The organism is Commensalibacter sp. W6292M3 (genome assembly GCF_016101315.1).
GTDB lineage: Bacteria > Pseudomonadota > Alphaproteobacteria > Acetobacterales > Acetobacteraceae > Commensalibacter > Commensalibacter melissae.
The window spans coordinates 1175197-1232867 of the sequence record NZ_JACFQT010000001.1 but is presented as its reverse complement, the minus strand read 5'-3'; the positions used below and the strand labels follow the sequence as shown (position 1 = coordinate 1232867).

The window sequence follows — 57671 nt, the reverse complement described above, 5'->3', positions numbered from 1 at the left end:
CTTGTTAAACACTTTGTCAAACACATCAATCAAATCCAGACCATCAGCATTGGAATTACGTCAGTCTATGCAGAAAATGTTGGATAAACTCAATTCGGTGCAAAATATACTGACGTCTGATAGTCCATTGGAAAGAATACGTCTTGCATTGCAAAAAATTGTCAGTATGTCTGATAATGACCTCATGAAAATCAATGATGATCTGGTTCGTTTTCTTGGTTTTCAATTGCACCATCTGGAAATTATGTTAACGCCATCAGCCGTTTCTTTAACTGATGTTCCCAAAGAGTTGGCAAATGAATATCGAACAAAAGATGGATTATACAGGATAGAGATTTATCCAAAAGGCACAAATCTTGATAATGAACAAATTGCAACGTTTGTTAAACAAATTCGTTCCGTTGCTCCTGAAGCGGCCGGAACTTCCGTTGATATCATAGAAAGTGCAAATACAGTGGTTCATGCTTTTATTATCGCGGCGGTTATGGCGATAATAACTTTGGCCATCATTATATTTATCGCATTACGTCGAATATTGGATATGTGTCTTGTATTAATGCCTTTGATATTGTCAGGACTTATGACAATTATTGTGATTGTCTTAATCGATCAGCCTTTGAATTTTGCCAATATCATTACATTACCGCTTTTACTTGGAGTTGGTGTATCCTTTAATATCTATTTTGTAATGAATTGGCGTGAAGGACTATCGAATCCCTTATCATCGCCAACTGCTAGAGCGGTTCTATTTTCAGCTTTAACAACTGGAACGGCTTTTGGATCTTTGGCAGCTTCAGCCCATCCTGGAACAGCGAGTATGGGGTTATTACTATTGATATCCCTAGGATGTACATTGGTGGCGACATTAATATTTGTTCCTGCGTTATTACCCAAACGGGATATCGATAGGGAATAAATCTATTGGGATGTTTCATTCCAATAGATTATATAGAGGTAAGGGTTAGAAGCAGGCCTGAATGAATTTTTGAAAAGCTAGAGCACGGTGACTAATTGAATTTTTTTTCGAATCAGACATTTCTGCAAAAGTTAACGGGTTATTTAATGGTTGAAAAACGGGATCATATCCATGACCGTATTGTCCACGGGGAGGCCAAATAAAATTACCGTCAACTTTTCCTTCAAATTCATATGTTTTACCGTTTGGATATGCAAGGGATAACACACAGATAAAATAAGCCGATTTATCAGGAATGGACTGTAATTTATCATGCATTTTTTGCATGGCCATAGAATAATTCTTATGGGGTCCCGCCCAACGAGCAGAATATAAACCAGGATCCCCATTCAATCCATTAAGGCAAAAACCGGAATCATCTGCCAAAGCAATCATGTTTGAGGCATAACTGGCTTGTAAAGCTTTCAAACGGGCATTTTCATGAAAGGTTGTCCCTGTTTCTTCAGGTTCTGTCAGATTAAGTTCACCTGCCGAATGAATTCTTAATGAAAAATTGGAAAGTAATTGATGAATTTCCTTTACCTTGCCTGGATTATGGGTGGCGAGAACAAGTTCTGTATCACGAATAATTTTAGGTGGAAGCGAAAACATTTAAATTCTTTCATCATTCAAAAATTAAATATGTTTAAATGAGAATTATCTCTGATTAAATTATAATGCCATAATAATTTGTTTAAAATTAGAATAAATATAAGGGTGCACGTTAAAAATATCTTGGATTTATTACGTATCAAAATATTATTGTAATAATCAATAAAAAGAATTATATAATATCTTTTACAAAACAAAATTATATTGATAAAAAAATATTTTATTCTTGAATTATTAATATAAAATGAAAAAAAGCGACGAACCAACAAATTCACAAATTATATATGGTTACAACTTTAGAATAGAAAGATTAAATTTAGGTTGGAGCCAAGAAAAAGCGGCACATTATTCAAAAACATCAAAATCATTTATATCTCTTTTAGAACGTGCAAAAACTGGCATTAGTTTGAGAAAAGCAGAGGAACTTTCTCTAGTTTTATTTAATAAAGAATTAATTGACATGCTTAGGAAAAAACCAAGATCATACAAACGTGCACAAACAGAATTTCCTGTTGGACGTGTTGATCCCAAAAAAAAGAAAAAACTTATTGAATAGTATAAATATTAGCGCACTTTTAAAATGCGCTAACCGCTCTAATCAAAACATTTCTAACTGATTATCTAAGCCTTCATCAGCAATATATTGTTTTAATGCTTCAATTTTATTGTAATGTTTCTATAAATTAATTATGTTTTTTATATTTTTAAAGTAATATTATTATTTAATGGTTAAAAATTTTATAAATTGTTATCTAAAATTGTTGATTAGCTTACAGTTCCAATTCTGCATGAGACCTTAATCTGACAAGTTGTAAGATATCGTCATTTTCTTTTCGATAAATTAAAATTAAATTAGGTTTGATATGACATTCACGAAAATCTTTCCAATTACCAATCAGCCTATGATCATCTTGGTATTTAGGATCAATAATTTCATCATTGGCTAATGAATAAATTATTTTAGATAATAATATCCAGAACTTTGCTGTAGCGTCCTCTTTCTTCACTTTTAAAGTCTTTTTAAACTGTTTTAATGCTTTAATAGTTTTCATGTAAATCTGCCATTAAATCATCGATAGACGAGAACTCCTTTCCCTTTCCTAACCTTGTTTTTTACATAACCATAATGGTTGTTTTATTGGGAATAATAGGTTCAAAAGGAAGTTGTTTTTCTTTTGCTATTCTGGTTAAAAAAATATAAATCGCATCAGAAATTGTTAATTTCATACCAGATAATACCATAACTGCTTGATTTTTAATGGTTTTATCAATACGAGCTTGAACGAGATGATTGTCCATGTATACCTTCTAATAAGAATTTTATTTTTAGTTGAATTCAAATGAATAATAATGTCAATCATTTTAGATACTTATGTAAAGAAGACTCTTTTAAAAATTATTTAAAAAAGTGGATTTGTCTATCAGGTTTATACTATTTTTTCAAAACGCTATCATTGAAAAACAATAGCAAAGCTTATTGCAACTTAGATGTAAAAATGAATATATCATTATTAATATCAAACGTTGTATTGTAGTCTGGCAATTCATTTTTTGCTATATAATCTAAAACCTAATGCTGTTTTCTATTTCAGTTACTGGATGTTTACCAAAATTCTCAGGAAGTTCGTCTAGTATTTTTTTTGAATGATAGTCAAATGATATCTCCCCAGTTGTTTTTCTTTCTGTCCAATACCTTCCTTTTAATTTTTTTTGCGAATTTTCTATAATTTGAAACACAGCTGTTCCATCATGTGAGTTACTTCGCTCATTTAAAGATATTTTTGGCTTACTAGTGTAAGAATATGTAATTTTTTTTATTTGTTTTTCTGGATCAATAATAAATCCCTCAGAATATGAAAAACTTTCCATTTCACTAGTCCGCATCATAAAATTAATATAACAGAAAGATTGTTTGATAGTAAGCATTACAGGTATAGGAGCAGGTTTTTGCCCTGTTTCTGGATTTTGCCAATTTGAATATATAAACCCTACCCAAGTTCCATTTAAATTTGGAAAAACAACAAGCCATCCTCTAAATACTCTCCATTTCCAACCATATTTAACAAATAATCCTACAATTATAACATCAACAGTTACAACCTTTGGAATGAGTTCAAAAAAATATTTTATATTTGATAATTTAACTCCTATACAATAAGTAAAAATTACCCAAGCAATTGCTGAAATAAAAATTAATACATACAAATAATTTTTTAAATTTTTACTATGCATTTTTTAAATCAAAAAAATTCCAAGCAGCCTTTGCAAAATCACGCCCATTTTCCCTACTCCACTCTTGTTCTTCATGAAATAAATAAAAGCATTCATTTACTTCTAACCAATGATTACTGTTAGGTTCATCACCTTGAAGATTGTCCCAAATATAAAATAACATACCCTTAAGACGTTCTATCCATGTTGATTTGAGAAATACTTCATCTGGACAATTATAAGCTAAACACTCCATAAAAAAAGAAGGTAATTCATTAAAATATTTATTTTCTGCCATTATATTTTCAATACGTTTTAATAAACGTACACCTTTTTTATAAGAATAATTAGTTCTAATATTTTTATTTGTTCCGTTTTTTATTTGTTGCTCTGGGTAATTAACAATACAACTTCCATTAGTTTTAAATATTTTTGTTCCCTCTATGTAGTTTGTTTTCATATAATATCGATAACTAAAACAAGGAACAACATCAGCATTCACTCGTGCTGAGCTAGAATTTATTTGTATTGCTGTAGAGCCTGTAATATCAATTTGATTAGAAAATTTCTTTTCCAAAGCGGAAATAAGTTCTTCTCTTAACTTTTTAGGTGTCCAAATACCTTCATATCTTTTACCAGGTATATAATTTCCTTTTTCAGATTCATCCCAGTAAAAAACATCTTTACATTGAACCGCTATATCCACATCGCTATCTGAAGATACATTAGTATTATTAGCATAAGACCCTTTTGCGTAAACCTTTAAATTACAATCGTTAAATGGTTCATGTGCTTTTATAGTTTCATAAATCATTCTTTCAGTTCTTTCTTGTTTTTCTTTTTCAGTAGTACTTGAAGGTTCTGTGTAACTAATCAATTTTTTTTCTAAATTTATCATTTAATTTCTTTATTAAGATTAATTTTTTTGAATTGTTATTTTATATCGTTTTAAAAATAATTTAAATTCATAATATTGTTATTCTAGAGTATGATTTAATGTACAATAAAATAATATCTCAAGATTTATTGCGACAATTATTTTTAATATGATCTAATAAATTTCATACTGAATAGATAAAATTCATTATTAAAAATATTACTTTATATCATTCTGATAGATAATTTATTTTTCTAAAGTGGTATTTATTTTATAAATCATTTAATTTTAATAATTAATGAATGATTTATGATAGGAAAAAAGAATGCAGTCAATTGATGCGGCTTTAGCGGGTAATTTTCAATTTGATCACCAAATCAAGATCAATCGAATGGGATTTGGTGCGATGCGTATTGTTGGTAAAGGTGTATGGGGGGAACCTGAAAATCGTAAGGAAGTTATTGCAACTTTATATCGTACGCTAGAATTGGGGATTAATTTTATCGACACGGCAGATAGCTATGGTCCTTTTATCAGCGAAGAATTAATTTGCGAAGCACTTTATCCTTATCCGAAAAATTTATTGATTGGCACAAAAGGGGGGCACACCCGGCATGGGCCGGATATTTGGCGACCCATTGGCAGTCCAGATTATTTACGTCAATGTGTTTTAATGAGTATGCGTCGTCTAAAACTGGATCAAATCCGTTTATGGCAATTGCATCGTGTGGGGGAAGATACTTTTCCGGAATTACAGTTTGAAGCTATCGCCAAAATGCAGCAGGAGGGATTAATCGGTCATGTTGGGTTATCTGCCGTATCTGTAGGGATGATTAAACGTGCGTCAAAATTTTTCAAGGTTGCTTCCGTTCAGAACAAATATAATCTGGTTAATCGGGAATCAGAAGCCGTTGTTGATTTTTGTGATGAAAATAATATCGCTTTCATACCTTATGCACCTTTGGAACAGGGGGTGAAATTCACTGGTCCTGTTCTTGAAGAAATTATGAACAAAAAACACGCCTCAGCCCGTCAGATAGCGTTGGCCTGGCTATTAAAACGTTCAAAAATCATTGTTCCCATTCCCGGAACGGGTTCCGTTCAACATTTAGAGGAAAATACAGCAGCGGTGAATGTTAATTTGACGGATGATGAATGGACAAAACTTGATTTGGAGGGGAAAAAGATTTGGGATAAACAAAAAAAATCTGCAAAATTATATTTGTAAACCGAATAAAAGATCGACATATTCTTGGAATAACAACATAGTTGTTTTTTACTCATATTAAAAATGTTATATAAGAATAACTCCTAATAATCGAGTTTTCACAATTGATGTAGAGTTTTTTTTATGTCTTCGAAAAATTCTGATCCGTCTAATGCTGGTAATAAATACAGTAATTCAATTATAAAACGCCCCAGATACCGTATATGGCGGATGTTGGTTGGAATACTTGCAGGCTTGTTCCTTTTTATTCTTGCGGGAGGTGGATTATTTGCCTGGATAAAATATGAGGGAGCCGTACAGGATTTGCCTACTGTTGAGGGGTTGAAAAATTATGCCCCGCCTGTTATGAGCCGGATATATGCCAATAATGATCGTGTCATGGCAGAATTGGCATCAGAGCGGAGATTATTTGTTCCCATTACCCTTATTCCGGATCGGGTCAAGAACGCTTTTATCTCGACAGAGGACAAGAATTTCTATTCTCATGGCGGGATAGACCCCTTGGCAATTGTACGTGCGGTTGTACAAGATATGTTCCGTAAAACGTCAGGTAAGCGTCTGGTGGGGGCCTCAACGATTACGCAACAGGTTGCGCGTAATATGTTGCTTAACAATAAGCGGAATTTGAATCGCAAGATTAAGGAAGCTATCTTGGCAATTCGAATTGAACAATCCCTGACCAAAGATCAAATTCTGGAAATTTATTTAAATGAAATTTATCTTGGTGATGGTGCCTACGGGGTTGCTGCGGCCGCACAAACTTATTTTCATAAAAATCTTGATCAGCTGACCGTGGCAGAAGCGGCCTATCTCGGTGGATTGCCGAAATCTCCTTATAATTATGATCTTTATCATCATCCGAAAGCAGGGCTGGAACGTCGTAATTTCGTTTTGAGCCGTATGGTAGAAACTGGTGCAATCAGCAAAGAAGTCCTGAAACAGGCAATGGATGAACCCTTGCAAGTGACACAATCTGTTATAAGACGTGGACCTTTGGCAGGAACACAATGGTTTTCCGAGGCTGTAAGGCGTGATCTGATAGATCGCTATGGAATGGATAAAACAATGCAGGGTGGTTTGGAAGTTCATACGAGTTTGGATCTGAAAAATCAAAATCTAGCAACAAGGTTAATGCAGCAGGCATTAATGAAATATGATCGGCAACATGGTTGGCGAGGTGCAATAAATCATTTAAATATTGAAGATGGAAAAGAATGGAGTGATTTGCTAGCCAGACAAAAAAATCCTGCCGGGATATTGGATGCATGGCGTGTTGCCATTGTTTTGAATAGTAGTACGGGAAAAGTTGGATGGTTGGAGAATAAGAATGAGAAATTGGCTTTATTGGAAAATAAGGATGTAAGTTGGACAAGGCGTTCTTCTCATCCATTAAAAATGGGCGATGTTGTTTTAATTGAGCCTTTGGCTGATAATGGTAAAGTCGCCTTGCGTCAGGTTCCTCTGATAGAAGGTGCGTTAATTTCTGTTGATGTTCAGACAGGCCGCGTTTTATCCATGTTTGGTGGATGGTCATTTGCTGAGTCACAGTTTAATCGAGCAACACAAGCTCAACGACAACCAGGCTCTTCTTTCAAACCCATAGCTTATCTGGCGGGGATGGAACAAAATATTCCGCCATCTCAGATTTTTATGGATTCCCCTTTTTCAGCAGGTAGCTGGCATCCAAACAACTATGAAAAAACATTCTGGGGACCAACAGCGTTACATAATGGCTTACGTTATTCAAGGAATTTGGTCACCATTCGTTTGGCCGCTCAAGTCGGGATGAATGCTATTTCAAATTTGGCAATTGCATTAGGTGAAGTAGATTCAATGCCTAAGGTTTTACCTGCCGTTTTGGGTGCTGTGGAGACAACGGTTTTTCGTCATGCTGGTGCCTATGCAAGTATTGCGGCAGAGGGGTTGTTAACAAAACCAACCTTAATTGACTATATTCAGGATCGGAATGGAAAGGTAATCTGGCATTCAGATGTCTTGAAGTTGGAACATTCGGAAGATCCAGATAGGCTTCCCCTTATTATTGATCATCGTAAACGTGTTGCATCAGCTCAAAGTTCCTATCAAATTATAACCATGATGGAAGACGTGATGAAACGTGGAACCGGTATGTCGGCAGCGCGTGGCATAGATCGTCCACTTGCCGGCAAGACAGGAACCAGTCAGGATTTTAATGATGCGTGGTTTGCAGGATTTTCACCGGATATCGTGACAGTAGTATGGTTTGGGTTTGATCAGCCAAAAACATTGGGAAAAGGTATGTCTGGCGCTGTTGTTGCCGCGCCAGTTTGGAATGAATTCATGAAAAACATTCTGGCTAATCGTCCCAAACTTGATTTTGCAAAACCAGAAGGTGTTTTTCTAGCAAGTTATGATACGAGTAAAGGAAGCGTAACCGATGCTTTCAAGGAAGGACAAACCCCGGGAATTAGCATCAATTTGAATAAGGGGGCAGCAACGGGTGAGTTGACAGCCCAGGATACAGGAGCTGAAAATATACCTGATTCTGAAGAGTCCATGGATAGTAATGAGGGGATTGTATCTCCATCTAATGAAGGAAGTGAAAAAAAGATTGGTGAAAAAACAGGTCAATCTTCATCTTCAGGTGAAGGGGAAGATATAGGTATGGGTGGATTATATTAAGGTTGACCTTGTATTTTTATTAAAATCTTGTTAATTGGATTAATAATTAATTGCATTTAAGGTAAATAAAGGAAACGAGTATGTCTGCGGAGAGTGATACACTCCAACAAACAATAGAGCAGTCTTTAGAACTGCTGAGGAGGCATCTTTGACTGGGATACAGCTAAAGATCGTCTAGCCGAGTTAAATAACCGCATTGAAGATCCCAATCTATGGGATGATGCGGAAAATGCGCAAAAGATTATGCAGGAAAGAACAGGGCTTGCCAATCAAATTGAGCGGGTTGAACGGTTGGAGCAGGATTGCAAGGAAAATCTTGACCTAATTGCGTTGGCTGAACAGGACAATGACATGGAAATTGTTCAGGATGCCTTGCAACAATTGCAATCAATGGAAAAAGAAGTTAAACGTCTTGAATTGGAAAGTTTACTTTCTGGTGAAGCCGATCGGAATGACTGTTATCTGGAAGTGAATTCCGGGGCAGGAGGCACGGAAGCGCAGGATTGGGCTGAGATGATGTTAAGAATGTATACACGTTGGGCCGAACAACATGGTTATAAGGTAACCATGTTGGAAAGTACTGAAGGGGAACAGGCGGGTATAAAATCGGCAACATTGCAAATAAGCGGGATAAATGCCTATGGGTGGCTGAAAACTGAAGCGGGAGTTCATCGTTTGGTTCGTATTTCGCCTTTTGATTCCGCTAAAAGGCGTCATACATCTTTTGCTTCTGTTTGGGTTTATCCAGTTATAGATGATTCAATTGATATTGATGTAAATGAATCAGATTTGAAAATCGATACGTATCGTGCATCGGGTGCTGGCGGACAGCATATCAATAAAACGGAATCAGCCATAAGAATTACCCATGTTCCAACAGGAATTATTGTCGCTTGTCAAACGGATCGATCACAACATCGTAATCGGGCAACAGCAATGGAAATGTTGAAGGCCCGTCTATATGAATTGGAATTAAAAAAACGCGAGGAAGAGGCGGCACAGACAGAAGCCAATAAAACTGATATAGGTTGGGGTCATCAAATCCGTTCTTATGTTTTGGCACCCTATCAATTGGTGAAAGATTTGCGAACGGATGTGGAAAAAACCAATCCAGATGCTGTTCTGGACGGTGATCTGGATGATTTCATGGCAGCGGCACTGGCTTTAAAGGTGGGGGCAACACGTTCAGAAGCAAGTGCGAAAGCAACATGATAAAAAGGCTTTGTTAAAAACTTTGACTAATAGTGATTTATCAGTGGATAAGTATTGAAGATGAGTAATTTCACAGGAAATGGAAAGTGATTCATGGTTAATCTTAATCAACGTCATCCTATTGAATCTATTGGTATTTTAATTCTTGTTATTTTGTTTCATATTTTTGGAATTCTTGGATTGTTGTTTCTTATGCATTCCAATAAAAAAGAAGATATGCCTGCTCCATTAGAAATAAGGGTTGTAGATGTATCTTCCGCCGCATCCTCAGCTTCCGCACAGGTTTCACAACCACCTGCACCGGAAATGATTGTTCCACCTCCACCAGAGATTGAGCCCCCCCCAATCAATACAGAAGCCCCTGTACAACCTAAACCGCCTAAAATTGTAAAAAAACAAGTCAAAAAAAGGGAACCGGCTGCCCAACCTGCAAAAAGCTCGGCATCCGATAGTCAAAATCAAGGGAATATGAATGGTATATCTGGTGAGGGGATGTCGAATACTCCAAATGATGGTCCTCCTGACAGAAGTGCTGGCAGCCGTGCACTTAATGGTGTTAAAATGAATTATCCTCCTGATATGGAAGCGGCGGGTAAGGAAGGTCGGGTTATACTATCCTGTGATATTGAAGCGGATGGCCATACCAATAATTGTAATGTAATTGAAGCCAAGGGAGGAAACTCGTTTAAAGAAGAGGCTCTACGCTATGTGGCTTCTGCCCGTTATCGTCCAGCCACACGCAACGGTATGCCAGTAAAAGAGAAAAATCATCGTCTTACAATCAGTTTTAAATTAGGTGCTGGATAAATGGTTCATTTATTTTGGATTGGATATGTCAATTAATCATCTTAAATGCAAATAAAGTTAAAATTTCTTTAAATTTAGTTACGTTAATGTCGAAAAATATGAATAAATTTACCAAACAATATATTGGGCAGACCAACATTGATAATCTGTGCTTTCATGATATGAATTTTTATGACAAAAATTTTAGGGATGGTTTAGTTGATGCTTTAAATATTTGTAAAAATATATTTAAGGAACATGATCGTCACGTTATTGGGTTATCAAAAATCAATCCCAGAGCGTCACCAATTCGATAACAGATATGGTATATAGGTTTGAAATGAACCTAGAATCAATTATAAGTTGATGGTTATTCATATCAATATAAAAATAAATAACAATGAATATGTTTATGTTGTCTGAGGTTGTTTAAAGAAATTACTGCCCAGTAAAATTAACGAAGGAATGTGTTAAATATGGATAAAAATAAAAGTTTATTTCGATTGATTCGTTTTAAATTCACTGTGATTGCCGCATTTTCTGGAATGCTTTGCCTGTCAGGTATAAACAATGGTTTTGCACAGCAGCCTCAGCAAAATATACCAACATCAACTGCACATGATAACTCCGCTTCTCAACCAATGCAAAATTCAGCGGGTAGCAACGTAAATCCAGTCGTTTCTTCGACCATAGACAACCCAGTAAAACCGGAAGCTGTTCCTCAATCATCAGAAAATCCATATGGTTTAAAAGCTTTGTGGAAAGCGGGTGATATTGTTTCAAGGATAACATTGCTTGTGTTGGCAATAATGTCAGTAGGGAGCTGGTATGTAATCGTTGCAAAAATTGTTGTCCAAAATCGTGTGACGCGTGCTGGAAAAGAAGTGCGTGAAAAACAGTTCTGGCAACAAAACACTTTAAAAAAGGGTACGGAGAGTTTAGGTAGTAACTCTTCCTATCGATATATTTCTGAAAATGGTATTGATGCATTGATGCATTATGAAGGCTCCTTGCAGGAAACGATTGATTTATACAGCTGGGTGTCCATGGCCTTACATAGAGCGCTTGACAAGATACAGGGACAATTGCAAGGCGGTCTGGCTTTTTTGGGAACGGTTGGATCCACTGCCCCTTTTGTAGGATTGTTCGGAACAGTCTGGGGTATTCATCATGCCTTGACCGCCATTAGTATCGCTGGACAGGCTACATTGGATAAGGTTGCCGGTCCTGTAGGCGAGGCTTTAATTATGACAGCAATTGGTTTGGCTACGGCTGTTCCAGCTGTTCTGGGATATAATTTCCTGGTTCGTCGCAATAAAGTGATTATGGATCAAACTCGCAATTTTGCTGCAGATGTTCAAACAGTCTTACTTGGGGGAAACCTGAATAATAAAAAAGTGATCCCCGAGCAAGGAAAGAGAGGCTCATGAGCTTTAATTTGAATGGTAATCGTGGTGTAGGGGATTTTATCAGCGCGGAAGGGGATAATGATGAGGTGGTATCCGAAATCAATACAACCCCCTTGGTTGATATCATGCTTGTACTACTGATTATCTTTTTAATCACTATTCCTGTTGCCACACACGCTGTAAAGGTTGATATTCCAGAACGTAACAGTCATTTAACTCAAACCAAGGTAGGAAATATAGCCCTTGTCATTAAGGCGGATGGTCAGGTATTTTGGAATGAACAGCTATTACCTGATGAGAATGCATTAAAAGCAAAATTGGCTTCGGTAGCATCTTTACATCCTCAGCCCCAAATTCAAGTTTGGGGAGACATACAGGCAAAATTTGAGAAAGTTGGTCAGGTTATCCAGGATTGTCAGCAAGCCGGGATCAGTCGGGTTGATTTTATTACGAAACCCATTAGGAAATAGTAATACGGTATAGGGTTAAGCCAGATTATATGATTGAAAAGGATATAGTATAATGCGTTCATTACGTTCTGGACATGCTCGCAGAATCATGATTCAGCAAGGTGAAAAGGAAGAAGAGGTCATGGTAAATATTAACACGACCCCCTTGATTGATGTAATGCTGGTTTTATTGGTAATGTTGATCATAACTATTCCCCTACAGACGCAATCCGTACAATTGGCCTTGGGAAGAGCAGTTCCAGTAAATGAAACAGAACTTCCAAAAACGGTGACAATCGGTATTGATTTTGATAATAGTTTGTCGATTGATGATACTGCTATTTCCAATGAGGATGCGTTACTTGATTGTTTTCGTGAAATAGCTGCTAACTCTGACCAGCCAGTTGTTGTCGTAAAGCCCAATCGATTGGCCAATTATAAAAATGTTGCCATTGTTTTGGCTGATGCCCAACGGTTAGGAATAAAAAAGATAACAATTGCCAATCAACAGTAATGGATGAGGATAGATCGGGATATTAAACTATGAAACCTGTTTCTTTATTGCGAAATTTATGGATGGTGGCTTTATTGGGAACTGCTGGAGGTTTATATTCAGTTTCTATTGAATCCAAAGAAGTAGTAAGCCAAAAAATGGCTGCTCCTTTAAAAAACATAGAACATCTTATGAAACAGGGAAAGATTGTCCAGGCCAATGCTGCGCTTAAGGAAGTTCAGACAATTCCAAATCCTTCCGCCTATGAAAAAAATATTATTGAACATTTGCGGATTGCTTTGGCAATCAAGCAGAATGATCTTGATGCAGCCTTTACCGGATATGATGAGTTGATTAATTCCACACGTACGTCTGCATCCGAAAAAATTCAAATAAGATTGGCACAGGCCAGCCTTGCCTATCGAGCTCGACAATATGTGAAGGCAATAAAATATATTAAACAGTATTTTTTGGTTGGTGGTACCAATACACACATGAAAACATTGTTGATCCAGTCATATTTTCTCAACAATAACTATAAGGAAGCAATGACAGCTCAGCAAAAACAAATAGATGAAGAAATAAAAAATGGTCAGGTACCAGCTGAATCCCAGTGGCAAATTATGGCTAATTGCCAAGAAAAACTTGGAGATCAGGATGGTTTGCGACATAGTTACACGCAATTGGCTATGCATTATCCCAAAGCCGAATATTGGGGGCATATTATGGCGGCACTATCATCCAGCCGTGATTTATCACCCTCTGTCAAACTTGAAATACTCAATTTGCGTTTTAACATGAATTTAATGAGGACCAGTGAAGAATATATGGAAATGGCGGAAGTGGCAATGCAAGCCAATATGCCGCGTTTCGCATTGAAAATCCTTGTGGCTGGTTATGACAAGGGAGTATTGGGTACGGATCATAACTCGACACGTGTTATGAGACTTAGGAAATTTATTCAGGATAAAATTAACGAGAATAAATCAGAGTTACCTGCAAAATTGGAAGCTTTTGAAAAGGCACCAAATGGTGATGATATGTTGATGCTTGGATATGATCAGGTTATGGACGGTAAAGGTCAGTCAGGTCTACTATTGATGAAGGAAGCACTGCAAAAAACGTTGAAAGATTCTAATGAGGCGTTGCTTCATTATGCTATGGCACAACTACAAGTTAACCAGAAAAATCAATCAATTCAAAATCTAAAATCTATCCAAGCACAGGGAGTTATAAAAGAAATTGCTGATTTATGGCTGATTAAATTACAGACAAAAACCTAAATCTTGAAATAGGATATATTGAAATACTAAGTAATTAATAATAATATGCTTTTTCGTGAAGAGGATAGTTTTCGATATTTTTAAAAATTGTTTATTTATTTGCCTATTTTGATAAATCCACTTAAAAGACATATTTCTTGATAGGTTTTTATTTGGGTAAAATCTGTTTATTTAAGGTGGAGGGATTAAGGAACTGGGAATGCTTATTCATACGGAAGAAACACCAAACAATCATGCATTGAAATTCATTTTGGGTAAACCGATCCTTGATTCGAACCAGACAATTGATTTTACGAATAAAGAGGCTGCAAATATGTCGCCACTCGCATTGAGCCTGTTTGATGTTGAGGGAGTGAAACGTGTTTTTTTTGGTCACAATTTTATTGTTGTAACCAAAGATGAGAAAGTTTCTTGGTATGGGCTGAAATCAGCGTTAAGTGCTATCATCATGGATTTTCTCTTGATGAAAAGACCCGTTCTCGATAAAATTTCAAAAGTCAATGTGATCGAGATGGAAGTTGCACCTGAGGATCAAGCGGTTGTTGAGCAAATAAAATGGATATTAGATACGGAAATTCGTCCCTCTGTAGCCAAAGATGGTGGCGATATCATATTTTACGGTTATAAGGATGGATGTGTTTATTTAAGAATGCAGGGATCCTGTCAGGGATGTCCCTCTTCAGCAATGACTTTGAAACATGGGGTGGAAGTGATTCTGCAGCGACATCTTTCTGAGGTTATTACTGTGAAGCAAGTAAGAATTTAATTTTATTTGCTAAAGAAAATATCAAAAAAATCTATGTTTCGGATCAATTCGGATGATTGAATTGGAAAAAAGAAATGGATGAAACATCTTCTTTGTCTATGGAATGTCTGGATCGTCTTTTTAATTTGGCACGGACGCCTAGGGGTTGGTTAAATAGGGATGTGGAAATTTCTGTTTTATATCAGCTTTATGACTTGGTAAAAATGGGTCCAACTTCTGCAAATTGCCAGCCGGCTCGGTTTACTTTTCTTAGTCATCCGGTAAGTAAGGAAAAATTGAGACCCGCCCTTACAGACGGGAATATTGATCTGGCACTATCCGCTCCTGTTATTGTTATTGTAGCATATGATCCAATATTTTATGAAAAATTACCGATTTTATATCCAGCGGTTGAATTGAGATCATGGTATGCGGGAGACATGCCATTTGCTGAAGAGACGGCTTTGCGCAATTCTACTTTGCAGGGAGGATATATGATTGTTGCGGCTCGTTCATTGGGGCTTGATGTTGCTCCCCTATCGGGTTTTGACAATACAATGGTGGATCGACTGTTTTTTGAAGAGCAGGGTTGGCATTCCAATTTTTTGATATGTTTGGGATACGGGAATAAGGAAAATATTGGGAAACGAAATGAAAGGCTTGCGTTTGAGGAAGCCTGCTTAATGTTGTAAATCTATGAAAAACGATAAAACAATTTTAGTCATTAATGGTGCCTCTGCATCTGAGCAGGCACCTAATTTTATTTCTGTTGTTGTTAAGGATCAAATATATAGGTTGGAATGTGAAAAAAAATCCTTTGAACGAGGTGCCCCAGAACGATTTCCAATCTATTTCAATGAATTTGTGCGGAACGGTTATTTAGTCGCTAATAAGATTGATCTTATTTCTATTATTATTGGACCTGGATCTTTTACGGGATTGAGGGCTTCCATTGCATTCTCATTGGGATTGCAAACAGGGTTACATTGTCCGGTTGTCCCTTTACGCCGTGGTGAGGCGATTTTTCCATATATCGAAAAAGACTATTCTGGTAAATTAGTTTGGCATATGACCCTGGCCCGAAGAAATAGGGTATTTATTGAAACCAATCAAAAATCTGAAATAAAAGCTTTCGATTTTGTTGATATACCATGGCCGGAAGAAGAAGTTATTTTGTCAGGTGAAGCGTTTCCAATTATAAAACCTCTTATTCCAACAAAAGTCAATTGGCGCAAATCCTCTATAAATGAGGCGGATGCAGTTATGATGGCCAAGATTGCGGATCATTATGATCAGGGTGATAAAGTTACGAATAAACTCTATCCTTTATATATAGATCCTCCCAAAGCGAGTTTACCTGCTGGTGGACTGCGAAAAGCACCAAAATAAAAATGCCGAGAGAATGAAGTGATGCCGATACAATTTATTACAGAGGGAAATGGTTTAGAATATCCATTGGCATTATTACATCAATCCGCTTTTCCAGAACATGAATATTGGAAACCTGAAGATTTCAAGACACTGATGGCTTTACCTACACATTCTGCATGTGTCTATATGGATAAAGAAAATGTAATGCTGGGTTTTCTATTTTACTCCAAAATTATTGATGAAGCGGAAATAGTTACTTTTGCTGTTTCCCCCCCTTTTCAGGGAAGAGGGATAGGCAAGGCCATTCTTGAGCAATTTATAAAAAAAATGAAAATGGAAAACATCAGATCAGTTTTTTTAGAAGTTGCTGAAGATAATAAAAAGGCATATCAGCTTTATTGTAATTATAATTTTGAAGTTCAAACAAAAAGGGTTGATTATTATGGTAAAAATAAGAATGCTTATCTTATGCTGAAGTCGTTATCCTAGAACGACTCTTGGTAAATAGAGAAATATATCTTTTTTAATGATTTGAATTAAGTTATAAATAGTTTGAAGAAAGCTATCTTTTGAAGTTATAATTTTTGTTGAAAATTGACTTGGCAATTGTCCGTATTCCAGTTAGGGCGCATATAGGCTTCTTTGTAATAATTGAATGAATTGTATGACACGTGAAAAAATGAATAATTTATCTCATATAGAACGGTTATGTATTAAGAAAGGTCTGAAAATGACCGGGCAGCGACGTGTTATTGCCCATGTTCTTTCGCATGCCCATGATCATCCCGATGTTGAAGAGTTATATCGACGGGCCTCAAAATTGGATAATAATATCTCTGTAGCCACGGTCTATCGTACTGTTCGTTTATTGGAAGAAAAGGGTATTCTGGAAAAACATGATTTTGGTGGGGGACGTGCCCGTTATGAAGTGACTGAACAGGGAACGCATTATCATTTAATCGATGTTGATACTGGAAAAGTGATTGAATTTGAAGATCCTGAGCATATCAAGATGATCGAGATCATGGCGAAAAAATTAGGGTTCGAACTGGTTCAGCATCGGTTGGAACTGTTTGGGCGCCGTATTAAGACAGAACAAGATTCGTAATTTTTACAAGATATATATATAAATTATTTTGGTTTATGATTTATATAGAAAGAAAATATGCATAGGGAAAAGAGAAGCGGTTCTTTATCAACTTTAGAATTGAGAAGAGATAAATTTGTTGAATTACGTTCAGGTAGCCTAGGAGTCAGGTTGGCCGAGACAGAATCGGAAAAGGATGCAGCCCGAGCTTTACGTTATCGAGTGTTTTATGAAGAGATGGGAGCGATTCCTAACGAGAATATTCGTAATCTTAAAAGAGATTTTGATGAATATGATGAATTTTCAGATTATTTACTGGTAATTGACTATAATAAAATATCTGATCATGAGCGGGTCGTGGGAACCTATCGATTAATTCGAAAGGAAAATGCCGACAAGGCGGGTGGTTTTTACAGTCGTGCAGAATATGATCTTTCCGTATTACAGGAATATCCTGGCAATCTTTTGGAGGTCGGTCGCTCTTGTGTCCATCCGCAATATCGTAATCGATCCGCAATGCAGTTATTGTGGGAGGGAATTGCTGCCTATATTTTTTATTATCGAATAGATATCTTATTTGGTTGTGCCAGTTTTCCGGGAACAGACCCCGATCAATATGCCGAAATCTTAACCTATCTTTATCAAACTCAATTGGCACCCCCAGCTTTGTTAGTCAAGGCTTTGCCAGAGCGTCGTGTGGAAATGTTGCGTGTCGATCCGCATCATTTGGATCATTTTCGTTGCCGATTGGAACTTCCTCCTTTAATTAAGGGTTATTTAAGACTGGGAGGATATGTTGGGGATGGTGCTGTTATCGATCAGCAATTTAATACCACGGATGTTGCAATAATTCTTAAAACTGAACTCATTGCAGATAAATACTATCGTCATTATGAACGTCGTTTGAGAGACGCATTGGAATTTTGAATTATTCATGAAGTTTGAAAATTTATAAACTATTTTATAAAGTTATTTCATACATTAAGAAAATGGATTTTCATTTGGATAAATGGCATGACTTAAAAGGATGGCAAGGGGCATTGTATCTCACAGGTTTGGGAGGAATATCTGCCTTGGCTTTTCCACCCACCTATTTTATATTTATTTTATTTTTGTCATTTCCGTTACTTCTGCATTCAATTGATCATTCCAAAAATTGGAAATGTGCCCTGATGAAAGGGTACTGGTTTGGTTTTGGTTTGCATACAATCGGATTATCGTGGCTTGTAAATGCTATACTGATACGGGCACAGGACTTTTGGTGGCTTGTTCCAATTGTATCTCCATTATGTGCGATATTACTTGCATTATGGACGGGTTTGCCTACGCTTTTCTATTATTGGATAAAGCCTTCAAAAAAATTGAAAATTTTTGTTTTCGCTGGTTTATGGTCCGTTTGTGATATGTCCAGAGCGGTGATGTTGCCGCCTAATTGGTGGAATCCTGTTTTGACAGGTTTTCCATGGAATCCTTTGGCCAGTACCTGGGAGATCCCTGGCAGGATAGGGGATATTTTTATCCAGACCGCTTCCCTTATTGGGGTGGATGGATTGACATTGATAACGGTTATTCTCGTCTTGCTTCCATTATATGGGAAAAAAGGATGGATGATTATCGCTGGAACTATTTGTGGTTTGGCTTTATTTGGTTCTTACCGTTTGGTAGAAAAACCGCCTATTACAGATAATAATACACCCATTGTTGCCTTAATTCAGGGAAATATAGCTGAAGATGACAAGATAGCGAATACAGATCCTCGCCGAATTTTCCAGAAATACATGCAACTTACTTCGGATGCGGTTGTTCAGGCGGTAACCTTGCGTCAAGAATTGGGGCAGTTTGAAAGACCTATCATTTATGCCTGGCCTGAAAGCTCTTTTCCGGGAAGTATTCAATATGATGACGCAGCCAGAAAAGTTATGATGCAAAATAATCCAGATGCCTCTTTCGGTATTATAGGGGCCATCACCCAGCAAGAACCAAATATTCTTTACAATAGTTTGGTAGTTTTAAGGCAACCGGATGGAGCGATTGATCATGTATATAATAAAGTGAAATTGGTACCTTTTGGTGAATCCCAACCTTGGTATATTCCGTTTCATGTTGTACCTGGACAGGTTTTAACACCAGGTGAGGGAAATGTCACATTGAATTTATCAAGAGTAAGTTCTTTTGCACCATTAATATGTTATGAAGTTATTTTTTCGGGACAGATTCTTGATTATAAAAATAGACCAAAATGGATATTGAATTTAACAAATGATGCGTGGTATGGAAATTCTGCCGGTCCTAGGCAACATCTTGCTGCGGCAAGATTGCGTGCCGTGGAGGAAGGAATTCCAGTTGTGCGTGTAGCAAATACGGGAATATCAGCAGTTTATGATTCTTATGGAAGAAAAATAAGCCAGATTGACTGGGGTGTCAAAGGAGTAAAGGCGGTTGCGTTACCAGGAGCTTTGTCCTTTACGTTGTTTTCGTTGGGACATCGTTTTATTCCTTTTTGTTTGTCACTTATTTGTATTTTTACAGGAGTAGCAGGCAAATTCCTCTCGAGGGGGAAATAATTAACTAAAGGGCTAAAGAACAAGGTTGTATGGATGGAGAATATTCGTTTAAAGTTGAATTGGTTTAAATTCAACGTTTTTTTACCAAATATACAATCTTTTAAATGGTTATACGCTCCTAAAAAAGAAGCCATTTTTTTCTCATTGCGAACAATCATTGCTTCTTTTCTTGCTTTGGCAATTTCCTTATGGATGGAAATGGACAGCCCCAAATGGGCTGTTATGACAGTATGGATTATTTCTCAAACCTCTCGGGGAGAGACGATAACCAAATCGAAATGGCGTATTGTGGGAACCATAGTCGGAGTTGTTGTTTCGGTTTTGATTGTTGCCGCATTCCCTCAGCAACCATTTTTATTTGAAATATGTCTAGCTTGCTGGATAGGGGGCTGCTGTTTTTTTGCAAGCCTAATCCGTAGCTCCAGTTCCTATAGCGTTGTATTGGCAGGATATACCTGTACAATTATCGCTTTTACAGCAAGTTCTGATCCTGAAAATGTGTTTATGCTGGCAATGTCCAGGGGCACTTATATTATTTTAGCTGTATTGTGTCAGGATTTAGTTGAACGTATTTTTGCTTATAACCAGGAGAAACAGGCTCGATCTAATATTGAGAAGAATATGTTAATGGCTATAACAGGAGCCCTTAATGTTATCAAGGATGTTTTTAATGGTGATTATCAGGCTGTCTACCGGGTAAGGGAAACCTTTTCTGCTATTGCTGCAACAAGAAATACCCTAGAATTCAGAAAAGCTGAAATGACTGGTAACGATCATATGATTGACCATGTTCATGCCACTTTGTTTTCTGTAGTCATTGTTTTGACTAGATTGATGAATCTAGTGCTTTACATGCGGGAATTCAAAGAGGCAGGAAATGACTTCCATAGTATTTTTTCGCAAGTTCATACTTATGTTCAATCTCTGATTCAATTTATAAATAAGAATATGGATTTTAGAGCGCATATGCAAAAGCTTGCCGATCTTCGTTGGGAATGTCGACAGATTATTGCCAATCATATTTTTCATGATACGGCTTTAAACTATTCAGATCGTGAATCTATTGAAAAACAGTCTTTTCTACATCAAAGAATTTTATATCGGGCTTTAAGTGAATTATTGGGCGAGTTGGAAGTGGTTTTAAGGGAATACAGAATGGTTCACAATCCTCCCCTGCATGACCGTTTTACATTTAGAATGCCTCCACTGCTTAATTTCAGATTGGCCTGGTCGAATGGATTGCGTGTTTTTTTGGTGGTGATTTTGTGTTGTCTGATTTGGGAAGTTACTGCCTGGCCTAATTTTACAAATGCTCTCGGATTTTCCTGTATGATTTGTGGCCGTCTATGCCTTTTTGAAAATAGTTATAAATTTTCATTGGATTTTCTAAAAGGCACAGTTTTGGCCATGATTGTCAGTGGTATTATGAATGTTACTTTAATTGCGTCAGCAAATACGATTGAGTTGCTCTGTATCGCTTTTTTCATTCCAGCTTTTATCGGGGGATTGGCGATTTATAATTTGCCAACCCGTGGTATAGGGATGAGTTTCACAATCTTTTTATCATTGATGCTGGTTGTTGATAATCAGGATAAAATGAACGAACTGACTTTTTTCAATACGGCTTTTGCCACTGTGGCAGTGGCAGCGATTGCTATTTTTTCATTCCGATATATCGCACCATATTCACCAATTCAGGTGCGAAAATCAATTCGTCAAAGAATGATAAAAGATATTCATACCCTGCCAGTATTATTGACCATTCCTCCGGCAAGAAAATGGCTTGCGATAACGACGGACTGGTTTGTTTCATTGATGAGGCAGTTTGACCCCGCTAAGGAGCTAACACTGATTAGACGGTATAATCAAGGTGCATTGGCGGTAATGGTTATCGGGATTAATATTATTGAAATGAGAAAAATGATCATTCATGACATTTTACCTGAGGATGTCAAAAATCAATTGCGTGTTGTTATTAGAAGAATAAGTCATTTTAAAGGAGGGCATCATGTCAGGACTGTCTTGATCATTAAAAGTGCTATTCGACGTTTACAGTACAGGGAAAGTCATGAAAAGAACCTTGCACAAAGACTTGAAATCGGTACGGCAATTGCATGTTTAATACCAATACATTATGCATTGGAAAAAAATCTTACATTTTTCAATTTATCATACAGTGATAATTAATGTGCCCCTGTTATGATTAATAATTTTAATTATTGAATAGAATAAATAAAATTATTTGAATGGTATAATTTATGTTTATTGTTTCCAATCTTTTATTTTTAATGATTATTACCATAATTTTACTGTTTTACAGTTATGTTGTCGGATATCCATTTGCCAGAAAAGTAAATAAATACGGATCTTTTGAATTATCTTTCCCTTTTGGTATCGCTATTTTGGGAATAACTGCATTATGGATCAATAATTTATTTAATATTGGAACATTTCAGGCCGCTATAATATTTTTATTTCCTCTGGGTCTGACGTTTTGGATCAATAAACCGAGTATTGAGTGTTATAAAAAAGGTTTTTCTGACAAACCGATTATTATTTTACCTCTGATTTTGTCATTTATAGCAGTATCAGGTGTTTTTATCAAAATAAATGGATCTGATGTTGGGATTTCTACACCTTTATTTGACCATATAAAAATAGCCTTAGTTAATTCAATTGTTAGGGATGGCTTCCCTATAATAAATCCTTTCTGTATTGATCCATCTTCAGGAGAATTATTTCATTATTATTATCTTTTTTATTTATTGTCAGCAAATATTGTTGTATTTTTCCATTGTTCAGGTTTAAATGCCGATATTATTCTTGCTTTTATTTCTGCATTTATTTCTATATTTACTTGTTTCTATTTATTAAGTGAATTATTTTCGAAATCTATTAATAAAAAAAAATGTCAATACTTATTTTGTTTCTTTTTATTTTCTGGTTCGATTGTTCCTTTTGTCGATTTATTGACTGGTTATAAACTTTTTAAAATTCTATCAAATGTTCATCCCCTAGAATCATGGATTGTTCAAGCCGCTTGGGTGCCACAACATCTCTTGGCTGCATCATGTTCAATTCTGGCCTTATTTTTAATTGGCGCAAGAAATTTAAATAATAAAATAATTTTATTTTCAATTATTATTTTGGTTGGTGCCGGATTCAGCTTTTCGGTATGGGTTGGGGGGCTTACATTTGCGGTAACATCATTAATGATTTTTGTTGAACAAATAGTTGGGGAAAAAAATAAAAAAAATGTGTTAATTAACTGGTTATGGCTGGTTCTGGGGTCTTTTATAATCATTTTACCGATTATGTATAATGTCATTACCGTCCCTGTAAGGGAATCCGGTTTTCCAATACGTATATTTATATATAATTCATCAGTTTATAAACAGTTTATAGATTTTATTTTCTTTTTCACTGGGGCAATGATTTTATGGTTTCCGGTAATAATAATTGGATTATATTGTTTGATATTTGAGATTTTATTAAAAAGAATAAAGATTGATCCATCTTTTAGGGTAATATTATTTATCTGTTTAGGGTCAATTTTTGTTTCTTTATTCATTCACAGTAGTATATATAATGACGATTTGGGTTGGCGTGCAATTTTATTATTTGTTTTGACAGGAACAACGATTGTCACTTTTTATGTCAATGAATATTGTTCCAGTTTCAAAAAAGCAATTTTTATATTTATTGCTCTAATTGGTATTATTGAACCATTAAATTTCAGTAAAATGTTGATATTCGGTGCGGATTATTATAGACCCAGACCAAGTTTAAAAGAATTAAACAAAATAACTCACCAAACCCATAAACAGGACAGATTACTAATTAATATTCATCAAAACGAGACTTTTGAACCATGGGGTGGCAATCTATTGCCACCTGTAATGGTTAACAGAAAATTTTGTTTTCAAAATATTAGCTATGTCAAAACTTTTGGGCCTAACTGGGGTGAAAAGGTTGAATTGATGGATCATGCGATCAGACAGTTTTATAACGGTAAGGCCAATGATAAGGATCTGGCCTTGATTAAACAGTTTCAGTGTAATGCAATAATTGTTACACGTTATGATCCGGTTTGGAGCTATATGCCTTATACAGATTTAACCAGTGTTTATTCTGATAAAAATTTGAGAATTTATAATTTTAATCGGTGAGGGAATATTTTTAAAGTTAAATCATGATGTTTTTTTCCTATCATAACAAAGTCAAGTAAATGTTATCATGGCGTTTATGAATATTTAATTGATGCTATTTGTTCTGATCTCTGATATATCCCTTTTCTAAAGCTGTATATTGAAGATCAGGCATTCAGATGCGTCTTAGCGATTTTACATTACCGTCATTTAGCTGGTTATTTGCCCCACAAAAAACAGCCTTGATATTTGCGCTTAGAACCATCATTGCCTCTTATATTGTATTGGTCATTGCTTTATGGATGGAATTGGATAGTCCGCGTTGGGCAATTATGGCCGTATGGATTGTAGCACAGAATTCTTCCCGTGGGGAAATCCTTTCCAAAGCTTATTGGATCATTACCGGAAATGTCATTGGTATTATCATGGCATTGGTTATTGCGGGCTGTTTTCCACAACAGCCTTTTATTTTTGAAATTTCAGTTGCCATTTGGGTGTCATTTTGTTGCTGGATTGGCAGTTGCACAAGAAATTTCAGGGCTCTGGGTATGGTGATGGCAGGATATAGTTGTGCCATTGTTTTATATGGTGCCGTTGATAATTTAAATAATGTTTTCATGCTCGCAATGGCACGGGGAAGTTATTTTATTTTGGGTATACTCGCAGAAAATTTTACCGCTCGCCTATTTGATCTCAATTTGCATCATCAGGCCCATAGAAAATTGACAGAGGATTTACAATTGTCAATTGAAGAGGCTGTTAAATCCGTTATTAATATGATGAATGGAGATGATTGGGCGGTTCAACGATCAGATCAATTTTTGGCATCCGTTATTTCATTAAATAATAATATTGAGTTTCGTGAAAAGGAGATGCAGGGTACAGGTCATACAGGGGATCATGCCAGGGCTGTATTATCTTCAGTTTTGAGTTTGATTATCAAAGCTTCGGGTTTATCCATTTTAATGAAACAGACAGAAGGGAAAAATTTACAATTTTCAAGTATTTTACCCCTTACACAAATCTATTTGCAGGAACTGCTAAATCATCTTAAGTCGGGTATTTCCATTGATGCATCCTTAAAAGCTTTGAATTCACTAAGATGGGAATGCCGACAACGTATTGCTGATAGTTTTTACCGTGTATTAAAAGAAAAAAAAATTTCGGATGATGAATATGCAGAAAAAACTTTAAATGATCGTATATTATATCAAGGTTTACGTGAAATTTTGGCAGAATTAGAAGTTACTCTGAAAGAATTTGCTAAAAGTCGAGATATGACCTTGAAAGACCACTTTCGTTTTATTGTCAAAAATAGTTATGATTTCAAAAGGGCTTGGAGAAATGCGATCAGGGCTTTTGTGGCAATAACATTTGGTTGTATTGCCTGGGAAATTACTGGTTGGAGCTACGGTCCGCTTTTTCTTGCCTTTTTATGTATGGGATGTGCACGGTTCTGTATATTTGAGAATGCTTCGCTTGCCTGTAAGGGTTGGTTCAAGGGGGCGTGTTGGGCTATATTTGGCGGATTTATTTATAATTTTCTTTTCTTGCCTATCATTACGAGTATAGAGGTTCTCTATTTTGTGCTTTTGATCCCGTTCATGATCGGGGGGTTAGCAATGGCGGTGCCAAAATATGCTGCGATCGCTTCGGCATGCATGTTTTTTTTCTGTTATATGATTGGATTTACTAATGTTGGTAGGATGGATGAAGTAACCTTTTTTAATGATTCAATGGCTATTTTCATGAGTGGATTATTCGCCTTTACCGCATATCGGTTGGTTTTTCCTTACCAACCTCGTAAATTGAGGTTTCAGTTAAGACAGAAATTGCTGCATGGTATGCATCATTTGGCGAATGCTATTGTTGTTCCATTACCTAGAGAGTGGATTAGTTATGTAATTGAAGCTTTTGTCGTGTTAATGCGTCAGCTTGATGAGGACCGAAATACGACACTGGTACAAACCTATCGTCATGGAACGATGGCCGTGACATTGATTGGTGTCAATATCATTCGGTTGAGAGCGATGGCTGCCCATGACATCATGACGGAAGATATTAAAAATATTCTAAAAGTTGTTTTAAGACGTATTGCGAAATTTGATGGCCGTCATGCCAAATATGGTCCACATGCAAGAACTGTTGTGATTGCCCATCGTGCCATTTCTCGGTTTCGGGAAAGGGAAAGTCATGAAAAAAATCTGGCAATCCGTATAGAAATCAGTGCCGCTATTTCTTCCCTAATAATTATTTCATATGCCTTGGATAAAAACGGATCTTTCTTACGGTTGTAGCTATTGAACATTATCAAATTGCCAGTAATCCCTTTTCATTTTTCAAAAAAAAGAATAGTTTGGAAACTGTCATCATATTTATGTGATTAAAAAATAAAAAGGTTTTTGTGAGTAGGTGATCGGATCCGCCAATGTGCCGTGGTATAAAAAATATTCATGGTCCAGAAAAAATTTCTTAGAAAATTACCGTTGGATTTATGCCCCAGGCTGGTCAGCATTTATTTTTGCCCTTAGAACTACCATTGCTTCTTTTTTGGCATTGGCAATCGCTTTGTGGCTGGAATTGGATAGTCCAAAATGGGCTCCCATGACAGTTTGGGTTTGTGCAAGGAACACATCACGTGGGGAAACGATATCAAAGGCATATTGGCGTGGTGTTGGAACCGTTTTTGGAGCTATTGCCGCTGTTGTTTTTGTTGCGGTTTTTCCTCAACAGCCATGGTTATTTAACATTACAGTTGCCTCGTTTGTCGCCCTTTGTGTTTGGTGTGGAACATGCATGCAGAGTTTCAAGGCGTATGCCATGGTTTTATCAGGTTATACCTGTGCGATAATTGCCTTTAGTTCCATAAACGATCCACATGGAACATTTATGATGGCAATGGCCAGAACCACTTATATTCTTCTCGGGGTTTGGTGTGATAGTTTCGTGGGTCGTTTTTTTGATGTTAATATCGATAAAAATGCTCGGACCCAATTAAACAATAATCTTAAATTTGCAATCTGTGAAACGATTCAGTCTGTTGTCAATATGCTGTCAAAAGATGAAAAGATGGTTTTGCATTCACAGGAATTGCTGACTTCGGTTATAAGTTTTGATAATTCAATTGAATTCAGGCAGATTGAAATGAATGGTAATGATCATACAGGGGATCATGCACATGCGGCTTTATTTTCAGTGACAGCTGTTTTGGCGCGAAGTATGGGTCTATCCATACGAATGCAGCATTTCAAGAATGTAACAGCTGACTTTGCTAGTATCATTCCTAATGTTCAGGAATGTTTAAAAAGAATTTTAGATTCCATTGAAAATGATCATGATTTTAATTTGGACCAATCTTATTTGAATAAACTGAGATGGGAATGTCGACAGCATATTACAGATAGTTTTTACAAGAAAATTGATACTGAAACTCCCGATAAGGGGGCAAAACAGAGGGAAATTGTTTTTAACGACCGTATTCTTTTTCGTAAGTTAAGTGAATTGCTGGGTGAGATAGAAGTTACTTTAGAGGAATATCATAAAAGCAGTCATCCTATTAAAAATGATCATTTTAAGTTTCATGTTTCTGCACCTTTAAATTTTGATCTGGCTTGGAAAAATGGTTTGCGAACTTTTGTCGCAATGATATCTGCCAGTTTGATGTGGTATATGACAGGCTGGAATATGGGGGGAACCATGGTCTCCCTGACTGGAATGGGATGTGCACGTTTCTGTTTGTTTGAAAATCCTGCACAAGTTACTTTTGGATGGTTTAAAGGTACATTTTGGGCTTTATTGGCAGGAAGTATTTTGACGCTTTATCTCATTCCACCGTTGGGAAATTTCGAATCTCTTTGTATGGCACTTTTTATTCCTACAATGTTGGGTGGATTGGGAATTGCCAATTTGAAAACGCTTCCTGTATCCGCTTCCTATGCCGCATATTTACCCTATATGTTGCAGCTGGATAACCAGGTCAGGTTGAATGAATCAACATTTTTCAATAATTCCCTAGCTTTGCTAATGGGGATATTTTTCGCGATTGCTTCTTTCCGGATAATATACCCCTATAGTCCTCTTAAAACCCGTTTGCATTTACGGCAAATGCTATTGAAAAAAATGCATGCACTCGCTTCTGTATCTTTTTATAAAAGAAGTCCCCGGATATGGCTTTTTCAAACAGCCGCTTTGTTGGTTAATATGGTTCGACAGTTGAGTGGTGAGTCCAATACAAAATTGATTCATGCATATAGCCAGGGTACTGTGGCAGTGATGATGATCGGATTGAATATACTTCGTTTGCACTCCATGATCGATCATGATGTTGTGACTGAAGATATAAAGATCTTATTGAGAATTGTTTTAAGACGTATCTCCAAATATAGCGGTAAATATGGTCGGACAGTCGCGGTTTGTCATGCGGTTGTAAAAAGATTGAGAGAGCGTGAAAAAAGTGAAAAAAATCTCGCCCTTCGTATGGAGATTATTGCCGCCGTATCTTGTTTGACTGTCATTGCTGATTCCTTAGATAAAAACAAGGCTTTTCTGGATGTAACTCATCCTTTCCTGCTAAAAGAGGATAGTGTCATATAAAAGACTTGTAATTAATTAAAAAATTGATAAAAATCATTTTGTTATAAATCACCGGGGTGTCCGTTAGGGGCTGAGAATAAACCCGTAGAACCTGATCTGGGTCATGCCAGCGAAGGGAGGAACTTAATGCGATCAATTTTATTTGCTTTTGTACGTTATCTTTTACTGTTAATCCCTATTTTGGGGAGGCTTCCCTCTATTCAGTCAAAAGATATTCATATCACTCAATCTCAACAAGAAACTCATTCGATAACGCGAAAGGAAATGCAGTCTGATCCTGGTGAGCAGATTATAGTCAAGGGAACTTTTCGAGGTTATCCTTCTGCCAATGGATATATTGGTAAACAAGCTGGTGGGGGATTGATTAGACCAGAAGATTCCGTTCGATCCCTTAGTACCGTTTCTTCGGATTTTATTCATAAACAGGCACCCACGTCCAATGTTTACAATCTTATAAGTCTATTGCCAGGTGCAAATGTGTCGGGATCGGACCCTTTCGGACTTGCCACGCAAACGGACATGACGGTAAGGGGAATGACTTCTGATTCTATAGGATATGTTCTAGAGGGAATGCCCTTAAATGATGTGTCCGATGGCGGTGGCTATTTGAATCAGTTTGTTGATATGGAAAATCTTGAGTCGGTAGGTTTAAGTCAGGGAAGCCCCGATCTTGACAGTCCTGTTTTTAATGCAGCCGGTGGCATTGTCAACATCAAGTTTCGTGAACCATCTGATCATCTGGGTGGGATGACCCAGTTTTCATATGGTTCTTATCATACGGGTAAGATTTTTGCCCGTATGGATACTGGAAAAATTGGCAAAACGGGTATTAAGGGTTTTATTTCCTATTCTTATACGGATGGGGACAATTGGCGTGGAGCCGGATATGACCATCGTCAACATGTTGATTTTAAATTTACCAAAGAATGGGGGGGTGACAATCGGGTTTCATTGCTTGGTAACTGGAACCGCTCTTTGATGAGCAGCTATTATACGCCCACTAAGCATGAATGGAAAATGAACGGGATAAAAAACGGTAATAATTATTCAGGCACATGGTATCATAATGGAATAGACAATAGTAATTACTGGAAATTATATCAGCAAACCTTTCAGCAAATTTATCTTGCAACTCCCGGACAATTCACGCTGACAGATAAATTGCAATTTACAGTAACTCCCTATTTTCAATATGGTTATGGAAATACGCCATATGGAGCTATGCTTTCCGATCATGGATTATGGCAGGGTACGCTTCCTGTGGAAGGGAGCGTTTCCATTCCAGGGGCTGTTAACGGTCAGGGAATGGTTATGGGAGATTGGTTCCAGCGAACTTATCGTTCAGGTTTTACTCCAGAATTACATTTAAGATTAAAACATCATCATTTATACTTGGGATATTGGTATGATTATTCAGACAACTTGATAAATGAACCTTTTACGCCAGTATCAGAAAATGGCAAACCATGGGACTTGTGGGGGGGGAAAGGCAAGACGATCCGTTTACCAGACGGTCAACCACTTTATGCAAGGGATACAAGTATAATTACGCAAGTAAATGCGGTATTTATCGGGGATCGCATGAATTTTCTTCATAACAAACTGCATATTGATGTGGGATTTAAGCAAGTTATGCTATCACAGGCTGGATATAATCGCATTCCAGGACCTCAATATCGTACCGGTAACAATGTTGCCAAACCATTGCCCAGAATTGGCATGGTTTATCAATTTACAAAGGAACACCAGCTTTTTGTCAGCGCAAGTACAAATTTTTCTGTTCCCCATCAATCAACGTTGTTTGATACCTATGATCCAAATTCTGGAACATTGACAAAGAAGGGGACAAATCATTTGAAAACAGAATATTCTATCGAGGAAGAGATTGGCTATCGCTATAATGGTCCACGATTGGTTGGTTCCGTTACATTTTTTAACTATAATTATACCAATCGCATGATCAAAACAGTTTTACGACAAAACAATGCCTGGATAGGATCTTCAATTAATGCGGGTGGACAGACCTCACGTGGAATAGATGCTGAATTAGGGTTGAAACCCTGGCATCATTTTAGTCCCTATATATCAGGGGAGTATTTAAATGCAACCATGGATAATGATTTTAAAACACGTGGAGATTATTTGCCTACCAGAGGAAAAAAAGCGGTAAGAAGTCCATCCTGGCAGTTTGCAATAGGGCTAACCTATGATGATGGTCATTTTTTTGCCAATGGAAATATGAAAATGGTAGGCAAGCAATATGCCACCTTCATGAATGATGAAGCAATGGGGTCTTATGCAACTGGCAATCTTGCACTTGGATACCGTTTTGATTCTATTTCTTTTGCAAAATATCCAGAAATCAGGCTTAATTTTATAAATATAACTGATCAAAAACATCTGTCAGGAATAGGTACTCCAACATCGAATGCTCATAATACGGTTGGAAAAAATGGGACTGTAATCAAGGGTTCATCACCTTATTATAATATTGGTGGAGGATTTGCCACAATGTTAACGCTAACGTCCGCTTTATGAAAGTCAGGATGGTGATGAGAATTTCAAGAATATTTATCTTTTTTGCGATTTTGTGTTTCATTTCCCAGGTAAAGGCAGAGGATAAAGTCACCGTAATTTTGGACTGGTTTCTCAATGCAAGTCATGAATCTTTGCTGGCTGCTCAATATAGTGGAGCTTTCAAACGTTACAATCTCCAGGTTGAGATGATCTCTCCCGCTGATCCTGGTACACCACCAAGATTGGTTGCTGCGGGACAGGCAGATATTGCGATCTCCTATCCTATTCAATTGGGCATGATGATTGACCATCATATTCCGTTAATACGAATTGGATCTCTTTTAAATCAGCCCTTAAATACATTGATTACCTCGCGGAATATCAAGACCTTACAAGATTTAAAAGGAAAAAAAATCGGTGTTTCCGTTGCCGGGGATGATCATACGATTTTGAAAACAATGTTGGAAAAGACAAACGTTCAGTTATCCGATGTACAGATCATCAACGTTAATTTTCAGCTAGAACAAGCATTAATGACTGGGGCAGTTGACGCAGTTATCGGTGCATCACGGAACTATGAAGTGATTGATCTTGAACAGAAGCATTATCAATTCAATATTTATAATCCAGAAGATTATGGTGTTCCAATTTATGATGAAATGATTTTTGTAACTCGTCCTGAACTTGTAAAAGATTCACGAATTATCCGTTTCATGCAGGCCTTAAAAGAGGGGAATGTATATTTGAAAAGCCATTCTCTAGAAGTGTTTAACAAGACAATTAAAGATCATCCTGAATTGAATACGCCCTTAAATAAAACCGCTTGGAATGTGACCTTAAATTTATTACCGACAGATCCAGTTATCTATGATAAAGCAAAATATCAACAATTTCTTGATTTTTTGTGGAATAAAAAGGTTATCAAGCATCCTGTACAAATTTCATCATTTGCAGCTTATTGATAAATGGCAATAATCTTAATAATTTTTTAAATATATTGAAAGTAACATGGAAGTCAAATAATATCAAAATTATAATAAAATTTATTTAAGTTCGAAATTTTAGAAAGATTATTATGCAGGGTCAATTACTAAATTATATAGTGCAAGATAATAAAGGCTATATTGTTGGAGATAATGGTCAACGTTACCAATTTTCTGGAAATGAATGGAAAGAAAATCGTATTCCAACCAAAGGGGAGCGTCTAGATTTTGAGGTTGATGCCTCAGGACAAGCTAAATCAGTTTTCTTTGCTCTTGATAGTCAGAATGGTTCAAGTCATGAACAAAATAGTGATCAATTCGATCCAAACATGCATGAATTATATCAAACAGAGTCAACTTATAATATGTTTCAATGGTTCTGGAAATGCTTAAGAAATTTTTTTAATTTTTCTGGAAGGGCAAGAAGAAAAGAATATTGGTTTTATATGTTGATTTTGTTTTTATTAACTATTTTTATTAATGTTTTTGTACTTCTGGTTGTTGGTTTTATGGTTGGAAATCTTGATGACTATACAATGAGCATATTGACAAATATTACAAGTTCATTACTAGTCATTGTTTTTATAATTCCCTCATTCGCAGTAACCGTTCGACGTATGCATGATATAAATCATTCGGGTTGGTGGCTTCTAATAAGTTTTGTTCCCATGATTGGTTCAATATTATTTCTAATATGGATGTTGAAAAATACCAAATTTGAAAGAAACAAATGGGGATCACCTGCTAAATCCAGATAGATGATAATTTTTATGAAATTTATATAATCATTAAATTTGGTATAAAATTTGAAATTCATATACTATTACGGTTAAAATCCGTAATAGTATAATTTAAAAAATCATATAGTGTTTAAAATAATTTTAAACTAGAGGCAGATAACTTCACATTGTTGCATTTCAGAAAATAAAGGCTCTTTGTGTAGAAGACAATGATCAATGTTACAAATTTCTGGGAAAAAAATGGTAAGAAAATTATCATCCAGCCAAAAGGGAAATGTCTTGATATTGGTATTGGCACTTTGGAACAAGCATATTTGTTTTCTTGTTTCTATTGAAAAATCCTAATGGTTCAAATAATTAAGTCGGTTAGTGAACAGTTAAATCAAGTATAATTGCATCCATTATATCAAACATGTTCCAGTTTTTTGGAAAGATTTGATAAATTTTGTGAATTATTAAGGTAGAAATGACCAAAAAAAATCGGTATTATGTTTCATTTCAGGATTTATTGTTAACCATTATTTTTTAAATATATTATTTTTTAAGATTTTCATAATAATTTTTTAGGCAGTTTTGTGTTGACAAATCTTGCTGTAAGTTTTTATCGCTTGTATTATATTAATTGTTCCGGAAAATGATTGTTGATTTGTCCGACTGATAAATGTTTTAATATCATTATTATTTGACATGCAAATGAATACATAATACCGGATTGATCAGTAAGGATCTTCTGCCTAAATTTTCTATACTTAAGATATATCTTGAATTAGGGGTCATATTAGAAGGCAGTGATAAAACTGCCTTAGGAATTTTGATTAATGAGTTAAACTATGATGATAGGATAATTTTGCCATAGCACAGGAAACAAGACGACTATCCAAACTGCTGGCACGACTGGTTAAAATGATTGGGGCCTTCGCACCTAGTACTATTCCAGCACTGTCTGCCTGTCCAATGAATGATAGAGATTTGAAAAAAATGTTTCCTGCCTCTAGATTGGGAACAACCAGAATTTGGGCCTTTCCAGTTACGGGTGTATCAAGACCTTTCATCGCCGCTGCCTCAGGGCTGATGGCATTATCTAATGCAAGAGGTCCATCAATAATACCATTAACAATTTGTTTTCGATCTGCCATTTTGCACAAGGCTGCGGCTTCAAGAGTAGAACTAATATCTGGATTTACCATTTCTACGGCTGAAAGAATTGCAACCTTGGGAACGCCATATCCTAAAGCATGATGCAGATCTATGGCATTTTGAATAATATGCATTTTAGTGACAAGATCCGGTGCAATATTAATGGCGGCATCTGTAATCATGTAAGGGGTATGCCAATTGGGACCATCCATTAGGAAAACATGGGTAATGCGTTTACCTGTTCTTAAACCGGTCTCTTTATTGATTACAGCTTTCAAGAGAATGTCCGTATGCAGACTGCCTTTCATCAATAAATGCGCTTTTTGCTCGCGAATTAATTTTACACTATGTGTGGCGGCCTCAGATTCTGAAGATGCCTCAATAATTTGATGGTTTTTCAGATCCAATCTATATTGTTCGGCGATAAGCTTGATTTGTTTTTTGGGACCAACAAAAATTGGGGTGAGTAAACCAAGTTTAAAGGCTTCAAGCCCTGATTCGATAGCAGTTGCTTCGCATGGATAACATACAGCACAATAAGGTGGGGATTTATCCTTTGCTTTTTCAATAATTTTTTGATGATGGTTATACATGGATCAATTTTTTCCTTTCTTTTTTATTTGTATGTGCCCCCCCAATCGTGACAGTGCGTTTTGAAGGGGACCAGGCGGTAATATCGGAATTTCTACAGGTTCCACCAAAGATGAATGATTTATAGATTTTGTCAAAGGGTAAGTGTTGTATCGTTGGTAAACAAATTTTAAACGAGCCACAATTTTCTGGCCAAAATAAAGATTGATTTTTTCAATAAGACGTTCAGAAAAATATTGAAGTTCGGTTGCTGTTGTATTAGAACATGCAATGGTTAACGTCCCGTTGGCTAGATGACGTGGAGATGTTCTATTGCCGTATATAGGGCCGATAATATCGACCCAATTAATGCTGATCTGGCTGTGGGCAAGGGATTTTTGGCGAAAAACCTGTTTCGTAAGGCTATGAACAGTACCGCCAATTTGACTCATTGTAAAGGTGCGCCTGTCAGGATGTCGAGAATTCTGTTCTTTTGAAGTTTGTGATAAATTGCGTTTTTTTTGGTTTTGTTTGGGAATATTTGTCATTTTATGTCAAAACAGGGTTTTTGTGCGCAGTCATTATTAGAATGGTATGATCATAATCGGCGAGATCTTCCTTGGCGAGCAAAAAAAGATGAAAAACCAAATCCTTATTATGTGCTGTTAAGTGAAATTATGCTTCAGCAAACACAAGTTGCAACGGTTATTCCATATTTTTACCGTTTTATAGAACATTTTCCAACTATTAATATTCTGGCAAATGCAGATCGTGATACGGTCATGTCACTATGGACTGGACTGGGATATTATAGTCGAGCTAGGAATTTGCACCGTTGTGCTCAGGAAATTATGCGTAAAAATGGCGAAGTTCCTGATACGGTCAAGGAACTAAAGGCTTTATCAGGTGTTGGAAATTACACAGCGGCAGCGATAGCATCAATTGCCTATAATGTTCCTGTAGTGCCAATTGATGGTAATGTCAAACGTCTGACAGCACGTTTATTTACTATCGACGCAGAGTTGCCAAAAGCAAAAAAATATTTTGATGAAAAAGCTGGTCATTTAAATGATGATCTTATAGCTAAACAAAGAGCCGGTGATTTTTCCCAAGCGTTATTTGATGTGGGAGCAACAGTTTGCAAACCAAAAAAACCTTCCTGTTTATCATGCCCTTTGTCTAGACAATGTTTGGGATATAAAAAGGGAATAGCTGAAACATTACCAAGAAAGGTTGTAAAATCTTCAAGACCTGTAAGATATGGAATTGCTTTTTTTATTCAGGATCGGGAAGGCAGGATTTTATTTAGGAAACGTCCGGCAAAGGGATTGCTGGGTGGAACCTTGGAATTGCCAGGCACTCAATGGGATTTGAAGCCAATATCACTGGATAATGCAAAAGAAAGCGTTGGGGTGAAAGGATTATTTGAGGACAAAGGTTGCATTAAACATGTTTTTACACATTTTGTGCTTAAATTAAGACTTTATAAAAGAATAGAAAAAATTGATTTATCGTTTAGAGATCGAGATGAGTTATGGTATAGTTTCGATGACATACAATTTCTTCCATTTTCTTCATTGATGAAAAAACTTGTTCAACTGGGCTTTGATTGATAGATAAATACAGGTGGTTTTAAATATGCAAACTGTCGTAAGCCCGAAAAAAATTGGGATTTTATTGGTTAATCTGGGAACACCGGAAGCAGCGTCTTATGGCGCAATACGACGTTATTTATCAGAGTTTCTCTCGGATCGACGTGTTATAGAAATGAATCCTTTGATTTGGCAACCTATTTTACAGGGGATCATTCTAACAGTTCGACCATTCCGGATTGTAAAACCTTATCGAATGATTTGGGATAACCAAGAAAATAAAAGTCCATTAAGTGTGATTACAGAACGTCAAATTCAAAAATTGCAATCACGGTTCAAGAACAAACCTGTATTAATTGATTGGGCAATGTCATATGGAAAACCATCCATTGAGCAAAAAATCAGTCATTTCTTAAAAAAACAATTTTATCATTTATTTCTCTTGCCCTTATACCCGCAATACAGTGCGACAACCACGGCAAGTGTCAATGATAAGCTATTTAGAATTTTGCAGAAATATCGCAAACAACCTGCAATACGCACGATGTTTTCGTTTGCGGATCATCCGGTTTATATTCAAGCTTTATATAAACAAATTGAAACGACCTTAAACTCATTATCCGAACAACCCGAACGTATAATTTTATCTTTTCATGGTCTGCCGCAAACCTATGTCGATAGAGGGGATCCCTATGAACAGGAATGTCAAAAGACCGCCACGGCATTGCGAAAAATGATGAATAAAGATGAGCGGTATATGCCGTTGGTTTATCAGTCTCGTTTTGGGCCCGGCAAGTGGCTAGAACCTAATATCACTGATGTTATTAAAAAACTTGTCACGGAAGGTGTAAGAAATATAGCGGTTATGGCGCCTGGTTTTATAACAGATTGTCTTGAGACAATTGAAGAAATCGGTCATCAATATAAAGCTTTATTTTTAAAAGAAGGAGGTAAAAAATTCATTTATATTCCCTGTCTAAACGATGAGGAAATAGGAATTGATATGCTTGAGGGCTTGATTAATGAAGAATTGCGGGGGTGGATTTAAATATCTGATTATTTTGATGAAATATTGAAATAAATGATTTTAGCTAAAGGAATGAGAAAGATTATGCAAAATATATATAGAATACGCAATAAATTTTATTATTTGTTTATTATAGGTTTCAGTTTTATTTTACCAGCAACAAGTGTTTCGGCTTTGGTTGAGCATCAGAAAACCTTTATAAAAACTATTTCTTCAATTGTATCTTACCCTGACAAATCAGATAACGACAATCCTGTTATAGATTCAATTTTATTAACCGGAAATAAAAAAATAAGTTCTGAAAAATTATTACATGTTATTCCACTTCATCAAAGAAGTAATGTAAATGAAACAAAAATAATGCAATCAATGTTTAAAATTGCGAAAGAATATAAAAAAGCAAATATAAAAGTAACAATAACCCCAATTATTGGTAAGGTTATTAATAATCATACATCTATTCAATTTGATATTCACGAAAAATAATATTAAAATTGATTGAATTCATTTGTATCTTGGGAAATTCGTTCTTCAACTGTTTTTTTGGTTTTTAATGTGGAGCCGATAATTTTCAATATAAATAAAATCAACAGGCCAATGATAATGTCAATAATAATCATAGTGCCAAAAATACCCATAATCTTCCTCCTTTAAAAATTCTAGTTTATTATATGTTGAAATGGTTTGATTGTTAATGCCTTATTTATATTTAACAATGGCTATCTGTATTGAAATTATTGCGACAAGCAGTTTAAAAGCATCAAATGGTTTTACAAATTTGGGATTTACGATTGTTTCCCTGATAGGATATGCCATATCATTTTATTCATTATCGATCGCATTAAGGATCATTCCTGTTGGAATAGCCTATGCAATTTGGTCTGGGGTGGGAACAGTAGGAATTTGCATGATTGGATGGGTGATTTACCAACAAAAATTAACTATGACTTCAATTATGGGAATATTATTTATAATTATAGGAGTTTTGATTATTAATTTAGGACAAAATTCTCATTAGGAATTAATTGGAAGCGTTGATTCCATTTAATGATTATAGAATAAACGCCCCAATTTATTTTATCGGCTTGGTGGAGCCATAAAAGAAGGTTCTATATTTTTCTTAATATGTTTGGCAAGAATTTCATCAAGTTTTTTATAGTCCTCTTTTGTCAATTGCCAGCCTAAGGCATCTTGAACACCATTTATCTGTTGCGGTTTTCTAGCTCCCCAAAGTGCAATATTGCCTTTATAACGATCAATGACCCAGCGAACAGCCAAGGCTAGCAAACTTTTATTGTAGTTTTTTTGTGCATAATCTTCCAAATCTCTAGTCGCTGCCAAATAATGTTCGAAAAGGGGTGGTTGAAATTTAGGATCAGATTTTCTCAAATCATCCCCCGTGAATTTAGTGTCTTTGTTCATTTTTCCACTTAACAAGCCACGGCAAATTGAACCGTAACAAAGGGTGGCTAACTTATGTTTTTCTGCGCAAGGAAGAATATCATTCTCGATACTTCTTTCAAACATGTTATATGGAGGTTGAATAGCGGCCAAATCGGTATATTGGCTGAATTCTTCAATTTGTTTGGTTGAAAAATTGCTGACACCGATTGCTTTGATCTTGCCCTCTTTTCTTAATTTTTCCATAGCCTGTGCCGTTTCCTTAATCGGGGTTTTATCATCTGGCCAATGAATTTGATAAAGGTCAATATAGTCTGTATTCAGTCTGCGTAAAGAATCCTCAATTTCTTTTTGGATACGTTTTGGGCTGGAATCTCTAAACATTTTACCAGAATTATCCCAATTTAATCCGACTTTAGTGGCCAATACAATATTATCTCTTTTCCCTTTTAAGGCTTTACCTACGACTTCTTCTGCATGGCCAAAACCATAAACTGGCGCTGTATCAATCATATTGATACCATTGTCTAGTGCTGCATGAATGGTTTTGATAGCATTGTCGTCATCGGGTCCTCCCCATGATGATCCGCCGATTGCCCATGTTCCTAGAGCAATTCGAACGATTGTTTTATCAATATTGTGGATTTTGATTGTGTCGTGTTGATTAGTCATGATCCCTCCTTATAAGACTTAAATATTTATATCAATAATAAGTTTATCATGATTTATATTTTGCGCGTAATTATTATTTAAATATTAGTAGTAAAGATATTAATGCTTAATTTTTCATTAATCCATATAAATGAATATTTAGTAATAATAGTAGTAAATAAAATTTTTATTTATGCTTCTACAGTTTTATTGCTGAATCATTCAATGGGGGGCAGTTCTTCATCTGATTTTAGTTTCGGAGTACTGGCATCCATAATGGCTAGTATTGCAGCTGTCAGAGGTGAAGCAAGGATCAGTCCTGGCATGCCTAAAATTGTACCAAAAACAGTTTGAGATAAGATAGTGATAGCAGGAGGCATTTTTACAGTATGTTTTTGGATAAGAGGTGATAAGACATTTCCTTCTAAAAACTGGATGATACAATATAAGATTATGACTAATATACCTTCTTTATTCCCTTGAGAAAAACCAATTAAAACAGCAGGAACAGCTCCTATGATTGCTCCGATATAAGGGATAAAATTCGCCATGCCGGCAACAAAACCCAATGCAAGGGCCAGGGGTACCCCAATAATGCTTAAACCAATGAAAGAGCAAATCCCGACGACTAGCATGTCCAGAGATTGTCCAGCTGTCCAGGACCATAAGGCATGTCCGCCAACCATTAATAACTTACGGATTTTTGGACGTTGACGACCTGGGAAAAGACGGAGTAGGCCATTACCGTATAAATTTGGTGAGGCAGCAAAATATAAACCCGCTATGAATACAACAAATATGGTGCCAAGAACCCCAAATACAGATGTAATGAAACCGGTCATTGAACCTGCAATTCTAGAGCCAAGGGTAAAATGAGCATTACTATTATTAGAACCCCCGCCAATAGAATTGGGAAGATAATTCATAATCATGTCTCCCAAGGGATTATTATGTAAACGATCCCTGAAAGTCCCGACTTGAGTTCCAAGAGCATGTTTTAATTTGATAATTTGTTCATTAATCTGCGGTCCGCTGGTTAGGATGACTGCACTAATAATGCCAACAATTAAAATTAAAACTATGGTTAGAGCTAGCCAGTGGGGAAGATGTGTATGTTTGCGAACGATCGTTGCAAGTCCCTTCAGAATTATGGCGGTTAGTGTTGCCGCAAAAATAATCATCATCAAATCGCCAATAAGCCAGACTGCTATAACCCCTACGGTCAGCAAGATGACAATTTGAAGAAGGGAATAGAGCTGTTCCTGTTGGGTTGGTTGTTCTGAATTAGAATTAGGAGACATTTTATTATATATTTATAATATTATGAATATGATCTATCATGCGATGATTGTTGTGATAATTCAATAGTTAAATAATATCATGTTGAGTTTTTAGAAAGAATTTTCACGCATGCTTTTTTCATAATGGCTGACTGTCTCTTCCACTGATCCGTCAGCGTATATTTCTCCAGCTTTTAGCCATATTACACGGGTACACCATTGCCTGATGATTGGCATGGAATGTGTTGTTAAAACAACAATTTCTGCCTTATTGATTATATTTTCCAATCGTTGTCTTGCTTTACCTTGAAAATTGTTATCTCCAGCCATGAACCATTCATCCATTAGCAAAATATCTGGGGTTACAGATGTTGCCAGACCAAAGCTTAATCGCATCATCATACCTGCAGAATATGTCTTGATTGGCAAATCGAGAAATTCATGTAATTGTGCGAATTCCTCAACATCTTTTTCTAGGGCTTTGATCTGCTCATTATTGTATTTAAGACGTTTACCCCTTAAATAAATATTTTCTCTACCAGAGAGGATACGGTTCATGCCAGCATTCGTATCCAATAAAGATTCTATTTTACCGTTAGTAATGATTTTTCCAGAATTGGGTTCGTATATTCCAGTGATTGCACGAAGCAGGGTTGATTTTCCTGCCCCGTTGTGGCCGATCAATCCAACACGCTCTCCCGCTTTTATTGATAGATTAATATTTCGCAATGCTTGAACTGTTATACGGTTAGTATTGTCAACCAGAATATCAGCACCTGTTTTCTGGTTTAAGGGTTGTTGTTTAGAGATGAACTTTCCTGCCTTAGCAAATAATGTTTTTTTTAAGGAACGATGATTGCTATGATAAAGAGGGAATTGTAATGAAAGTTCCTCTAATTTTATAAAACTTGATTGATTCATTGATTGGATTTTATAACGCTTTTACATTACGAACAGTATTTTTAAAAAATTCTATATTGATATTATCTTTTAGCATGTCAATAAAGCAGTAGTTGATATTGTTTGTGGAGGCTATTAAAAAAGGCCAGCATGATATGCTGGATTTATTTTTGTTAAAAGAGGTCAATTCCAATAAGGTTGTGTCTTTTTGACAGAAATATAGATTAATCAGTTCAGGACAATGTGGGGCTATGATAAATTCAGCCTGTGAAAAAAGTGCGATTTGTGATTCCCAATCCATATTCTCTAAATGGATAATGGGCAAATTCAATTCATTACAAGCCTGGGTCAAGATTGATTGAAAATTATCAGAAAAACAGGATTGATTTTTCTGATTTGTTGCAATCAAGAAATTTGTGGGAAGGTTATTTTTATATCGGGAATTTTTGTTAATGAAATTGAAGATTTTTCTAGTGTCATGAAAATTGAAATAATCGTAAGGATAATGACTGTTTGGATGGAATAATGCTAGTTTTTTCGCTTTATATATACCGTCCTTCAAAAATATTGTACGAGAGTTTAGCTTAGCTTTTTCTAATGTGTTATCATATAATTCACGAGATATTGAATTACCAATGAATATATTATTGTTTCTATATTCAGGAATGGCAATTTTCATTGTTGTAGGTGTATATAAATTTGCCAGATAAGATTTTGACAGACAATATCCCATCCAGTGGTCGTATTGCATCCATTTGGGATCAAAAGCGAGAAAAATTTCTTCTAATAATTGTGCGTTATTTAAATCAATCTCTATTTGATCTAAAGATTGATTTTTACAAAAATGAAGAGTTTCATCAATTAATTGTAAATCATTTGTTATAACTACACCATCGAATCCCTCTTGAACAATAAAATAAGCATTTTCAAGAATTGATAAAAAGAGATTTCCTTCAGGGATATAAGTTAGAATATCATTTAAATTGTTATTGTGCGGATCAATCTCAAATCCTAAATCATTTAAATTTTGCCCTTCGTAAGCCGGGATCAAGGGATGACGCAAACGTTTTGAATGATTAACTGAGCTTTTCAATACGCCAGGCGGGCGAAAAGTAAAAATAGAACAATTTTCCTTAATATTCATGGTTCAATCGCTTTGTATATCTTATAAATAAATGGTTTAAATTTTATATCCAAAAAGCCAGCCTTGTTCTTGACCGTATAAACATTATCCAAGCAAGTCCCCATAATACAAAACTATAAGCTAAAGCACTTAGATAAACAGAAATGGTTGGGATTTCTCCCAGAATAGGTCCCTTAATAATCTGCATCGTGCTGTATATTGGATTAAGCAAAAGTAATGATTGAAAATTATGAATCTGAGATGGCATCCACATGATCGGGGTAATATAATATACGATTTGTATCAGACTGTTGATTATTTGTGGAATGTCCCGAAAACGTGCACAAATACTTCCCAGCAAAATACTGATGGCGAGACTATTGATAATCCAAATAATAAATCCTGGTATGGATAATAAAATAATCGTTCCAGGCCATTTATGATAATAAATAAATACAAGAAAAGGAGTAATGCAGTTTAAAAAGGTAATCAGGAAATTTCTGATAACGGTACGGATTGCTTGCAAGAAGAAGGGAAGCTTTAATGAGTGGATGAAAGTATCTGTTTGTAGAAAACATTGACATGCATCAACAATCATACTGGCAATACCATTTTGCCAAAAAATTAGGGAAAAAGAAAGATAAGGTAGGTAGGTTTCCGTATGGATTTTAAACAGGGAACCGTAAATGAGACCAATTGCCAACATCATCGTCGCTGATGAGAATGTCATCCATATAGGCCCTAAAAGGGAACCCTTATAACGTAATTTGATATCTAGCCATGCCATTGAATAAGCCAGTTTCCACAATTTTAAACTTTCTTTGATATCGATCCAACATTGTAGATGTCGATAATAAAAATTCTGATTACTGGTTCGTATTTGCGTGGACATTTTAAAGATTAGACATCAATTCTTATTGAAATAAAATATTTAGTCATGGTTTATCATAAAGAATAAAATATACACAAATCATTCTTCAAAAAATGACGGGGATTTTTTTATTCTTATACTTTTAATAATAAGTTTTCTTACTCTATTGTAAAGAAATGCTTTATAATGTACACCTTAGATAGAATTCTTAAAGTGTTTATCTGATTCGTATCAAGTCTTTGCAATCCGAACAGCTTCGTAAGATAACACTGAAAAAAAATGGATTTATTTGGAAATAAATTCTTTATGGAATGTTGATAAGGGTAAAGGTATAATGAAGCGATCAGAAGATTTTACAGGATCTGGCGAAAAACTCAAATCTGGTTCAATGAAGTTTATTATTTCCAGACAAAACGAAAAACAACTTCATGATAAATCTCTTTATTTATCCTTGGTTCGTTTTGGTGTGCTCGGATGTATTATTGGGATGTTGGTTGCATGTGCAAACAATGCACCCCGTCAGCAACAAATACCTATTGCTCAGGAAGTTGCGCATTATAAAGCGAATGCCCGTTCTTACTATACTCCACCAGGGCCTCCAGAGGATCCATGGGGACCATATATTCGGGAGGCATCTGTTCGGTTTGATGTGCCGGAAATATGGATTCGGGCGGTTATGCAGCAGGAGTCTGGTGGAAGTTTATACCATAATGGGCAATTGGTAACTTCTGGTCCCGGTGCGATGGGGTTGATGCAGTTAATGCCCCCAACATATGATGAAATGAAAATTGCTTATAATTTAGGGGATGATGCTTATGACCCTCATGATAATATCATGGCTGGAACGGCATATATTCGTCAAATGTATGATATTTATGGCTCTCCAGGTTTTTTGGCTGCATATAATGGGGGGCCTGGCAGATTGGATGATTTTTTAACACATAATCGTACATTACCTTTGGAAACCCGACGGTATGTTGCCTCAATTGGCCCTCAAATTCAGGGTATAAAACCAAACCGACAATCGCAAGCTGATTTGATGGTAGAGGGTCATGAAAATGGTATGGGTGTCAATGCAGTTCAATATGCTGCGGCAACGCAACCCGGCTTTCAAAGAATGGCATTGTCGCCTCAAGCTCAAGCAGTGCAGAATGCATGGCAAAATCGCCAGACAACAGAAACGCTTAATCAGGCCAGTCTTAATGGGACAAGCTCTGCAACAACTGATAGTTTGAACAGGCAAAGTTTACAAGGGGCAGGCTCAGCAGCGACACAAGTTGCTATGGCATCACCATTGCCTTCACAGCCTGCTGTATCAACCTATCCAGTTAAATGGAAGAATTTTGACACTCATCCAGTTGCTTCTTCAACTGCACCATCAGTCGTTACGCGTCAAGATGTTAAATCAGCATGGTTGGCTAGGGGATATCAATCAACTCAGGCACCAGCAATGCAATCGCGTCCAATGCCTGTTGAGGTTGCATCAGCTCCGGCAGCTTTGCCATCAAGATCAGAACGGAAACAATATTATAGACCCATTTCCTACCAATTTCCAGCTGCAGAGGCTTCTGTAAATTATAATCGTAAAAGGGGTATGAATTTAACTAAAAAAGAAAATATGTCGTCATTATCAGGAAACTGGGGAATTCAGGTCGGAGCTTTTGCTTCATCAAGTCAGGCGAAAAATGCTATTGGTATTGCAAAAAATCGAGCTTCTCTTTTTTCAGGTAAGCAACAGGTACAAGTCGTTCAAAAAGGTAAAAGCAAGATATATCGCGCTAGGGTGACAGGGTTAAGTCTAAATGCCGCCCAGATGGCCTGTAAAAAACTAACTGCTTGCATCATGGTAAAACCATCCAATAGTTAATGATTCTAAAATTTAATTCATAAGCTAATATTAAAAGTGTGCCAAATAATTATATGTCTAGTTCGCTTTTATTAAAAATTAAATTGTGAATATCTGCAATTTGGGTTCAGTTATTGCCCGAAAAAATTGAAGGTCTGTTATAATCTTACGGTTCAACTGTTCTACTGCAATTCATGATCAGTATGGATTATGCATAATTGTTCTTCCAATTGCAATGGTATCAGCTTGTATGACTTGCTAAAATAGTTTCGGCCTCAATGGAAACGATATTACAACAACAGTAATAGTTGTAATGTCTGTTTGTTGCTTTATTTTCTCTGCAAAAAAGCTTAAAACCTGGTTGGCAGGAATCAGCAGACCAAGGTCAAGATTGCAGATGAAACGTGAATAACAGCAAAACCTGGTTTTTCCGATTCCTTACAGAACAAGATGGATTTTTCCCGATTTTATCCGATTTTGACTTAATCAGTAGTGGAAATTTTTGCCCAAACAAGAATGTTGGTAGAAATTTCTTTCTTACGGCTTAATAAACCTTTAAAGGGAAATGTATGTGGTTAAGTGAGTTTTTTTATATTAATCTGATCTGAGATTAGATAGTGGAGAAAGAAAAGCATGAAGTAATATTCATTAACCATATGAATGTCGATGTCATTCAAATCGATTATTTTTTTCGTTTCTAATTAATAAAATCCAGATTTGTTTTTTTGATTACCCTTTGATGGTTGTTACCGTTGGCACAGGAGAAATCATAAAAAATGGCTGAAGGAAAAGTGGTTTGCCAGCCATATGAGTCAGATGGAAGAATAGGATGCATATCTTTGATTACGGTTTTTTCATGGAATATGAGTTGAAACTTTTCAACCGGCATAGGCCAGTTGAATGGCGACTGACATTGATGATTAACGTTGTATATAGAAATCAAGTTCATTTTTAGCTTGTTTTGCTTCTTCAGGCCATAATTCGACACAATGAGGAGAAGTTTGTCTTTTAAGTGAAACAGCTGTTGCCTTGATAATTAAAAAACCAGTTCCAGATTTAATATACTGCCAATATGAACAAGATGCCAATCTGTTTTTTTCAACATCGGCACTATATTGGCATAATGAGGGTATGATAATACGGTTTTCCAGAGATGGGGAACCGATCGTTTATGGTACAAAAAAGTGAATCAATAATCTATTACTATTATTACACAATATTGTAATCGTTAAAAGTCAGTTATCCTGATTAACAGAATGTAAAGAGTTCCTCTTTGGGGAAACGTGATTTAGGTTGTTTGGCGTTATAATCAGTTTCATCATGATAACCCAAAGTAATGACAAGAATACTTGTAAACCCTTTTTCTTTTAGGTGGAATTCTTTGTCTATAATATCTGCATCAAATCCTTCAATGGGACTGGCATCTATATTTGCTAACGAGGCACCTAGTAATAAGTTTCCAAGAGCAATATAACCTTGTTTTGCTGTCCAATTGGGAAGATCCTTTAGAATTTTTTTATGCAGATTCATATATCCGATGTAAAGATTGATAAATTCTTCCTTGTTTAAATTTGGGTTATGACGGCCATCCTTAATTTCTTGTTCAATAATTTTGCGAATATAGGCTTCATCCATATCTGTTTTTGAACAAATAACAATTGTATGTGAAGCACGGTCAACCTTGTGTTTATTATAAAGGAATTCTTCCCTTACCATTGATGAGGCAACGCGCTTAATACCATTTTCCGTGGAAGCGACAATGAAGTGATAAGGTTGTGAATTAATTGAAGTAGGTGTGTAGCGTAAAAGGTCAACTAACTGATTTATAATATGATCAGGAATTTTTTTTGTTGGATCATATCTCTTAGCGGTAAAGCGACGGAGTGCAAATTTTTCGATATCCATGATTATCCTTACGTTAATAATTCATAAAAAATTATATACATATAAAAAATGTATAATAAATTAATATATATTCATAATCGTAAAATGAATGCAAACAGAGATCAACCTTAAAATGGTCGGTTTATATTACGATTATTATAAAAGTGATAAAGAATTATATAGTTATAGCCCGTATAATGATAGATGTACATGCAATTCAATTCTTTAATTATTAATTAATTACAACTTTAGGCTTGTATTGAGTGTTTCATGAAATGTTTTATTAATATATAAATTTGCACCAAAAAAATTAATTTATCAATTTAAACATGTCATTTTTTAAAGTGTATTTTTTCAAATTTTTTGTGTTCATTTATGAGATTCAACAACATTTTAATTCTTCATAGAAAATAGATGAATAACTTGAAGATTAGGCAGCGTATTTAGATAGGATTTTACGGTTATTTTGTACAGTGGTATTATCTCAAAATATTTTATTAAATTTTAATAAGATATCAGTCAAAAAGGTTTTGACATTTTATTTTACTAAACAGAATTGATAGCGTAATAATCAGCAAGGTAAATAAATTTATCGAGGTTAGAGAGGAAAGATGCGATAATTTTATAGGAATGGGGCCTGTAGTAACAGATTGAGGTCCATAGGTTAAAAGTGTAAGGGCATAAAAATCAATAGTGAGAATATAAATTGTCCAAGCGATAATACTGCTAAACAAGATACCATAAATGATACGGTTAAATTTTAACATGCTCCTTCCTCCTTTCACAGAATACGGTTTTTACATTCGTAATATTCCATTATTTCAAGTAGGTTTACCATTATATTGAAAATTATAAAAAAAATCAATTTAATAAAGTGGTTATATCAATTAATTTTGACTTATTAACGTTATGGATTTTGTTTTTTTAGTAAAAAAGCAAGAATTATTTTTGCCGTTTTTTCTGGCGAATTAAGTTTATCTTTATCTTCCGCAGGAAAAAAGGATTGTCTCAATAAGGTTTTGGTTGGCGGAGGGGTAATGGTTTGAACATGAACTGTAGAGATATCCTTTATTTCTTCTTTCCAACAATTTATAAGATTTTGAATAGCTGCCTGAACAGAGGTGACTGATCCCCAAAATGCACCGGGTTTCGTTATCCCCTGAAGAAAAAGAGCTTGAGAATTTGGTGTGGCGCATAACAAGGGGGACAAAGTTCGAACAAGTTTCATACAGCTTGTAAGATTGATGGAAATATTTTTTGACCAGTCTTGATCCGTTATTTGGTCAACAGGTATAAGTGGCGTGTAATGAAAGGCTGCATGAATGAAAATATCAAGTCGATGGAATTGCTGGGCAATGGAAGGGCCAATATTATCAATTGTTGTATCGAATGGATTTTTGGGTTGCAAATCAAATGGAAATAAGGTGGCCTTACCACCTTTTTGGCGGATTATATTATCTGTCTGTATTAATCCTCCCTGCGTTCTTGCGCTGAGAACGCAGTGTGCACCAGCCTCGGCCAATGCTATGGCACAAGCCTGACCTATGCCACGACTTGCACCAGTAATGAAAGCCACCTTTTTTTTAAAAGGGAGATTAACTAAGGATGACATGACAGTTTCATTATTTATTTTGTGTTAGGTTCATGTCATGATCTGTAAGTTGAATAGGATAGTCTCCTGTAAAACATGCATCACAATATTGCGGCTTTTCGTTATTTCTTTCCTTTTCTTCCAGAGCTTTGTATAATCCATTGCATGAAATGAATCCCAGTGAATCTGCCCCAATCAATTTGCACATTTCATCAATATCATGTGTGTGTGCCAGTAGTTTTTCTTTTGATGGAGTATCAATTCCGTAATAACAGGAAAACCGTGTGGGGGGAGAGGCAATACGCAGATGAACTTCGGCTGCTCCTGCAGCTCTGACCATTTCAACGATTTTTTTGGATGTTGTTCCACGGACGATGGAATCATCAATTAAAATGACGCGTTTATCTTTTAAAATTGAACCGTTTGTGGAGTGTTTGAGTTTTACTCCAAGATTACGGATTTGATCAGTCGGTTCAATAAAAGTTCTTCCTATATAATGACTACGGATTATGCCTAACTCAAATGGAATATTGCTGGCTTTTGCATAGCCGAGCGCAGCAGGCACACCGGAATCGGGAACAGGAACAACAATATCTGCCTCAACGGGATTTTCAAGCGCGAGTTCGGCTCCAATTTTTTGACGTGCTATATATACGGATTTATTTTCAATAATAGAATCGGGACGGGCAAAATAAACATATTCGAAAATGCAAAAGCGATGAGAAATATTATGAAAAGGTTTAATGGAACGGATACCCTCATCATTAATGATGATGACTTCACCAGGCTCGATATCACGGACAAATTCCGCGCCCATGCTGGAAAGTGCACAGGTTTCACTGGCAACAACCCAGCATTCTTTTTCCTTATTCTGGTTGAGTTTGCCGAGTATCAGGGGACGAACACCTAACGGATCACGAGCGGCAATTAACATATCCTTGGAAAGGGCCACCAGAGAATATGCACCCTGAACCTGTTTTAAGGCATCAATAAAGCGGTCAATAACATTGCTGTAAAGGGAAATGGCAATCAAATGGATAAAGACTTCGCTGTCTGTACTGGACTGGAATAGGCATCCTCTGCGTACCAGGGATTGTCTAAGGAGTTGTGCATTGGTAAGATTTCCATTATGGGCAACAGCAAATCCACCAAATTCAAAATCACCATATAAAGGTTGTACATTACGAAGCTGCGTGGCACCTGTTGTAGCATAGCGATTGTGACCAATCGCAATTCCACCTGGTAATTTGGCGATAACCTGGGGATCGGCAAATACTTCACCGACCAGCCCCAAACCACGATGAATATGAAAATTTCCATCGTAAGTAACAATACCTGTCGCTTCCTGACCTCTATGTTGTAAGGCATGTAATCCCAATGCAGTCAATGATGCGGCATCCTGTGTTGTCCAGACGCCTACCACGCCACATTCCTCATGAAATTTATCATCTTCATGATCTGGGGATGTATGTATTGTTGAATAGGATATTGATTCGCTAGATTTATTCATCGCAATTCCGAAAATAAATGAATAGACAAGGGTTTTATGAGTTAAAAATGGCCAGGATTATTGTGAGGGAGCAATTGAGGAATATCCCCCCTCTGGTTGAACAGCAGAAGGCTCATCATTATGCGATTGATCTGTCGAAGAGGATTGATGAGATATTCCATTATGTAATCCAGTTCCGTCAGGTATTGATACTCTTGGTGTCTTTGTTTGGGGGACAACAACATCCCGTTGCATTGAGCTTGGGAGAAGATTATTAATCAGGACAGCTCCCTGATATATATAGGGAACCATTTGACTTTCTTGAAGAGGTTCAGGCCATTGTGCGGCAGGAAAAATTATTCCGCCAATCAGATAGAGAATGGCCAACCCTGCATATCCCTTAACCCCACCACATATTGCACCAAGTAATCTGTCCAGACGACCCAAAAGGGAGATTCGCGCAGAATTTTGACCGACAACGGCATTTGCCAGCGCATTAATGACAATACAGGTCAAGGCAAATATAACAATAAAGGAGGCAATATTTGCCAAATTTTCAGAGTTTACGTAAGGCGATAGCTTGGGGGCAAGATCGGGATACCAGCGATTGGCCAAGCTGGCTGCAATAATCCATCCAAATAGACCTATACATTCACGAGTAAACCCTCGCGTAAGACCGGATAAGGCACCAAGGATAATTACACCAAGACAAACAAGATCAATCCAGTTCATAGAATTAAGCACTTGATTAACTTATTCCCTTTAATAAGATTATAAAGCGGTATTAGTAAATAAACAATTCATTTACCGCAATGGGTAAATAAAAAATATTTTTATAATTTTTAATTACAAAAAACAAATAACTGTAAATTGTTTGATAATCATGGATCTCAATTATGAAGGTGGTTGAACTATATCATAAATAGAAATTATTTTTCAGAGTTTTTCAATCACGGGTTAATATATTATCTTCACGTTGTAAAATCTTGATTGGATCATTGTCGTAATTTTCTGTATCCTCTTCAGGTTGCAGACGGCTGGGTAATAGCATTCCATTCTGATCCAGAACAGGGTAGGCGGCTGAAGCTACAACATGAGTGTTTGTACGTTTTAAATCACGGGCCAATTCAATCATGAATGAACCATACTGAATCTGGTTTTTTTTATCGTCTGTGCTTTGTCGAAGATTTTCATAATAGATAGCGATAACTTTGCTTTCAATTTCACGGAATATATCCTTCTCTTCGGCAAGTTTACGGGCAATATTCTCGTCTTCATTAATCAGCAAGGTTGCTGTTGTATGCAGATTTTTATGGATGCGTCGCATCATTTTTTGCAATGGATCCATCATGGGTTTTGGTAAAATGATTCTTTGTTTAACCATTTTCTGTACGGTTGAAAGAACATTCCTGTCCAGGACATCACCCGCATTGGCAATTTGTGTACAGAAGGTTAGGATTTTTTCCACCTGATTCAATTCATTTTGATTCAAAGCTTCGGGATCCAAACCGGTGACGTAACTTTGTATTGAGTTTGTTAATTTATCTAGCGTATTATCAAAACGTCGTGCGGCGCTGGCAATTTGAGGCGTTTGATTTTTAAAACTATCGTCAACACCATTCAGCATTTTTTCCAAAATATCACATAAACGCAATGATTCCCGGGTTGCATTGCCAAGGGCAAGAATAGGTGATTGTATGACGGATTTATCAAGATAGACCGGTTTTGAGGGATCCTGAACAGTTTCCTCTTTTGTGCGTGGAAATATTTTTTTTAGTAAATTGGCGTAGGGGGTTAGGAAAGGCAAGAATAGAAGTGCCGTTGCAATATTAAATAATGTGTGAAAATTGGCGATAGATCGGTTGATATCAGGATAGTAATATGTGAACCAATGGGTGAGTGGATGAATAAAGATAAAGACAATGGCCGCACCGATAACACGGTTTATTAAATTTCCCATAGGTAAACGTTTGGCAATCACGTTTTTTCCTGTTCCCTCTATCACGGGATTGAGAGCGGTACCGATATTGGCGCCCAAAACCATGATAAAGGCTGTTTCAGCAGGTATGACATTGTGAGAGGCGAAGGACGCTATTAGCAATACAACCGCCACGGAAGAATGCATAATCCAGGTCAGGATCATTGATAATAAAATTGTAATAAAAGGCATATCTGTAATGTTGCCCAATACTGTACGAAGCGCTGGTTGGTTGGTATAGGGATGAAGGATTACCAGAAATTGATGTAGGGAGATCAGAATCAGGCCCAATCCGATGAAGACGCGTCCAAAATCACGGATATGATTAAGACCCCGGCGAAACATGATGACGCCTATCAAAACAAAAAGGGGTGCGATACGGGACACGTCAAATGATAATAGCTGGACAATTAGGGTGGTTCCAACATTTGCCCCCAGCATAACCGCCAATGCAGAAGGTAGTCCGATTACCCCATTGGCGGCAAATCCAGTGATCATAAGTCCCGTTGCAGTTGAGGATTGCAAGATTGCAGTGATACCTGCACCTGCGATAAAAGATTGGAATCTGTTTCGTAACATGGTTGACAGGAAATGATTTAACCGTGCGCCAAACGCTCGTTGCACACCGGTTTGAACCATATGAACACCCCATAAAAGCAGGGCGACACTACCAGCAAGATCAATTACAGTAACAAAATTCAAGGAATATCCTCTTTTAAAGTTTTAAGTTATTGAAGTTAGAAGAAAAAAGTTTTTTAAATAAAAAAAGTTATAAATTAAAATTATATAAATAATTGAAAAATTCCTTGTCAAAAGGTGAATATAGCATAATTTTACGCGCTTGAAATTAAACTTTCCAATTTAATTCTCGAAACTGTCGGATTTAAATTTTGAAAATATTACTGGTATCGGTTTTCGTTAATTGGGATATTTTAGATAAGATTTTCAATTTTTTGATATTTTAAAAATTGAAATTGTTTTTTTTCATTAATATATTAAACTAAAATCAATTTATATTGTAAGAAAGAAATTAATTATGTCAAAATCTGATAAAAAGTTTATTAATCTTTCAGAAGATTATGAATTGAATTATATTTTAAAGAAATATAACAAAGCACAAAATAAAGCTAATCGTGATATGTTGATAAAAATTATTAATGATGCGAAAAAAAATAACCCTGAAATAAAAGAGATAACGCATTCTATGATTGATTCCATTTTAAAAGATAAATTGGACAATTTTGAATAACAAAAAAAATCTAAAAAATAATATTTGTTTTAATGTTATTAAGAGCGTTTTGTAATAAAAAAATTGTGATAAGGGATCAATTTTTAAATAGTAAAAGGTGATAAAGTCATCACTATGTTATTGTTATGCAAATTATAAATTATTCTAACCTTATCACAATGTTATTGAATATAAATATAAGATTTAAATTAATTATTTATTGTTGTGAATTGAATAATTGATTATTTTTTTTAATAAATACCGTTTTGCTAATTTTAAATTCTATTTATGGAATGATTTATAATGGAAAACTATCAATAATTTGGTTCTTGGTGTTTTCGAGTTTATCAAAATAGCTTAAATCAAGTTGTCTTAATGGAATATGATTTAAATTTTTGAATAAAACGGGGTTATAAAAATTTATTTCTGTACGATGTATGCCTGCGAAATAATCAAAGAATTTCCATTTTCCTCCATCATGCAATTTATCATCCCATAACCAAATATTTGGGATATGATAGCTGTCTGCAATAACAAGTCCATGTAAACTGCTGGATGCAATATATTTGCAGGATTTTAGCTGGTCAATAAAAACGTTAATATCAGGATCGGTGATATCAATAAAAAGAGTATTGGGTGTATTTTGTAATATTTGCTCTACCCAGCTCTTTTTATATTGACTGTGATGAACAATAAGACCCCAGTCATATTTTTTTTCTTTGTCGGGGTTATATATACGGTCACATATTAATCCAGGATCCCCATAAGGTAATCTACATTTATGTGAAGTGAAGGATTCATGGGTCAATGGTCCACGTAATAAAGAAATCTTGAATAATTCAGTAGGTAATGAGGAAGGTGAAAGAGTTCCGCTCCCCCATACAGGATAAATTCTGTTTCTTGGTGTTGCCCAGTTTAAAATGCTGCCTATTCCGATTAAGTCTGTGTTTTTTAAATTGGTTCTACATATTATTTTTTTACTTAAATATCCAATAATATATAAATTTAGTTCATCACCTATATTTGTGAACTGTTTGTTGCGCCACCAATACAGATTAACAGGATTGTTCATTTTTTTGTTAACCAGAGTGTTGAATTGGTTTATATCAAATTTTATTTTATATGCTTTTTGAAGCTTGAATTTCTTCCATTGTTTATTTTTTAGCTGTACAGTTTGAAATAATGTTTGATGATGATGTGTTGTAATGGGAATATTATAATAATAACAGTTTAATCGTCGGGAAATAAAAGAGTAATTTCCGGGAAATTGATGTTTTATAATAACATGATCAAACAGGTCTTTTTTATCATGGATGAATCCTGTTTTCATATCAGTTGTGGACAAATAAACAGGGTGGTGATTGTTTTTTTTCTGAACCATATAGAGGTGATGGTTTAGATAGCATAAAGAAGATTCTTCTTCAGTTCTGCAGATTATAAAATTTTTAAGTGACATAGTTAAAAAAGTTTTTAACCTAATTTAAATTTTGTCACCTAAATTAAATGTGAATGTTTATTGCGTCAATGAAAATTCATATTTTATTGTCATACAATAAAATATTTTGCTTTAGGATGAAAAATTACCAAAGCTGATGTTGACTGCTCTGGATGCAATTGCCATTCTTCAGATAGGGAGATTCCAATCTGCTTTGCGTCAAGAAGATTCAATATATATTTTTGATCCTCAAGATTAGGGCAAGCGGGATAGCCAAACGAATATCTGGACCCGCGGTAATTTTGCATCAACAGCTTGTTCATATCAGGATCATCTTCACTACTGAAACCTAGCTCTGCCCTCATTCGTTGATGCGTATATTCAGCCATTGCCTCGGTTATTTCAACAGATAAACCATGCAAATATAAATAATCCTGGTAACGGTTTTCTTCAAACCAGCTTCTGGCTGTGTCTGAAGCTTTTTGACCTACAGTGACAATTTGCAAGCCAATTACGTCACGAATGGGATCATTATAATCCCGGATATAGTCAGTGATGCAAATGCGTTGATTGCCAGGCTGTCGTGGAAGGGTAAATCGGCACAATTCGGTTTTCCCATCCCTATCGAAGAAGATTAGGTCCTCAGCGCTCGCAGCGGCTTTCCAGTAACCATAAACGGCTTGTGGTTGAAGGATTTTTTTCTGTTCACATTGTTGGATCAATTTATATAGGATTGGTCGTAAATTTGTTTTCGCATCTTGCAGGAATTCTTCCAGCGTTTTTCCCTGCTTTTTCATTCCCCACTGCAATTGATATAAAGAACGTTCGTTTAGGAAGGGTAAAACAGCTTTTAAACTGGTTTCTAACTTTCGCGCACCCCAAAATGGTGGATTGAGGGGAGGTTCGTGAGAAGTCATTTTATTTCTTCGCAAGGATGATTCTTCCATGGAAAGAGGAACTACAATGGTTTTTTCCTTTTTTTCGGGACGTTTAGGTCTTTTATTTTTGATTTTTTGGGCAGCAAGATAATTATCTAAATCACCATGGGTTAATTGTTCCATAAGTGTCAAACCATCAAAGGCATCCCTGGCATAGGCAACCATCCCGTTATTTTTTTTATAGATTTCCGCACAATCTTCTTCAACGTAGGCACGTGTTAAAGCTGCTCCTCCGAGTAGGACAGGTATACTGAGGCCTTGTTGCGCCATTTCTTCAAGGTTTTCTTTCATGATAACAGTTGATTTGACCAATAATCCAGACATGCCGATCGCGTCAGCATTATGTTCCTTTGCTGCCTTAATCATGTCTGCTACAGATACTTTAATGCCTAGATTGACAACCTTGAAACCGTTGTTGCTTAAAATGATATCGACAAGATTTTTGCCAATATCATGTACATCCCCTTTCACCGTTGCCAAGATCATCGTACCTTTGGTTTCATTATTTTTCTTTTCCATAAAAGGTTCAAGAAAGGATACGGCTGCCTTCATTGTTTCGGCAGATTGCAAGACAAAAGGAAGCTGCATTTTCCCAGATCCAAATAATTCCCCTACCGTTTTCATGCCATTAAGTAAAAGGGAATTGATTATTTCAAGGGGGGCATAGGTTTCCATCGCCTTTTTTAAATCATCCTCCAAACCTTTACGATTTCCATCTACAATTCGGTTATGCAATTGTTCTTCAATGGTGGTAGCGACAGCGCGAGTTGCCACTTGTGTGGCTTTACGATCGGCAAAAATTTCTAAAACTTTTTTGAGTGGGTCATAATCATCAGTTCTTCGATCAAAAATCAAATCTTCAATGACTTTAACTTCATCTTTGTCCAAAAGGTGCATGGGCCGTATTTTAGAAACATGAACAATGGCAGCTGTCATTCCCATTTTCTGGGCATGATAAAGAAAAACAGAATTCAAAACTGCTCTGGCGGCTGGATTAAGTCCGAATGATATATTGGATAATCCGAGCACAATTTGAATGTCAGGGAATTCATCGTGGATGGCTTTGATCCCTTGTAAGGTCCATAAACCCAGTTTACGGTCATCTTCTACTCCGGTGGCAATAGTAAAGGTAAGAGGGTCAATCATCAAATCGGAGTGAGGCAGGCCATATTTGTTACAGGCAAAATTAACTAATCGACGGGTGATTCGTAATTTGTCTTCAGGTGTTCGTGCCATTCCTTGTTCATCAATGGTTAATGCAACAACAGCGGCACCAAATTTACGGGCCAGTTTTAAACGATGAGCCGCTATTTCTTCACCATCCTCAAAATTGATTGAATTAATAATGGGTTTTCCACCATGAAGTTTAAGACAAGTTTCAATCACTTCCGTACTAGTAGAATCTATAACGAGAGGAACATTGATAGATGACGTGAGGCGAGGAATAATTTCCTTCATATCATTTTTCTCATCATGACCTACAAAGGCCATACAAATATCCAGGGCGTTTGATCCTTCTTTCAGTTGCTCACGACCGATTGTAACGCATCCATCCCAATCTTGTTGATCCTGTAAATCACGCCATTTCTTAGAGCCATTGGCATTACAGCGTTCCCCAATCGAAAACAGACTATTTTCCTGTCTTAAAGGTGTGGGGGTAAAAAGACTTGAAACCGAGGGAATCCATATTGAACTTCTGGGTATACAGGCTGGTCGGTCTGTGAAGCATCCCCCCAAAGCCGCTTCGTTTTTGAGCATCTGATCAAATGCAGCAATATGATTAGGATTAGTTCCACAGCAACCACC

At 36.1% G+C, this 57671-nt stretch carries 52 protein-coding genes and 1 riboswitch (2 of these 53 only partly in view); of the genes, 30 read left to right on the top strand and 22 right to left on the bottom strand.

Features of this window, described 5'->3' with window-relative positions; translation table 11 throughout:
• On the top strand, window positions 1-916 hold the end of the coding sequence (locus tag H3T57_RS05500; RefSeq protein ID WP_155580122.1) for an MMPL family transporter. 1697 nt of this gene lie to the left of the window's left edge; 916 of the gene's 2613 nt are visible here — the last part of the coding sequence; its start codon lies off the left edge, out of view; its stop codon occupies window positions 914-916.
• A 45-nt stretch (window positions 917-961) separates the two neighbouring features.
• Here the strand turns inward: H3T57_RS05500 and rdgB are convergent, their stop codons facing one another.
• The gene (gene rdgB, locus H3T57_RS05495; RefSeq protein WP_198193440.1) at window positions 962-1567 is read right to left on the bottom strand and encodes an RdgB/HAM1 family non-canonical purine NTP pyrophosphatase; all 606 of its coding nucleotides are present in this window, start codon (window positions 1565-1567) and stop codon (window positions 962-964) included.
• A gap of 244 nt (window positions 1568-1811) precedes the next feature.
• On the opposite strand from rdgB, the gene H3T57_RS05490 reads away from it, so the two are divergent.
• A complete protein-coding gene (locus H3T57_RS05490; protein ID WP_198193439.1) occupies window positions 1812-2123 on the top strand; it encodes a helix-turn-helix domain-containing protein in 312 nt (103 codons plus the stop codon).
• 214 nt (window positions 2124-2337) lie between these two features.
• Here H3T57_RS05490 and H3T57_RS05485 read toward each other — a convergent pair whose 3' ends face one another.
• The 4 genes from H3T57_RS05485 to H3T57_RS05470 all read right to left on the bottom strand — a co-directional run bounded on the left by H3T57_RS05485 (window position 2338) and on the right by H3T57_RS05470 (window position 4676).
• Window positions 2338-2619, bottom strand: coding sequence for a type II toxin-antitoxin system YafQ family toxin (locus tag H3T57_RS05485; protein WP_198193438.1), 282 nt, complete (start codon window positions 2617-2619; stop codon window positions 2338-2340).
• A 61-nt stretch (window positions 2620-2680) separates the two neighbouring features.
• Entirely contained in the window at window positions 2681-2866 is a 186-nt protein-coding gene (locus H3T57_RS05480) for a type II toxin-antitoxin system RelB/DinJ family antitoxin (RefSeq protein ID WP_198193437.1), read from the bottom strand.
• Between the two features lie 264 nt (window positions 2867-3130).
• Window positions 3131-3799: a hypothetical protein gene (locus H3T57_RS05475; protein ID WP_198193436.1), complete on the bottom strand. Its 669-nt coding sequence runs from the start codon at window positions 3797-3799 to the stop codon at window positions 3131-3133.
• Window positions 3792-4676 (bottom strand): nucleotidyltransferase, encoded by an 885-nt coding sequence (locus H3T57_RS05470; RefSeq protein ID WP_198193435.1) that lies wholly within the window; start codon window positions 4674-4676, stop codon window positions 3792-3794. The genes H3T57_RS05475 and H3T57_RS05470 overlap by 8 nt, the downstream gene beginning before the upstream one ends.
• A 304-nt stretch (window positions 4677-4980) precedes the next feature.
• Here H3T57_RS05470 and H3T57_RS05465 point away from each other — a divergent pair, with 304 nt between their 5' ends.
• From H3T57_RS05465 to H3T57_RS05360, 22 genes are all read left to right on the top strand, one after another.
• Entirely contained in the window at window positions 4981-5883 is a 903-nt protein-coding gene (locus tag H3T57_RS05465; RefSeq protein ID WP_155567803.1) for an aldo/keto reductase, read from the top strand.
• Window positions 5884-6006: 123 nt separating this feature from the next.
• Window positions 6007-8544: a penicillin-binding protein 1A gene (locus tag H3T57_RS05460; protein WP_198193434.1), complete on the top strand. Its 2538-nt coding sequence runs from the start codon at window positions 6007-6009 to the stop codon at window positions 8542-8544.
• 80 nt (window positions 8545-8624) lie between these two features.
• Window positions 8625-9756, top strand: a protein-coding gene (prfB, locus tag H3T57_RS05455) for a peptide chain release factor 2 (RefSeq protein ID WP_198193433.1) whose coding sequence is annotated in 2 segments (ribosomal slippage) — window positions 8625-8693 and window positions 8695-9756 — 1131 coding nt in all. Because the reading frame shifts where the segments join, the coding sequence is not laid out codon by codon here.
• 93 nt (window positions 9757-9849) lie between these two features.
• The gene (locus H3T57_RS05450) at window positions 9850-10563 is read left to right on the top strand and encodes an energy transducer TonB (protein ID WP_198193432.1); all 714 of its coding nucleotides are present in this window, start codon (window positions 9850-9852) and stop codon (window positions 10561-10563) included.
• 455 nt (window positions 10564-11018) lie between these two features.
• Window positions 11019-11972: a MotA/TolQ/ExbB proton channel family protein gene (locus H3T57_RS05445; protein WP_198193431.1), complete on the top strand. Its 954-nt coding sequence runs from the start codon at window positions 11019-11021 to the stop codon at window positions 11970-11972.
• Entirely contained in the window at window positions 11969-12421 is a 453-nt protein-coding gene (locus H3T57_RS05440; RefSeq protein ID WP_155566485.1) for a biopolymer transporter ExbD, read from the top strand. Before H3T57_RS05445 ends, H3T57_RS05440 begins: the two co-directional genes overlap by 4 nt.
• A 52-nt stretch (window positions 12422-12473) precedes the next feature.
• Window positions 12474-12914 carry a biopolymer transporter ExbD gene (locus H3T57_RS05435; RefSeq protein WP_232349737.1) on the top strand — a complete coding sequence of 147 codons (441 nt, stop codon included), beginning with the start codon at window positions 12474-12476 and terminating at the stop codon, window positions 12912-12914.
• 29 nt (window positions 12915-12943) lie between these two features.
• Window positions 12944-14176, top strand: coding sequence for a lipopolysaccharide assembly protein LapB (locus H3T57_RS05430; RefSeq protein ID WP_198193430.1), 1233 nt, complete (start codon window positions 12944-12946; stop codon window positions 14174-14176).
• 199 nt (window positions 14177-14375) lie between these two features.
• Window positions 14376-14942 (top strand): NifU family protein, encoded by a 567-nt coding sequence (locus H3T57_RS05425; protein WP_198193429.1) that lies wholly within the window; start codon window positions 14376-14378, stop codon window positions 14940-14942.
• Between the two features lie 74 nt (window positions 14943-15016).
• On the top strand, window positions 15017-15613 hold the full coding sequence (locus H3T57_RS05420) for a malonic semialdehyde reductase (protein WP_198193428.1): 597 nt from the start codon (window positions 15017-15019) through the stop codon (window positions 15611-15613).
• 4 nt (window positions 15614-15617) lie between these two features.
• Window positions 15618-16310 (top strand): tRNA (adenosine(37)-N6)-threonylcarbamoyltransferase complex dimerization subunit type 1 TsaB, encoded by a 693-nt coding sequence (locus H3T57_RS05415; protein WP_110438647.1) that lies wholly within the window; start codon window positions 15618-15620, stop codon window positions 16308-16310.
• A gap of 21 nt (window positions 16311-16331) precedes the next feature.
• The gene (gene rimI, locus H3T57_RS05410; RefSeq protein WP_155565091.1) at window positions 16332-16781 is read left to right on the top strand and encodes a ribosomal protein S18-alanine N-acetyltransferase; all 450 of its coding nucleotides are present in this window, start codon (window positions 16332-16334) and stop codon (window positions 16779-16781) included.
• A gap of 175 nt (window positions 16782-16956) precedes the next feature.
• The gene (locus H3T57_RS05405; protein ID WP_110438649.1) at window positions 16957-17400 is read left to right on the top strand and encodes a Fur family transcriptional regulator; all 444 of its coding nucleotides are present in this window, start codon (window positions 16957-16959) and stop codon (window positions 17398-17400) included.
• Between the two features lie 57 nt (window positions 17401-17457).
• On the top strand, window positions 17458-18306 hold the full coding sequence (locus H3T57_RS05400) for a GNAT family N-acetyltransferase (RefSeq protein ID WP_155566490.1): 849 nt from the start codon (window positions 17458-17460) through the stop codon (window positions 18304-18306).
• A gap of 62 nt (window positions 18307-18368) precedes the next feature.
• Window positions 18369-19943, top strand: coding sequence for an apolipoprotein N-acyltransferase (gene lnt, locus H3T57_RS05395; RefSeq protein WP_198193427.1), 1575 nt, complete (start codon window positions 18369-18371; stop codon window positions 19941-19943).
• A 33-nt stretch (window positions 19944-19976) separates the two neighbouring features.
• Window positions 19977-22130, top strand: coding sequence for an FUSC family protein (locus tag H3T57_RS05390; protein WP_198193426.1), 2154 nt, complete (start codon window positions 19977-19979; stop codon window positions 22128-22130).
• Between the two features lie 71 nt (window positions 22131-22201).
• Window positions 22202-24112, top strand: a complete 1911-nt coding sequence (locus H3T57_RS05385; RefSeq protein WP_198193425.1) for a hypothetical protein — start codon at window positions 22202-22204, stop codon at window positions 24110-24112.
• Window positions 24113-24270: 158 nt separating this feature from the next.
• Window positions 24271-26388, top strand: a complete 2118-nt coding sequence (locus H3T57_RS05380) for an FUSC family protein (RefSeq protein WP_198193424.1) — start codon at window positions 24271-24273, stop codon at window positions 26386-26388.
• 115 nt (window positions 26389-26503) lie between these two features.
• Window positions 26504-28684, top strand: coding sequence for an FUSC family protein (locus H3T57_RS05375; RefSeq protein ID WP_155566495.1), 2181 nt, complete (start codon window positions 26504-26506; stop codon window positions 28682-28684).
• A gap of 42 nt (window positions 28685-28726) precedes the next feature.
• Window positions 28727-28819, top strand: a riboswitch (TPP riboswitch).
• Window positions 28811-31222: a TonB-dependent receptor gene (locus H3T57_RS05370; RefSeq protein ID WP_198193423.1), complete on the top strand. Its 2412-nt coding sequence runs from the start codon at window positions 28811-28813 to the stop codon at window positions 31220-31222. It overlaps the preceding riboswitch by 9 nt.
• 14 nt (window positions 31223-31236) lie before the next feature.
• Window positions 31237-32163 (top strand): ABC transporter substrate-binding protein, encoded by a 927-nt coding sequence (locus H3T57_RS05365; RefSeq protein WP_230873028.1) that lies wholly within the window; start codon window positions 31237-31239, stop codon window positions 32161-32163.
• Between the two features lie 113 nt (window positions 32164-32276).
• Window positions 32277-32942 (top strand): DUF805 domain-containing protein, encoded by a 666-nt coding sequence (locus H3T57_RS05360; RefSeq protein ID WP_155580134.1) that lies wholly within the window; start codon window positions 32277-32279, stop codon window positions 32940-32942.
• Between the two features lie 797 nt (window positions 32943-33739).
• Here the strand turns inward: H3T57_RS05360 and H3T57_RS05355 are convergent.
• Both H3T57_RS05355 and H3T57_RS05350 read right to left on the bottom strand, forming a co-directional pair.
• On the bottom strand, window positions 33740-34654 hold the full coding sequence (locus tag H3T57_RS05355; protein ID WP_198193422.1) for a bifunctional enoyl-CoA hydratase/phosphate acetyltransferase: 915 nt from the start codon (window positions 34652-34654) through the stop codon (window positions 33740-33742).
• 3 nt (window positions 34655-34657) lie between these two features.
• Window positions 34658-35179: a DUF721 domain-containing protein gene (locus tag H3T57_RS05350; protein WP_198193421.1), complete on the bottom strand. Its 522-nt coding sequence runs from the start codon at window positions 35177-35179 to the stop codon at window positions 34658-34660.
• A gap of 3 nt (window positions 35180-35182) precedes the next feature.
• Here H3T57_RS05350 and mutY point away from each other — a divergent pair, with 3 nt between their 5' ends.
• The 3 genes from mutY to H3T57_RS05335 are packed head-to-tail and all read left to right on the top strand — an operon-like array spanning window position 35183 to window position 37736.
• Window positions 35183-36244 carry an A/G-specific adenine glycosylase gene (gene mutY / locus H3T57_RS05345; RefSeq protein WP_198193420.1) on the top strand — a complete coding sequence of 354 codons (1062 nt, stop codon included), beginning with the start codon at window positions 35183-35185 and terminating at the stop codon, window positions 36242-36244.
• A gap of 25 nt (window positions 36245-36269) precedes the next feature.
• Window positions 36270-37271: a ferrochelatase gene (gene hemH / locus H3T57_RS05340; RefSeq protein WP_155565108.1), complete on the top strand. Its 1002-nt coding sequence runs from the start codon at window positions 36270-36272 to the stop codon at window positions 37269-37271.
• A gap of 33 nt (window positions 37272-37304) precedes the next feature.
• Entirely contained in the window at window positions 37305-37736 is a 432-nt protein-coding gene (locus H3T57_RS05335; protein ID WP_198193419.1) for a POTRA domain-containing protein, read from the top strand.
• A gap of 2 nt (window positions 37737-37738) precedes the next feature.
• Here the strand turns inward: H3T57_RS05335 and H3T57_RS05330 are convergent, their stop codons facing one another.
• The gene (locus H3T57_RS05330; RefSeq protein WP_155565110.1) at window positions 37739-37888 is read right to left on the bottom strand and encodes a hypothetical protein; all 150 of its coding nucleotides are present in this window, start codon (window positions 37886-37888) and stop codon (window positions 37739-37741) included.
• 56 nt (window positions 37889-37944) lie between these two features.
• Between H3T57_RS05330 and H3T57_RS05325 the strand changes: the two genes are divergently transcribed.
• Window positions 37945-38268, top strand: coding sequence for a multidrug efflux SMR transporter (locus H3T57_RS05325; protein ID WP_110438663.1), 324 nt, complete (start codon window positions 37945-37947; stop codon window positions 38266-38268).
• Window positions 38269-38327: 59 nt separating this feature from the next.
• On the opposite strand, the gene H3T57_RS05320 is transcribed toward H3T57_RS05325, so the two are convergent.
• The 5 genes from H3T57_RS05320 to H3T57_RS05300 all read right to left on the bottom strand — a co-directional run bounded on the left by H3T57_RS05320 (window position 38328) and on the right by H3T57_RS05300 (window position 43497).
• Window positions 38328-39323 carry an aldo/keto reductase gene (locus tag H3T57_RS05320; RefSeq protein WP_198193418.1) on the bottom strand — a complete coding sequence of 332 codons (996 nt, stop codon included), beginning with the start codon at window positions 39321-39323 and terminating at the stop codon, window positions 38328-38330.
• A gap of 197 nt (window positions 39324-39520) precedes the next feature.
• Window positions 39521-40603: an AI-2E family transporter gene (locus H3T57_RS05315; protein WP_155571718.1), complete on the bottom strand. Its 1083-nt coding sequence runs from the start codon at window positions 40601-40603 to the stop codon at window positions 39521-39523.
• A gap of 90 nt (window positions 40604-40693) precedes the next feature.
• Window positions 40694-41503 carry an ABC transporter ATP-binding protein gene (locus H3T57_RS05310; RefSeq protein WP_198193417.1) on the bottom strand — a complete coding sequence of 270 codons (810 nt, stop codon included), beginning with the start codon at window positions 41501-41503 and terminating at the stop codon, window positions 40694-40696.
• Between the two features lie 10 nt (window positions 41504-41513).
• The gene (locus H3T57_RS05305) at window positions 41514-42626 is read right to left on the bottom strand and encodes a glycosyltransferase 61 family protein (RefSeq protein WP_198193416.1); all 1113 of its coding nucleotides are present in this window, start codon (window positions 42624-42626) and stop codon (window positions 41514-41516) included.
• 43 nt (window positions 42627-42669) lie between these two features.
• The gene (locus H3T57_RS05300; protein ID WP_198193415.1) at window positions 42670-43497 is read right to left on the bottom strand and encodes an ABC transporter permease; all 828 of its coding nucleotides are present in this window, start codon (window positions 43495-43497) and stop codon (window positions 42670-42672) included.
• A gap of 313 nt (window positions 43498-43810) precedes the next feature.
• On the opposite strand from H3T57_RS05300, the gene H3T57_RS05295 reads away from it, so the two are divergent.
• The gene (locus H3T57_RS05295) at window positions 43811-45343 is read left to right on the top strand and encodes a lytic transglycosylase domain-containing protein (protein WP_232349736.1); all 1533 of its coding nucleotides are present in this window, start codon (window positions 43811-43813) and stop codon (window positions 45341-45343) included.
• A gap of 899 nt (window positions 45344-46242) precedes the next feature.
• Here the strand turns inward: H3T57_RS05295 and H3T57_RS05290 are convergent.
• The 7 genes from H3T57_RS05290 to H3T57_RS05260 form a co-directional block, all read right to left on the bottom strand.
• The gene (locus tag H3T57_RS05290; protein WP_155580140.1) at window positions 46243-46410 is read right to left on the bottom strand and encodes a hypothetical protein; all 168 of its coding nucleotides are present in this window, start codon (window positions 46408-46410) and stop codon (window positions 46243-46245) included.
• A gap of 160 nt (window positions 46411-46570) precedes the next feature.
• Window positions 46571-47227: an oxygen-insensitive NAD(P)H nitroreductase gene (gene nfsB / locus H3T57_RS05285; RefSeq protein ID WP_155566508.1), complete on the bottom strand. Its 657-nt coding sequence runs from the start codon at window positions 47225-47227 to the stop codon at window positions 46571-46573.
• Window positions 47228-47721: 494 nt separating this feature from the next.
• Window positions 47722-47973, bottom strand: coding sequence for a hypothetical protein (locus tag H3T57_RS05280; protein WP_110438671.1), 252 nt, complete (start codon window positions 47971-47973; stop codon window positions 47722-47724).
• Between the two features lie 140 nt (window positions 47974-48113).
• Complete coding sequence (locus H3T57_RS05275; RefSeq protein WP_198193414.1) at window positions 48114-48818, bottom strand: SDR family oxidoreductase; 705 nt, start codon at window positions 48816-48818, stop codon at window positions 48114-48116.
• Between the two features lie 10 nt (window positions 48819-48828).
• Window positions 48829-50307, bottom strand: a complete 1479-nt coding sequence (gene purF, locus H3T57_RS05270; RefSeq protein WP_110438673.1) for an amidophosphoribosyltransferase — start codon at window positions 50305-50307, stop codon at window positions 48829-48831.
• 57 nt (window positions 50308-50364) lie between these two features.
• On the bottom strand, window positions 50365-51030 hold the full coding sequence (locus H3T57_RS05265) for a CvpA family protein (protein WP_155568974.1): 666 nt from the start codon (window positions 51028-51030) through the stop codon (window positions 50365-50367).
• Between the two features lie 202 nt (window positions 51031-51232).
• Entirely contained in the window at window positions 51233-52966 is a 1734-nt protein-coding gene (locus H3T57_RS05260; RefSeq protein ID WP_198184747.1) for a Na/Pi cotransporter family protein, read from the bottom strand.
• Between the two features lie 334 nt (window positions 52967-53300).
• Between H3T57_RS05260 and H3T57_RS05255 the strand changes: the two genes are divergently transcribed.
• Window positions 53301-53513: a hypothetical protein gene (locus H3T57_RS05255; protein ID WP_198184748.1), complete on the top strand. Its 213-nt coding sequence runs from the start codon at window positions 53301-53303 to the stop codon at window positions 53511-53513.
• Window positions 53514-53790: 277 nt separating this feature from the next.
• Here H3T57_RS05255 and H3T57_RS05250 read toward each other — a convergent pair whose 3' ends face one another.
• Together H3T57_RS05250 and metH are read right to left on the bottom strand one after the other, a co-directional pair.
• Window positions 53791-54948, bottom strand: a complete 1158-nt coding sequence (locus tag H3T57_RS05250) for a polysaccharide pyruvyl transferase family protein (protein WP_198193413.1) — start codon at window positions 54946-54948, stop codon at window positions 53791-53793.
• Between the two features lie 89 nt (window positions 54949-55037).
• Window positions 55038-57671 carry the 3' portion of a methionine synthase gene (gene metH, locus H3T57_RS05245; protein WP_198193412.1) on the bottom strand. Its footprint extends 864 nt past the window's final position, so the window shows 2634 of its 3498 coding nt (coding positions 865-3498); the start codon falls outside the window, past its right edge; it ends in the stop codon at window positions 55038-55040.

Excerpts from the sequence above, each read along its gene's own strand:
- rdgB (WP_198193440.1), bottom strand. The coding sequence starts at position 1,567 with ATGTTTTCGCTTCCACCTAAAATTATTCGTGATACAGAACTTGTTCTC.
- H3T57_RS05490 (WP_198193439.1), top strand. The coding sequence starts at position 1,812 with ATGAAAAAAAGCGACGAACCAACAAATTCACAAATTATATATGGTTAC.
- H3T57_RS05485 (WP_198193438.1), bottom strand. The coding sequence starts at position 2,619 with ATGAAAACTATTAAAGCATTAAAACAGTTTAAAAAGACTTTAAAAGTG.
- H3T57_RS05480 (WP_198193437.1), bottom strand. The coding sequence starts at position 2,866 with ATGGACAATCATCTCGTTCAAGCTCGTATTGATAAAACCATTAAAAAT.
- H3T57_RS05475 (WP_198193436.1), bottom strand. The coding sequence starts at position 3,799 with ATGCATAGTAAAAATTTAAAAAATTATTTGTATGTATTAATTTTTATT.
- H3T57_RS05470 (WP_198193435.1), bottom strand. The coding sequence starts at position 4,676 with ATGATAAATTTAGAAAAAAAATTGATTAGTTACACAGAACCTTCAAGT.
- H3T57_RS05465 (WP_155567803.1), top strand. The coding sequence starts at position 4,981 with ATGCAGTCAATTGATGCGGCTTTAGCGGGTAATTTTCAATTTGATCAC.
- H3T57_RS05460 (WP_198193434.1), top strand. The coding sequence starts at position 6,007 with ATGTCTTCGAAAAATTCTGATCCGTCTAATGCTGGTAATAAATACAGT.
- H3T57_RS05450 (WP_198193432.1), top strand. The coding sequence starts at position 9,850 with ATGGTTAATCTTAATCAACGTCATCCTATTGAATCTATTGGTATTTTA.
- H3T57_RS05445 (WP_198193431.1), top strand. The coding sequence starts at position 11,019 with ATGGATAAAAATAAAAGTTTATTTCGATTGATTCGTTTTAAATTCACT.
- H3T57_RS05440 (WP_155566485.1), top strand. The coding sequence starts at position 11,969 with ATGAGCTTTAATTTGAATGGTAATCGTGGTGTAGGGGATTTTATCAGC.
- H3T57_RS05435 (WP_232349737.1), top strand. The coding sequence starts at position 12,474 with ATGCGTTCATTACGTTCTGGACATGCTCGCAGAATCATGATTCAGCAA.
- H3T57_RS05430 (WP_198193430.1), top strand. The coding sequence starts at position 12,944 with ATGAAACCTGTTTCTTTATTGCGAAATTTATGGATGGTGGCTTTATTG.
- H3T57_RS05425 (WP_198193429.1), top strand. The coding sequence starts at position 14,376 with ATGCTTATTCATACGGAAGAAACACCAAACAATCATGCATTGAAATTC.
- H3T57_RS05420 (WP_198193428.1), top strand. The coding sequence starts at position 15,017 with ATGGATGAAACATCTTCTTTGTCTATGGAATGTCTGGATCGTCTTTTT.
- H3T57_RS05415 (WP_110438647.1), top strand. The coding sequence starts at position 15,618 with ATGAAAAACGATAAAACAATTTTAGTCATTAATGGTGCCTCTGCATCT.
- rimI (WP_155565091.1), top strand. The coding sequence starts at position 16,332 with ATGCCGATACAATTTATTACAGAGGGAAATGGTTTAGAATATCCATTG.
- H3T57_RS05405 (WP_110438649.1), top strand. The coding sequence starts at position 16,957 with ATGACACGTGAAAAAATGAATAATTTATCTCATATAGAACGGTTATGT.
- H3T57_RS05400 (WP_155566490.1), top strand. The coding sequence starts at position 17,458 with ATGCATAGGGAAAAGAGAAGCGGTTCTTTATCAACTTTAGAATTGAGA.
- lnt (WP_198193427.1), top strand. The coding sequence starts at position 18,369 with ATGGATTTTCATTTGGATAAATGGCATGACTTAAAAGGATGGCAAGGG.
- H3T57_RS05390 (WP_198193426.1), top strand. The coding sequence starts at position 19,977 with ATGGAGAATATTCGTTTAAAGTTGAATTGGTTTAAATTCAACGTTTTT.
- H3T57_RS05385 (WP_198193425.1), top strand. The coding sequence starts at position 22,202 with ATGTTTATTGTTTCCAATCTTTTATTTTTAATGATTATTACCATAATT.
- H3T57_RS05380 (WP_198193424.1), top strand. The coding sequence starts at position 24,271 with ATGCGTCTTAGCGATTTTACATTACCGTCATTTAGCTGGTTATTTGCC.
- H3T57_RS05370 (WP_198193423.1), top strand. The coding sequence starts at position 28,811 with ATGCGATCAATTTTATTTGCTTTTGTACGTTATCTTTTACTGTTAATC.
- H3T57_RS05365 (WP_230873028.1), top strand. The coding sequence starts at position 31,237 with ATGAGAATTTCAAGAATATTTATCTTTTTTGCGATTTTGTGTTTCATT.
- H3T57_RS05360 (WP_155580134.1), top strand. The coding sequence starts at position 32,277 with ATGCAGGGTCAATTACTAAATTATATAGTGCAAGATAATAAAGGCTAT.
- H3T57_RS05355 (WP_198193422.1), bottom strand. The coding sequence starts at position 34,654 with ATGTATAACCATCATCAAAAAATTATTGAAAAAGCAAAGGATAAATCC.
- H3T57_RS05350 (WP_198193421.1), bottom strand. The coding sequence starts at position 35,179 with ATGACAAATATTCCCAAACAAAACCAAAAAAAACGCAATTTATCACAA.
- mutY (WP_198193420.1), top strand. The coding sequence starts at position 35,183 with ATGTCAAAACAGGGTTTTTGTGCGCAGTCATTATTAGAATGGTATGAT.
- hemH (WP_155565108.1), top strand. The coding sequence starts at position 36,270 with ATGCAAACTGTCGTAAGCCCGAAAAAAATTGGGATTTTATTGGTTAAT.
- H3T57_RS05335 (WP_198193419.1), top strand. The coding sequence starts at position 37,305 with ATGATTTTAGCTAAAGGAATGAGAAAGATTATGCAAAATATATATAGA.
- H3T57_RS05330 (WP_155565110.1), bottom strand. The coding sequence starts at position 37,888 with ATGGGTATTTTTGGCACTATGATTATTATTGACATTATCATTGGCCTG.
- H3T57_RS05325 (WP_110438663.1), top strand. The coding sequence starts at position 37,945 with ATGCCTTATTTATATTTAACAATGGCTATCTGTATTGAAATTATTGCG.
- H3T57_RS05320 (WP_198193418.1), bottom strand. The coding sequence starts at position 39,323 with ATGACTAATCAACACGACACAATCAAAATCCACAATATTGATAAAACA.
- H3T57_RS05315 (WP_155571718.1), bottom strand. The coding sequence starts at position 40,603 with ATGTCTCCTAATTCTAATTCAGAACAACCAACCCAACAGGAACAGCTC.
- H3T57_RS05310 (WP_198193417.1), bottom strand. The coding sequence starts at position 41,503 with ATGAATCAATCAAGTTTTATAAAATTAGAGGAACTTTCATTACAATTC.
- H3T57_RS05305 (WP_198193416.1), bottom strand. The coding sequence starts at position 42,626 with ATGAATATTAAGGAAAATTGTTCTATTTTTACTTTTCGCCCGCCTGGC.
- H3T57_RS05300 (WP_198193415.1), bottom strand. The coding sequence starts at position 43,497 with ATGTCCACGCAAATACGAACCAGTAATCAGAATTTTTATTATCGACAT.
- H3T57_RS05295 (WP_232349736.1), top strand. The coding sequence starts at position 43,811 with ATGAAGCGATCAGAAGATTTTACAGGATCTGGCGAAAAACTCAAATCT.
- nfsB (WP_155566508.1), bottom strand. The coding sequence starts at position 47,227 with ATGGATATCGAAAAATTTGCACTCCGTCGCTTTACCGCTAAGAGATAT.
- H3T57_RS05280 (WP_110438671.1), bottom strand. The coding sequence starts at position 47,973 with ATGTTAAAATTTAACCGTATCATTTATGGTATCTTGTTTAGCAGTATT.
- H3T57_RS05275 (WP_198193414.1), bottom strand. The coding sequence starts at position 48,818 with ATGTCATCCTTAGTTAATCTCCCTTTTAAAAAAAAGGTGGCTTTCATT.
- purF (WP_110438673.1), bottom strand. The coding sequence starts at position 50,307 with ATGAATAAATCTAGCGAATCAATATCCTATTCAACAATACATACATCC.
- H3T57_RS05255 (WP_198184748.1), top strand. The coding sequence starts at position 53,301 with ATGTCAAAATCTGATAAAAAGTTTATTAATCTTTCAGAAGATTATGAA.
- H3T57_RS05250 (WP_198193413.1), bottom strand. The coding sequence starts at position 54,948 with ATGTCACTTAAAAATTTTATAATCTGCAGAACTGAAGAAGAATCTTCT.